Origin of the sequence: Brevundimonas sp. NPDC058933 (assembly GCF_049315965.1) — a bacterium.
In the GTDB taxonomy this organism is placed as follows: domain Bacteria; phylum Pseudomonadota; class Alphaproteobacteria; order Caulobacterales; family Caulobacteraceae; genus Brevundimonas.
In genome coordinates, this window is record NZ_JBMOSL010000016.1 from 1 (window position 1) to 43,095 (window position 43,095).

General features: G+C 69.3%; 50 protein-coding genes. 42 read left to right on the forward strand and 8 right to left on the reverse strand.

What is annotated here, in order from left to right; translation table 11 throughout:
- Positions 1–70: 70 nt before the first annotated feature.
- Both ACOZBP_RS16420 and ACOZBP_RS16425 read left to right on the forward strand, forming a co-directional pair.
- The gene (locus ACOZBP_RS16420; protein ID WP_422677446.1) at positions 71–1,102 is read left to right on the forward strand and encodes a nucleoside hydrolase; all 1,032 of its coding nucleotides are present in this window, start codon (positions 71–73) and stop codon (positions 1,100–1,102) included.
- A complete protein-coding gene (locus ACOZBP_RS16425) occupies positions 1,099–1,944 on the forward strand; it encodes a ribokinase (RefSeq protein ID WP_422677400.1) in 846 nt (281 codons plus the stop codon). Before ACOZBP_RS16420 ends, ACOZBP_RS16425 begins: the two co-directional genes overlap by 4 nt.
- A 165-nt stretch (positions 1,945–2,109) precedes the next feature.
- Here the strand turns inward: ACOZBP_RS16425 and ACOZBP_RS16430 are convergent, their stop codons facing one another.
- Positions 2,110–3,249 carry a zinc-dependent alcohol dehydrogenase family protein gene (locus ACOZBP_RS16430; RefSeq protein WP_422677401.1) on the reverse strand — a complete coding sequence of 380 codons (1,140 nt, stop codon included), beginning with the start codon at positions 3,247–3,249 and terminating at the stop codon, positions 2,110–2,112.
- A 62-nt stretch (positions 3,250–3,311) separates the two neighbouring features.
- Between ACOZBP_RS16430 and ACOZBP_RS16435 the strand changes: the two genes are divergently transcribed.
- The gene (locus ACOZBP_RS16435; protein ID WP_422677402.1) at positions 3,312–3,749 is read left to right on the forward strand and encodes an acyl-CoA thioesterase; all 438 of its coding nucleotides are present in this window, start codon (positions 3,312–3,314) and stop codon (positions 3,747–3,749) included.
- On the opposite strand, the gene ACOZBP_RS16440 is transcribed toward ACOZBP_RS16435, so the two are convergent.
- Entirely contained in the window at positions 3,746–3,952 is a 207-nt protein-coding gene (locus tag ACOZBP_RS16440) for a hypothetical protein (RefSeq protein WP_422677403.1), read from the reverse strand. The genes ACOZBP_RS16435 and ACOZBP_RS16440 overlap by 4 nt on opposite strands.
- Positions 3,953–4,078: 126 nt before the next feature.
- Here ACOZBP_RS16440 and ACOZBP_RS16445 point away from each other — a divergent pair, with 126 nt between their 5' ends.
- From ACOZBP_RS16445 to ACOZBP_RS16560, 24 genes are all read left to right on the forward strand, one after another.
- Positions 4,079–4,852, forward strand: coding sequence for a YebC/PmpR family DNA-binding transcriptional regulator (locus ACOZBP_RS16445; RefSeq protein WP_422677404.1), 774 nt, complete (start codon positions 4,079–4,081; stop codon positions 4,850–4,852).
- Between the two features lie 83 nt (positions 4,853–4,935).
- Complete coding sequence (locus ACOZBP_RS16450) at positions 4,936–5,454, forward strand: hemerythrin domain-containing protein (protein ID WP_422677405.1); 519 nt, start codon at positions 4,936–4,938, stop codon at positions 5,452–5,454.
- Between the two features lie 58 nt (positions 5,455–5,512).
- Positions 5,513–6,070: an energy transducer TonB gene (locus tag ACOZBP_RS16455; protein ID WP_422677406.1), complete on the forward strand. Its 558-nt coding sequence runs from the start codon at positions 5,513–5,515 to the stop codon at positions 6,068–6,070.
- Between the two features lie 37 nt (positions 6,071–6,107).
- Positions 6,108–6,806: an MgtC/SapB family protein gene (locus ACOZBP_RS16460; protein ID WP_422677407.1), complete on the forward strand. Its 699-nt coding sequence runs from the start codon at positions 6,108–6,110 to the stop codon at positions 6,804–6,806.
- A 62-nt stretch (positions 6,807–6,868) separates the two neighbouring features.
- Positions 6,869–7,585, forward strand: coding sequence for an MgtC/SapB family protein (locus ACOZBP_RS16465; protein WP_422677408.1), 717 nt, complete (start codon positions 6,869–6,871; stop codon positions 7,583–7,585).
- A 178-nt stretch (positions 7,586–7,763) separates the two neighbouring features.
- On the forward strand, positions 7,764–8,600 hold the full coding sequence (locus ACOZBP_RS16470) for an outer membrane protein (RefSeq protein ID WP_422677409.1): 837 nt from the start codon (positions 7,764–7,766) through the stop codon (positions 8,598–8,600).
- A 115-nt stretch (positions 8,601–8,715) separates the two neighbouring features.
- Positions 8,716–9,234 (forward strand): crossover junction endodeoxyribonuclease RuvC, encoded by a 519-nt coding sequence (ruvC, locus tag ACOZBP_RS16475; protein ID WP_422677410.1) that lies wholly within the window; start codon positions 8,716–8,718, stop codon positions 9,232–9,234.
- A 148-nt stretch (positions 9,235–9,382) separates the two neighbouring features.
- Entirely contained in the window at positions 9,383–10,006 is a 624-nt protein-coding gene (ruvA, locus tag ACOZBP_RS16480) for a Holliday junction branch migration protein RuvA (protein ID WP_422677411.1), read from the forward strand.
- 51 nt (positions 10,007–10,057) lie between these two features.
- Positions 10,058–10,180: a hypothetical protein gene (locus ACOZBP_RS16485; RefSeq protein WP_422677412.1), complete on the forward strand. Its 123-nt coding sequence runs from the start codon at positions 10,058–10,060 to the stop codon at positions 10,178–10,180.
- 25 nt (positions 10,181–10,205) lie between these two features.
- Complete coding sequence (gene ruvB, locus ACOZBP_RS16490; RefSeq protein ID WP_422677413.1) at positions 10,206–11,237, forward strand: Holliday junction branch migration DNA helicase RuvB; 1,032 nt, start codon at positions 10,206–10,208, stop codon at positions 11,235–11,237.
- Between the two features lie 229 nt (positions 11,238–11,466).
- Entirely contained in the window at positions 11,467–11,868 is a 402-nt protein-coding gene (locus ACOZBP_RS16495) for a hypothetical protein (RefSeq protein WP_422677414.1), read from the forward strand.
- Between the two features lie 2 nt (positions 11,869–11,870).
- Positions 11,871–12,317 carry a tol-pal system-associated acyl-CoA thioesterase gene (gene ybgC, locus ACOZBP_RS16500; protein WP_422677415.1) on the forward strand — a complete coding sequence of 149 codons (447 nt, stop codon included), beginning with the start codon at positions 11,871–11,873 and terminating at the stop codon, positions 12,315–12,317.
- A gap of 316 nt (positions 12,318–12,633) precedes the next feature.
- Entirely contained in the window at positions 12,634–13,386 is a 753-nt protein-coding gene (gene tolQ, locus ACOZBP_RS16505; protein ID WP_422677416.1) for a protein TolQ, read from the forward strand.
- 3 nt (positions 13,387–13,389) lie between these two features.
- Entirely contained in the window at positions 13,390–13,854 is a 465-nt protein-coding gene (locus tag ACOZBP_RS16510) for an ExbD/TolR family protein (protein WP_422677417.1), read from the forward strand.
- A gap of 5 nt (positions 13,855–13,859) precedes the next feature.
- Positions 13,860–14,723, forward strand: coding sequence for a hypothetical protein (locus ACOZBP_RS16515; RefSeq protein ID WP_422677418.1), 864 nt, complete (start codon positions 13,860–13,862; stop codon positions 14,721–14,723).
- Positions 14,724–15,016: 293 nt separating this feature from the next.
- Positions 15,017–16,411, forward strand: coding sequence for a Tol-Pal system beta propeller repeat protein TolB (gene tolB, locus ACOZBP_RS16520; protein WP_422677419.1), 1,395 nt, complete (start codon positions 15,017–15,019; stop codon positions 16,409–16,411).
- 152 nt (positions 16,412–16,563) lie between these two features.
- A complete protein-coding gene (gene pal, locus ACOZBP_RS16525; protein ID WP_422677420.1) occupies positions 16,564–17,118 on the forward strand; it encodes a peptidoglycan-associated lipoprotein Pal in 555 nt (184 codons plus the stop codon).
- 110 nt (positions 17,119–17,228) lie between these two features.
- Entirely contained in the window at positions 17,229–18,410 is a 1,182-nt protein-coding gene (locus ACOZBP_RS16530; RefSeq protein WP_422677421.1) for a DUF3667 domain-containing protein, read from the forward strand.
- 56 nt (positions 18,411–18,466) lie between these two features.
- Positions 18,467–19,315, forward strand: coding sequence for a tol-pal system protein (locus ACOZBP_RS16535; RefSeq protein WP_422677422.1), 849 nt, complete (start codon positions 18,467–18,469; stop codon positions 19,313–19,315).
- A gap of 113 nt (positions 19,316–19,428) precedes the next feature.
- On the forward strand, positions 19,429–20,715 hold the full coding sequence (locus ACOZBP_RS16540; RefSeq protein ID WP_422677423.1) for an ATP-binding protein: 1,287 nt from the start codon (positions 19,429–19,431) through the stop codon (positions 20,713–20,715).
- 54 nt (positions 20,716–20,769) lie between these two features.
- Positions 20,770–22,737 (forward strand): ATP-dependent zinc metalloprotease FtsH, encoded by a 1,968-nt coding sequence (gene ftsH, locus ACOZBP_RS16545; protein WP_422677424.1) that lies wholly within the window; start codon positions 20,770–20,772, stop codon positions 22,735–22,737.
- A gap of 228 nt (positions 22,738–22,965) precedes the next feature.
- Positions 22,966–24,180 (forward strand): acyltransferase family protein, encoded by a 1,215-nt coding sequence (locus ACOZBP_RS16550; protein WP_422677425.1) that lies wholly within the window; start codon positions 22,966–22,968, stop codon positions 24,178–24,180.
- A 64-nt stretch (positions 24,181–24,244) separates the two neighbouring features.
- The gene (locus ACOZBP_RS16555) at positions 24,245–24,883 is read left to right on the forward strand and encodes a hypothetical protein (RefSeq protein WP_422677426.1); all 639 of its coding nucleotides are present in this window, start codon (positions 24,245–24,247) and stop codon (positions 24,881–24,883) included.
- A 4-nt stretch (positions 24,884–24,887) separates the two neighbouring features.
- Positions 24,888–25,190 (forward strand): transcriptional regulator, encoded by a 303-nt coding sequence (locus ACOZBP_RS16560; protein ID WP_333610823.1) that lies wholly within the window; start codon positions 24,888–24,890, stop codon positions 25,188–25,190.
- A 167-nt stretch (positions 25,191–25,357) separates the two neighbouring features.
- Here the strand turns inward: ACOZBP_RS16560 and ACOZBP_RS16565 are convergent, their stop codons facing one another.
- Together ACOZBP_RS16565 and ACOZBP_RS16570 are read right to left on the reverse strand one after the other, a co-directional pair.
- Positions 25,358–25,789, reverse strand: a complete 432-nt coding sequence (locus tag ACOZBP_RS16565) for a GreA/GreB family elongation factor (protein ID WP_422677427.1) — start codon at positions 25,787–25,789, stop codon at positions 25,358–25,360.
- 35 nt (positions 25,790–25,824) lie between these two features.
- Positions 25,825–25,995, reverse strand: a complete 171-nt coding sequence (locus ACOZBP_RS16570) for a hypothetical protein (RefSeq protein ID WP_422677428.1) — start codon at positions 25,993–25,995, stop codon at positions 25,825–25,827.
- Between the two features lie 244 nt (positions 25,996–26,239).
- On the opposite strand from ACOZBP_RS16570, the gene folP reads away from it, so the two are divergent.
- Positions 26,240–27,079 carry a dihydropteroate synthase gene (folP, locus tag ACOZBP_RS16575; protein WP_422677429.1) on the forward strand — a complete coding sequence of 280 codons (840 nt, stop codon included), beginning with the start codon at positions 26,240–26,242 and terminating at the stop codon, positions 27,077–27,079.
- A gap of 4 nt (positions 27,080–27,083) precedes the next feature.
- Here the strand turns inward: folP and ACOZBP_RS16580 are convergent, their stop codons facing one another.
- Positions 27,084–27,635, reverse strand: coding sequence for an SRPBCC family protein (locus ACOZBP_RS16580; RefSeq protein WP_422677430.1), 552 nt, complete (start codon positions 27,633–27,635; stop codon positions 27,084–27,086).
- Positions 27,632–27,943, reverse strand: a complete 312-nt coding sequence (locus ACOZBP_RS16585) for an ArsR/SmtB family transcription factor (protein ID WP_422677431.1) — start codon at positions 27,941–27,943, stop codon at positions 27,632–27,634. The genes ACOZBP_RS16580 and ACOZBP_RS16585 overlap by 4 nt, the downstream gene beginning before the upstream one ends.
- Before the next feature lie 81 nt (positions 27,944–28,024).
- On the opposite strand from ACOZBP_RS16585, the gene ACOZBP_RS16590 reads away from it, so the two are divergent.
- The 3 genes from ACOZBP_RS16590 to ACOZBP_RS16600 are packed head-to-tail and all read left to right on the forward strand — an operon-like array spanning position 28,025 to position 29,778.
- Complete coding sequence (locus ACOZBP_RS16590; protein ID WP_422677432.1) at positions 28,025–28,369, forward strand: DMT family transporter; 345 nt, start codon at positions 28,025–28,027, stop codon at positions 28,367–28,369.
- Positions 28,366–29,184, forward strand: a complete 819-nt coding sequence (gene thiD / locus ACOZBP_RS16595) for a bifunctional hydroxymethylpyrimidine kinase/phosphomethylpyrimidine kinase (protein WP_422677433.1) — start codon at positions 28,366–28,368, stop codon at positions 29,182–29,184. Before ACOZBP_RS16590 ends, thiD begins: the two co-directional genes overlap by 4 nt.
- A 21-nt stretch (positions 29,185–29,205) precedes the next feature.
- Positions 29,206–29,778 carry a nucleotidyltransferase family protein gene (locus tag ACOZBP_RS16600; RefSeq protein ID WP_422677434.1) on the forward strand — a complete coding sequence of 191 codons (573 nt, stop codon included), beginning with the start codon at positions 29,206–29,208 and terminating at the stop codon, positions 29,776–29,778.
- A gap of 195 nt (positions 29,779–29,973) precedes the next feature.
- On the opposite strand, the gene ACOZBP_RS16605 is transcribed toward ACOZBP_RS16600, so the two are convergent.
- Positions 29,974–30,348 (reverse strand): hypothetical protein, encoded by a 375-nt coding sequence (locus tag ACOZBP_RS16605; protein ID WP_422677435.1) that lies wholly within the window; start codon positions 30,346–30,348, stop codon positions 29,974–29,976.
- A 266-nt stretch (positions 30,349–30,614) separates the two neighbouring features.
- Here ACOZBP_RS16605 and ACOZBP_RS16610 point away from each other — a divergent pair, with 266 nt between their 5' ends.
- The 4 genes from ACOZBP_RS16610 to ACOZBP_RS16625 all read left to right on the forward strand — a co-directional run bounded on the left by ACOZBP_RS16610 (position 30,615) and on the right by ACOZBP_RS16625 (position 33,360).
- Complete coding sequence (locus ACOZBP_RS16610; protein WP_422677436.1) at positions 30,615–30,962, forward strand: hypothetical protein; 348 nt, start codon at positions 30,615–30,617, stop codon at positions 30,960–30,962.
- A 3-nt stretch (positions 30,963–30,965) separates the two neighbouring features.
- Complete coding sequence (locus ACOZBP_RS16615) at positions 30,966–31,646, forward strand: response regulator transcription factor (RefSeq protein ID WP_114818691.1); 681 nt, start codon at positions 30,966–30,968, stop codon at positions 31,644–31,646.
- A 7-nt stretch (positions 31,647–31,653) separates the two neighbouring features.
- Positions 31,654–33,102, forward strand: coding sequence for an ATP-binding protein (locus ACOZBP_RS16620; RefSeq protein WP_422677437.1), 1,449 nt, complete (start codon positions 31,654–31,656; stop codon positions 33,100–33,102).
- An 84-nt stretch (positions 33,103–33,186) separates the two neighbouring features.
- Entirely contained in the window at positions 33,187–33,360 is a 174-nt protein-coding gene (locus ACOZBP_RS16625; protein WP_422677438.1) for a hypothetical protein, read from the forward strand.
- Between the two features lie 153 nt (positions 33,361–33,513).
- Here ACOZBP_RS16625 and ACOZBP_RS16630 read toward each other — a convergent pair whose 3' ends face one another.
- Positions 33,514–35,064 (reverse strand): arylsulfatase, encoded by a 1,551-nt coding sequence (locus ACOZBP_RS16630; RefSeq protein WP_422677439.1) that lies wholly within the window; start codon positions 35,062–35,064, stop codon positions 33,514–33,516.
- A 211-nt stretch (positions 35,065–35,275) separates the two neighbouring features.
- Here ACOZBP_RS16630 and ACOZBP_RS16635 point away from each other — a divergent pair, with 211 nt between their 5' ends.
- The 7 genes from ACOZBP_RS16635 to ACOZBP_RS16665 all read left to right on the forward strand — a co-directional run bounded on the left by ACOZBP_RS16635 (position 35,276) and on the right by ACOZBP_RS16665 (position 42,988).
- Positions 35,276–36,640, forward strand: coding sequence for a hypothetical protein (locus ACOZBP_RS16635; RefSeq protein WP_422677440.1), 1,365 nt, complete (start codon positions 35,276–35,278; stop codon positions 36,638–36,640).
- 18 nt (positions 36,641–36,658) lie between these two features.
- A complete protein-coding gene (gene ccmI / locus ACOZBP_RS16640; RefSeq protein ID WP_422677441.1) occupies positions 36,659–37,474 on the forward strand; it encodes a c-type cytochrome biogenesis protein CcmI in 816 nt (271 codons plus the stop codon).
- A gap of 33 nt (positions 37,475–37,507) precedes the next feature.
- Complete coding sequence (gene ccmE, locus ACOZBP_RS16645) at positions 37,508–37,999, forward strand: cytochrome c maturation protein CcmE (protein WP_422677442.1); 492 nt, start codon at positions 37,508–37,510, stop codon at positions 37,997–37,999.
- Positions 37,996–39,981: a heme lyase CcmF/NrfE family subunit gene (locus tag ACOZBP_RS16650; protein WP_422677443.1), complete on the forward strand. Its 1,986-nt coding sequence runs from the start codon at positions 37,996–37,998 to the stop codon at positions 39,979–39,981. The genes ccmE and ACOZBP_RS16650 overlap by 4 nt, the downstream gene beginning before the upstream one ends.
- On the forward strand, positions 39,978–40,454 hold the full coding sequence (locus ACOZBP_RS16655) for a cytochrome c-type biogenesis protein (protein ID WP_422677444.1): 477 nt from the start codon (positions 39,978–39,980) through the stop codon (positions 40,452–40,454). Before ACOZBP_RS16650 ends, ACOZBP_RS16655 begins: the two co-directional genes overlap by 4 nt.
- 233 nt (positions 40,455–40,687) lie before the next feature.
- The gene (locus ACOZBP_RS16660; protein ID WP_422677445.1) at positions 40,688–42,250 is read left to right on the forward strand and encodes a Do family serine endopeptidase; all 1,563 of its coding nucleotides are present in this window, start codon (positions 40,688–40,690) and stop codon (positions 42,248–42,250) included.
- Between the two features lie 66 nt (positions 42,251–42,316).
- The gene (locus ACOZBP_RS16665) at positions 42,317–42,988 is read left to right on the forward strand and encodes a response regulator transcription factor (RefSeq protein WP_114818597.1); all 672 of its coding nucleotides are present in this window, start codon (positions 42,317–42,319) and stop codon (positions 42,986–42,988) included.
- Positions 42,989–43,095 lie beyond the last annotated feature (107 nt).

A 43,095-nucleotide genomic window follows, 5' to 3' on the forward strand; every position in this document is an offset into this window, starting at 1 on the left:
GCTTGAGGCCCAGCGCGTGGATATTGTGCTTCTTTCGGCGGCCGATCTCGCCCCCTCCACCATGCTGCGCATGGTCCCCCTCCCCCGCTTCGCAGGGGAGGATCGGTGTGCGACGGTTGCCTCGCGCCGTTCCACGCGGCACACCGGGACCGTGAAACAGTCTCTCATCATTGATTGCGACCCCGGCGTGGACGACGCCACGGGGTTGCTGACCGCCTTCGCCTGTCCCGCGTTCGACCTGCTGGCCGTGACCACGGTCGGGGGCAATGTCAGCGCCGAGAAGACGGCGAGGAACGCGCGCATCCTGCGCCAGATCGCCGGGCGCGATGACGTGCCGGTCCTTGTCGGGGCCGAGCGGCCCTTGAAGCGCGAACCGGCGGGGGCGGGCGAGTTCCACGGGGCCGAGGGGCTGGGGGATCTGGCGCCGTTCGAGCCGGTCTCGCCCGTGGCCGAGGGGACGGCGGCGGAAGCCATCGTGCGGCTGGTGATGGCGCGGCCTGCCGGGTCCGTCGCCCTGGCCGTCATGGGGCCGATGACCAATCTGGCGCTGGCGATGCGGGCCGAACCCGGGCTGGCGGGGCATCTGGGGCCGGTGGTGGTCATGGGCGGGGCGCGCAGCGAAGGCGGCAATATCACCGCCAGCGCCGAGTTCAACATCTGGGCCGACCCGGACGCAGCGGCGGAGGTGTTTGGCTCGGGCTGCCGGATGATCGTCATGGGGCTGGACGTCACGCATCAGGTGCGGGCGACCGAAGACCGCATCAAGGCCATCGAGGCGGTGGACACGGCCTCGGCGCGGGCGGCGGCGGCCATGCTGCGGTTTTCGCAAAGGATCGAGCGGGTGATCGTCGGCTGGGACGCGGGGCCGCTGCATGATCCCTGCACCGTGGCCTGGCTGCTGAAGCCGGAGCTGTTCGAGCTGACGCCGTGCCGGGTCGAGGTGGAGACTGAGAGCGAGCTGACGCGCGGGCATACGGCGGTGGAGTTCCGCGTGGATGCGACGACGGCGAACCATTTCTGGGCGACCAAGGCGGACGCCGAGGGGGTCTTCGCCGTGATTACGGAAAGACTGGGCCATACCAGTGAAGGAATGGGCGCATGAGGATCACGGTCGTCGGGTCGATCAATCTGGACATGGTGGCGTCTGCGCCCAGCCTGCCCGCGCCGGGGGAGACGGTGACGGGGGCGACCCTGGCCCGTCACGCGGGCGGCAAGGGCGCCAATCAGGCCCTGGCGGCGCGGCGTCTGGGGGCTGAGGTCCGTCTGATCGGCCGGGTCGGCGAGGACGAGATGTCGGGGGCGGCGGTGGCCCTGATGCTGGCGCACGGCGTCGACCTGTCAGGCGTCGAGACCGACATCGCGGCGCCGACCGGGGTGGCCCTGATCGCGGTGGATCCGATGGGCGAGAACCAGATCGTGGTCGCCGCCGGGGCCAATCATTTCGTCACGCCCGAACAGCTGCCGTCGCGGATTGAGACGCCGCTGATCGCCCAGCTGGAGCTGCCGATCGAGACGGTCGAGGCGGCGGTGGGGCGGGCGACGGACTTCGTCTGCGTCAACCTGGCGCCGGCGGCCCCGGTGTCGGAGGCCCTGCTGCGGCGGGCCGACCTGATCGTGGTCAACGAGACCGAGGCCGCCTTCTATGGCGAGGCCCTCCACGTCGGCGGCGGGCTGGTGGCGGTGACCAAGGGCGCGCGGGGAGCGGCCATGTACCGGCGCGGGGTGGAGATGGCCTGGGCCGTGCCGCCGCGGGTCGAGGCCGTGGACGCGACCGGGGCGGGCGACGCCTTTGTCGGGGCCATCGTCGTGGCCCTGCTGGACGGAATGACGCCGGATGCGGCCCTGCACTTCGCTTGCGCCGCGGGGGCGCTGGCCGCGACCCGCCCGGGGGCGCAGCCGTCGCTGGGGACGCGCGACGAGGTCGAGGGGTTGCTGGCGGGGTGAGGCGAGGTTTCTCCCTCCCCTTCATGGGGAGGGTGGCTGAGGCCTTCAGGCCGAAGACGGGTGGGGGCGCCTTGCAGGTCAAGCGCCGAGGATCATCAGCCTCGCCCTCCCCACCCGGTCGCTACGCGACCACCCTCCCCATGAAGGGGAGGGAGAAAGCGTGCGCTAGAACTGGATCACCTGCCGCACCGCCTGCCCGTCAGCCAGGGCGTCGAAGGCGGCGTTGATGTCGTCGAGCGCCAGCACGCCGCTGAGCAGGCGGTCGACCGGCAGGCGGCCCTGGCGGAACAGGGCGACGTAGCGGGGGATGTCGCGGGTGGGGACGCAGGTTCCGATGTAGGAGCCTTTGAGCGTGCGCTCTTCACCGACAAGCGACACGACGTTGACGGCCAGCGCGGCCTCGGGCGGCGGCAGGCCGGCGGTGACGGTGGTTCCGCCGCGTCGGGTCATGCGCCAGGCGCTGTCGAGGGCGCGGACCGAGCCGGCCATTTCGAAGACGAAGTCGGCGCCGCCGTTGGTCAGGGCGCGGACCTGATCCACGGCGTCGGCAGCGGCGGCGTTGACGGTCTGGACCACGCCTTCTGAGGCTAGAGAGCGGGCCAGGGCCAGCTTGTCCTCCGACAGATCGACGGCCACGACGGGCGAGGCGCCCGAGGCCAGGGCGCCGAGGACGCTGGCCAGGCCGACGCCGCCCAGGCCGACCACCACGGCCGACTGGCCGGCGCGCAGGCCCGCCGTGTTCACCACGGCTCCGACGCCGGTCAGGACGGCGCAACCGAACAGGGCGGCGTGCTCGAACGACAGGTCGGCGTCGATCCTGACCAGCGAGCGGCGCGAGACGACGGCGTGCTCGGCGAAGGCGGAGCAGCCGAGGTGGTGGTTCAGAATCTCTTCGCCGGCGTGCAGGGCGCGGCGGCCGGTCAGCAGCTCGCCCTTGCCGTTGGCGGCGGCCCCCGGTTCGCACAGGGCGGGGCGGCCCTCGGCGCAGGGGCTGCAATGGCCGCAGGAGGGCATGAAGACCATGACGACATGGTCGCCCACGGCGAGGTCGGCGACGCCGGGGCCGAGGGCCTCGACCACGCCGGCCGCTTCATGCCCCAGGGCCATGGGCAGGGGGCGGGGGCGGTCGCCGTTGATGACGCTGAGGTCCGAGTGGCACAGGCCCGCCGCCTTGATGGCGACCCGGACCTCGCCGGGACCGGGGTCGTCGAGGGTGATCGTCTCGATGCTGAGCGGGCGGCTATCGGCGTAGGGGCGCTTGGCGCCCCTGTGGCGCAGGACGGCGGCGCGGGTGGTGGTCGGCATGGTCAGGGCTCCCATCTGCTGGCAGGCTAGGCGCATGACGTAGCGGAGGCCAAGGGGCGACGATGACGGAGCGGAGCAGGGGAAGGCGCGGCGACTACGCGCGGTTCGTGCGGCTGACGACGCGGTGGGCCGACAACGACGCCTATGGCCACGTCAACAACGTCGCCTATTACGCCTTCATCGACACGGCGGTGAACCAGATGCTGATCGAAGCGGGTCTGCTGGACGTGACCGGGTCCGAGGTCATCGGGGTGGCGGCCGAATCAGGCTGTCGCTTTCACGCCTCGGCGGCCTATCCCGACGTGATCCACGCCGGGGTGCGGGTCGGGCGGCTGGGGGCGTCCAGCATCCGCTACGAGGTCGGCCTGTTCCGCAACGACGAGGAGGAGGCGACGGCCGAGGGCTTCTTCGTCCACGTCATGGTGGCGCGGGCGACGATGCGGCCGGTGGCGGTTCCCGGGCCGCTGCGTCTATTTCTGGAGGGGCTGGGCCGGTCCTAGCGCTCGTCGTACTGGCGCAGCAGGAACAAGGCTCCGACAGCGGTCAGGGCGCCCAGGGCGAAGGCGGCGACGATGGAGCCGGTGGCGGCGACGGTGGACACCGTGACCGGGCGCTTGGCGTACCATTCGACGATTTCGCCGGCGTGGGCGTGGTCGAGGCCTTCATCATAGGCGTCGTCCAGATACGTGTCGTCGGCGGCCATCTGCGTCTCCCGATATTAGGTCTGCGCTAAATCCCCGGCGCAGTCGGGCGGTTCCCTGTCGTGACAGAGGATCGCACATCCAGTAAAGGCCTCGCCTCACGTTTCAGAAATCTGGCAGCGAGATTCATGGCCGGCCACTCGAAATTCAAGAACATCATGCACCGCAAGGGGCGCGCCGACGCGGTGCGCTCCAAGCTGTTCTCCAAGCTGTCGCGCGACATCACGGTGGCGGCCAAGTCGGGGATGCCCGATCCGGCGCTGAACCCGCGCCTGCGTCTGGCGGTCAACAACGCCAAGGCCGAGAGCCTGCCCAAGGACGTCATCCAGCGCGCCATCAACAAGGCCGCCGGCGGCGACGCCGATACGATGGAGGAAATCCGCTATGAGGGCCGCGGCCCCGGCGGCGTGGGCATCATCGTCGAAGCCCTGACCGACAACCGCAACCGTGCGGCCTCGAACATCGGCGCGGCCTTCAAGAAGAACGGCGGCGCGCTGAGCGAGATGAACTCGGTCGCCTTCATGTGGGATAAGGTCGGCAAGATCACCTACAAGGCCGAGGCGGGCAGCGAGGACGCCGTCATGGAGGCCGCCATCGAGGCCGGCGCCCAGGACGTCGAGAGCGATCTGGTCAAGCCCGACATCTACGAGGACGCGCCGGGCCACGTCATCTGGACCGCCTTTGAAGACCTGAACGACGTGGCCGAGGCCATGTCCAAGGTGCTGGGCGACCCGAAATCGACCGCCATCGTGTGGAAGCCGCAGTCGGAAGTGCCGGTGACGGGCGAGGCCGTGGGCACCCTGTTCAAGCTGCTGGACGCCCTGGACGCCGAGGATGACGTGTCGTCGGTCTATTCCAACGAAGACATTTCCGACGAAGACGCGGCCAAGTTCGCGGGCTGATCCCGGCTGCGAGTCGTTAGCGCGGAACCCGGCGAGGCGGGGGCGGATTAGTCCGTCTCAAAATCCTCGCCGGAGCCTGCCTGATGGACATCACCCAGCTGATCCTCGACGACCACGCCGAACAACGGCGGCTGTTCTCGATCATCGAACAGATCGAACCCGAGGAGGTCGAGGCGCTGGAGGCGGTCTGGGGACGGCTGTCGGCCTTTCTGGACGCGCACGCCGAGGCCGAGGAACAGCACTTCTATCCGCAGTTGCTGAAGCTGGGCGAGGGCGCCAACGACGCCGAGGACGGCACGGTCGAGGGCGAGACCGAAGACGCCATCGAGGATCACAACAAGCTGCGCGACGCGGTCAAGGCTGTGGCCCGGCACAAGGTCGGAACCCCGGCCTGGTTCGAGGCCGTGGGCGAGGCCAATGTGGTCAACTCCAAGCACATGGGCGAGGAGGAGCGGCAGGGTCTGACCGATTTCCGACTGAACGCCGACCTGAAGACCCGGCACGAACTGGGGGTTCGCTTCGCCGCCTTCACCGCGCGCCACATCACGGGGGTCAAGCCGGTGAACAAGGACCCCGAAGCCTATATCGAAAAGCACAGCTGAGTTTTCACGTCTTCGCGCGTCTTGCTAGGCTGGCCGGACTTGGGGGCCGGGGGCGCGAATGACTGAAGAGCAAGATCCGCGACTGGAGCTGCCGGGGGCGACCACGCCGCCGGTCGAGGGCCGACGCTGGCTGTGGGTCAAGTCGGCGGTGTGGGGCGCGGCCCTGCTGCTGATGATCGCCGCCGCCTGGGCGGGGGCCTGGGTCCTGACTTCCGTACGAGTGCGGATCGACCTGCCGCCTCCGCGGGAGGCGTCGCGGTCTGAGACCCTGCCGAGCGAGGCCCCTTCGCCTGGGGCGAGCGCCGCGTCTGCACCCGCGATGAGAGAGGGGGGACGGACGGTCGTCAATCCCGTCTGGCTGCAGCCGCCCCGGCCCGAATTCCCAACGGCGGCGCAGCGGGCGGGCGCAGAGAGCGGCATGGCGAGGCTGGAGTGCCAGACGCGCGCAGACGGCCGGGTGCGCGCCTGCCGGATCGTGGAAGAGGCGCCGACGGGCGTCGGCTTCGGCGAGGCGGCGATGAGGGCGACGATGAAGGCGCGGGTGCAGCCGCCGCTGGTGGACGGCGCGCCGACGGAAGGCCAGGTGGTTTTCACCACGCGATATCGTCTGGACTAGGAGGGAACGGGGCGGCCCGGCGGACCGTTGCCGTGGGATGAACCTGTCCGAGATTGAAAGCTTCGCCCTGCCCATCCTGGGCGCCGTCGTCGCCGGGGGGCTGATCGGGTTCGAGCGTGAGTGGCGCGGCCGGGCGGCGGGGTTTCGCACCCATATTCTGGTCAGTCTGGCCTCGGCCCTGCTCATGCTGGCGGCCATGGGGCAGGCGGACTGGGCCTTCCGCGCCCTGCCGGACGAGAACATCGTCACCGACCCGACGCGGATGGCGCACGGGGTGTTGACCGGCATCGGCTTCCTGTGCGCAGGCGTGATTTTCCGCACCGGATTTTCCATCCACGGGCTGACGACGGCGGCCAGTCTGTGGATCACCTCGGCGCTCGGCCTGCTGTTCGGGGCGGGGCTGTTCACGCTGGGCGTCGTGGGCACGGTGACGACAGGGTTGATCCTGGTGGGGCTGAGGCTGGTCAGCGTGCGTCTGCCGACACAGGTGCTGACCGACGTCGAGGTGCGCTGGCGCCGCGAGGGCCCGTCGCCCGAGGCCGAGGTCGAGGCGGCGTTGCAGGCGATTGATCCGGCCCCCCGCCATGACCGGTTCGAACTGATCGAGGGCGGGGCGGTGGTGCGCCGAAGCTGGCGGATCAAGGCGGGCAGCGAAGTCGAGCTGAAGGGGCTGGCGTCGACGCTGTGCGCCCTGCCGGGTGTGACGGACTACGTCCTGGACCCGCGCGACGACTGAGGCTTGCCGCCAGATGCGGCGCGGTCCACGGTGAGCGGTCCAGCGCAGCTTGAGGGGCGGACATGATCATGGGCGTGGCGGCGAACTGGGCATTGAACGGGGCCTTGATCGGGCCGGTCGCGGCGGCGATGACGGCGGGCGGCCTGATCGGGATCGAGCGGACCTATCACGGGCATCCGGCGGGATTCCGCACCCACATCCTGGTCTGCATGACATCCTGCGTCCTGATGCTGGCGGCCATGCATCAGTCGACCTGGGCCTTTGTCGCCCTGCCGGATCAGAGGCTGGTGATCGATCCGACAAGGATGACGCACGGCATTCTGACGGGCATTGGATTCCTGTGTGCGGGCGTGATCTTCCGTGAAGGCTTTTCGGTGCATGGGCTGACAACGGCCGCCTCGTTGTGGACCACCTCGGCGGTCGGGGTGATGTTCGGCATCGGTCTGTGGGATCTGGCCCTGATCGCCGGGGGCGCGACCCTGGTGGTGCTGGCCATCCTGAGATTTCTCGACGCCCGCCTGCCGCATGTGGGCGTGGTGGATGTGACGCTGCGCTGGGCGCGGGACGCGGCGCCGGGCGAGACCACCCTGCGCGGGCTGCTGTCTGACAGCGGGTTGAAGCCGGTGCGCATCGGCCATGTAGTCAGCCATGACGGACTGATCCATGAGCACCACATCAAGGCGCGGGGGCCGATGCCGCTGAGGGTCGACGACCTTTCCCTGCGGCTGGGGCAGCAGGGCGGTCTGGCTGGGTTTTCGGTCATGCCGCGAGACGACTGAAGCGACGGTTCAGCCCCGCGTCAGGGAGCCCGCAACCTGAGGCGTGCGGCGTCCCATACGTTTCAGAACCGCTTCTGGATGTGCGGCATCTGGCCGCCCGCGCAGGACGGAACGCCGGGAAGGCTGACGGCTTTTCGGGACAGGCGGCCTGGCCGCGTCATCCCGAAAAGGTCGCTTCATGATCCGCACAGTCCTGCTTTCCGCCGTCGCCCTGACCGCCCTGGTCGCGACCCCGACCCTGGCCCAATCGGACAGGGAGGCCTGGACCGGTCCCTATGTCGGAATCTTCGGCGGCTATGCCGACGCCAATGACGACGAAGACGAGCGCCTGGGCTTCGATCGCAATCTGGATGGCCGCTATGGCGATACGGTCGTCACGGGAGCGGGGGCGGACGCCTTCAGCCCGGGTTTCTGCGGCGGGGCCGCCAACGGTCCGGCGGCGGCGGGCGGATGCGACAAGGATTCCGGCGGCGCCGAGGCCGGCGTGCGCGTGGGCTACGACTGGCGCTTCGGCAATATCGTCGCCGGGGTGGTGGGCGAATACAGCGTCACCAGCATCGAGGATTCGGTGACCGGCTTCAGCACCACCCCGGCCAACTACACCTTCACCCGCGACCTGGAACAGGTGGCGGCCGCGCGGCTGCGTCTGGGCTACGCCATGGGGCCGACCCTGATCTACGGCACGGGCGGCTACGCCTACGGCAAGTTCGACAACAGGTTCGGCAGCAGCAACGCCGCCAACAGCTTCACCGTTTCATCGGATTCGGACGACGGTAACGGCTGGCAGGCGGGCGGCGGCGTCGAATACGCCCTGGGCGGCGGTCTGACCGTCAACGGGGAGTATATCTACACCTCGCTGGAAGCCGACAGCCCCGTGGTCCGCGTGGGCCAGGGCACGGCCCTGCCGACCAACCCCTTCGTCCTGGCGCCGAACACGACGGGCACGGACATGATCCGCAGCAACGGCCGCTTTGGCGCGCATCAGGTGCGGATCGGCATGAACTACCGCTTCTGACGTCCTCACCAGGGCGGTGGCGCAGGAAGGCCGGTCGCGATGCGGCCGGCCTTTTCCGCGTGGGGGCCGGGCCGGTCATTGTTCGTCAACCCGGTTTGGGGCATGACTGGAACGAATGACGAACGCATCGACTCGAATTCTGGGGCTGGACCCCGGTTTGCGCCGCACCGGCTGGGGCGTGATCGAAAGCGAGGGCAGCCGCCTGCGCTGGATCGCGCACGGGGTGGTGGCGCCGGCCGACAAGGCGCCCTTTCCCGAGCGGCTGCTGCATCTGCTGGAGGAGGTGGGGTCGATCTGCGCCGCCTATGCCTGTGACGAGGCGGCGATCGAGGAGGTCTTCGTCAACATGAACGGCGCCTCGACGCTGAAGCTGGGCCATGCGCGGGCGGCGGTCATGCTGGCCCCGGCAAGAGCGGGCCTGAGCGTGGCGGAATACGCGCCGAGCCTGGTCAAGAAGGCCGTGGTCGGGGCGGGGCAGGCGGACAAGAGCCAGGTGGCCTTCATGATCAAGCGGCTGCTGCCCGCCGCAGGGGACGTGAAGGCGGACGCGGCCGATGCGCTGGCGGTGGCCATCACCCATGCGCACCATCGGCGGAGTTTGAGTTTGACGGCGAGTTTGAGGGGCGCGGCATGATCGGGATGCTTCTTTCCTCCCCATTTCATGGGGAGGTGGCGTGGACGCGCAGCGGCCGTGACGGAGGGGGCGACACGACGTCAGCCCTCTGCGCCGCCCCCTCCACCACTTCGTGGTCCCCCTCCCCACAGGTGGGGAGGAAAGAGCGATGATCGGGCGGTTGCGCGGGGTTCTGGCCGAGGTCGGGGAGGCGGAATGCCTGATCGACTGCGGCGGGGTGGGCTATGTCGCCGCCTGCGGGGCGCGGACCCTGGGGCGTCTGCCGGCGCCGGGAGACGAGACGACGCTGTATATCCATAGCCAGTGGAGCGAGGACGCGGGGCCGCGTCTGTACGGCTTCCTGACCCGCGACGAGCGCCGCGCCTTCACCGTGCTGCTGGCCATTCAGGGCGTGGGGCCGAAGGCGGCGCTGAGCGTGCTGGACGTGCTGCCGCCGGGCGAGCTGGCCAGCGCCGTGGCGCGCGAGGACAAGGCGGCGGTGGGCCGCGCCAATGGCGTGGGGCCCAAGCTGGCCCTGCGCATCGTCACCGAACTGAAGGGCAAGCCGCTGGGCGACGGGCATTTCGCGCCGAACGCGCCGGGCGTCCACGCCGAGGTCGCCGCGGCTCCGCCGCCGCCGAGCGTGACGGGCGAGGCGGTCGCGGCCCTGCTGGGGCTGGGCATAGCCGAGATCAATGCGCGTCGCGCCGTGGATCAGGCACTGATCCGGCTGGGGGATGAGGCGGAGCTGGCGGCGGTGATCCGCGCGGCCCTGCAGGAGCTGGGGCGTTGAGGGGGGATTTCCTCACGCGGGCGGTCTTGAGTCTGGCCGGCGACGCAGCCTATGCCGACGCCCTCTCCCCACATCAGTTCGGATTTGAAAATGAACAAGAAATTGCAGACCGTGATCGTCTTCGTCGTGGGCCTGGTCGTCATGGCGGTCGGCTATGCGGTTCTGAAGATGTAGGCCGAAACGGCGCGGGGGCGATGCGATGACGGATGATCGGCTGGTCGCCCCCGACGCCGCCCGGGGCGAGCAATACGACCGCGCGCTGCGGCCGCAGACCCTGTCCGAGTTCGTCGGGCAGTCGGCGGCCAAGGGCAATCTGAAGGTCTTCATCGACGCGGCGCGCGGCCGGTCCGAGGCGCTGGACCACGTCCTGCTGTTCGGCCCCCCGGGTCTGGGCAAGACGACGCTGGCGCAGATCGTGGCGCGGGAACTGGGCGCGGGCTTTCGGGCGACGTCAGGCCCGATCCTGGCCAAGGCGGGCGATCTGGCGGCGATCCTGACCAATCTGGAGCCTCGCGACGTCCTGTTCATCGACGAGATCCACCGGATGTCGCCGCTGGTCGAGGAGATCCTCTATCCGGCGATGGAGGATCATGTGCTGGACCTGATCATCGGCGAGGGGCCGTCGGCGCGATCGGTGCGCATCGACCTGGCGCCCTTCACCCTGGTCGGGGCGACGACGCGGGCGGGCTTGCTGGCCACGCCGCTGCGGGACCGTTTCGGCATTCCGCTGCGGCTGGAATTCTATACGCCGGAGGAGCTGACGGCGGTGATCCGGGGGGCGGCGCGCAAGATGGGCGCGGCCATCACCGAGGACGGGGCCATGGAGATCGCGCGACGGGCCAGGGGCACGCCGCGCATCGCCGGGCGTCTGCTGCGGCGGGTGCGCGACTTCGCTGACGCGGAGGGCCAGAGCATCGACCGGCTGGCGGCGGCGCGGGCCCTGGCGCGGCTGGAGGTCGACGAGGCCGGGCTGGACAGTCTGGACCGGCGCTTCCTCAAGGCCCTGATCGAGAACTACGGCGGCGGGCCGGTCGGCATGGACACGCTGGCCGCGGCCATCGCCGAGGCGCGCGACGCGGTCGAGGACGTGATCGAACCCTATCTGCTGCAACAGGGCTTCATCATGCGCACGCCGCGCGGGCGGGTGGCCTGTGCGCGGGCCTATGAGCACCTGGGGCTGGAGGCGCCCAAGGTTCAGGCGCCGCCGCCGCCGGATCTGTTCGGGGGGTAGGCGTTCTTCCTTCTCCCTCCCCTTCATGGGGAGGGTGGCTGACGCGAAGCGGGAGACGGGTGGGGGCGCTTGGCAGATCAAGCCTGCGTCCAGTATCGCCTCGCCCTCCCCACCCGGTCGCTGCGCGACCACCCTCCCCATGAAGGGGAGGGAGAAGCGCGCGTCGGTCGCCAGGGGGCTTCACCCGCCCATCAAACCCGGCCATGCTGGCGCTTGAAGGAGACGGGCGATGGCGCGAGGCGGGATCGGGACGGACCAGAAGATCGCCGTGCTGGGCGCGGCTGTGCTGCTGCTCGGGGCGCTGAGCCTGGTGGCGCTGAACCAGGGCGCGCGGTTCGGGCCGAAGCAGGCGACGGCGGCGGAGCGGGCGTTGACGCAGGTGAAGGCCCAGATGGGACCGGACGCCGAGGTGCGCTACCTGGAAGAGGGCAAGCGTCGGGCCGTCTGCGGCTATGCCGGAATCGCAGGCGAGCGCCGCGCGGTGGCCTTTGTCTCGCGGCCCAATCGCATCCTGATGGGCGACGATCCCCTGGGCGCCGAGTTCGCGGATATGAAGGCGGAGTTCTGTCCGGGCTTCAACGCGGCGGCGTCGGCGGCTAAGCCCTCGGCGACGACTTCCGCTCAGGGCTGATCATGACCGACCAACCGACCGCCGGCCGCTTTGACGGGCTGGATCATCTGCTGCCGGTCCGGGTCTACTACGAGGACACCGACTTCACCGGCCTGGTCTATCACGCCAACTATGTCCGCTATTTCGAGCGGGGGCGGTCGGATTTCCTGCGGCTGGCGGGGGTGGGGCACGCCGAACTGCTGGAGCAGCACGAGCCCCTGGCCTTTGTGGTGGCGGACCTGGGGATCAAATACCTCAAGCCGGCGCGGATCGACGACGCCCTGGTGGTGCGCACTCGCTATGAGGCGATCAAGGGGCCGAGGCTGATCATCCGCCAGACGGTGGAGCGCGACGGCGAGGTGTTGTGCCGGGCGGACGTGGTCGCGGTCTGCATCCATCTGGACGGGCGGCCGAGGCGGCCGAGCAGGCGGCTGGTGGAGTTGGTGGGGCCGTGGTTGACGGGGGAATGAAGAGGCGGGGACTTCTCCCTCCCCTTCATGGGGAGGGTGGCTGAGGCGTAGCTGAAGCCGGGTGGGGGCGCTTCGGCAAATCAGGCGCCGCGCGCGTATCGCCGAGCCCTCCCCACCCGGTCGCTTCGCGACCACCCTCCCCATGAAGGGGAGGGAGAGGCGCGGTGCTTTTGGGGCGAAGCCTCGCAATAACGAGGTTGTCAGAGGCGTCCCCCGTGACGCCGGGGCCGACGACCGCTAGACCGCCGCCATGAAACCGCCACGTCCGCCCGCTCGATAAGGGCAGGACGACACCGGACTGACCCAAGGACGCCGCATGACCCCGCCCGCCGACGCTTCGCTGCTGAATCCCATCGAGCTGTTCATGACCGCCGACTGGGTGGTGAAGACGGTCATGATCGGCCTGGCCGCAGCCTCCGTCTGGTCCTGGACCATCATTATCGACAAGGCGGTGCGTTTTTCGCGCATGAACGCCCGCGCCAGCGAATTCGAGAAGCAGGTCGAGAGCGGGCGGTCGCTGGAAGACGTGGCGGCTCAGGCCGGGGCGCAGCCTGCCGATCCCCTGCCGCGCATGCTGGTGCTGACGCTGCAGGACTGGCGCGAGGCGCGGGCGCGCGGGGCCATGACGGACACTCAGGGCAATATGTTGATCGCCCGCATCGATCGCGCGCTGGACTCGGTCATCGCCCGCGAGAGCCAGAAGATCGAGAACGGTCTGGGCGTGCTGTCGGTGGTGGCCACGGCCTCGCCCTTCATCGGCCTGTTCGGCACGGTCTGGGGCATCATGAACGCCTTCGACGCCATCGCGGCGGCGGGCAACACCAATCTGACGACGGTGGCCCCGGCTATCGCCGAGGCCCTTTTCGCCACGGCCATCGGCCTGGCGGCGGCCATCCCGGCCTATATCGCCTTCAACGCCTTCTCGGTGACGGCGGGCAAGTTCACAGGCCGCCTGGAAGCCTTCGCCGACGATCTGCAATCGGCCATCGCCCGCCGTCTGGGGGCACCCTCGGCCCCGCCGCCGCCGCCGGTTCCCTCGGCTGACCTGAACCTGCGCCGGGGCGCCTGATCCATGGCTCTTGGCGGAGGAGGCGGCGGAAGCTCGGGCGGGCGCGGTCGGCGTCGTGCGCGCAAGCGGCCGCTGAGCGAGATCAACGTCACGCCCCTGGTCGACGTCATGCTGGTGCTGCTGATCATCTTCATGATCTCGGCGCCCCTGCTGACCGTCGGCGTGCCGGTGGAACTGCCCAAGACCGAGGCCAGCGCCGTCGAGACGACCGACAAGCCGATCACGGTCTCGATCGACCAGAACGGCGCCATCTTCATCGGCGAGGGCGAGGTCCGCTGGGAGCAGCTGGCGATCCGCGTGGCCGAAGAGGGCGGGGCGGAGGCGCGCGAGAAGCCGGTCTTTATCCGCGCCGACGGCCGCGCGCCCTATCAGGCCGTGGCTCGCGTGATGGCGCGCCTGAGCGCCTCGGGCTTCACCAAGCTGAACCTGATCACCGACACGGCGGCTGACGAGACGGCGGAGGGCTGACGGCTTTGCGTCGACCCAGTCCCGCCATTGTCGGATCGCTCGCGCTGCACGCCGGGGTGGTGGCGCTCGCCCTTGTGTCCTGGTCGTCGAAGGACGAGCCCAAGCCGCTGGTGAACTCGGTGCCGGTGTCGATCGTCTCGGACATCGAGATCGCCGCAGCCCCCCCCGACAATCCGCAGCCCGAGCCCTCGCCCGAGGACGGGGCGACCGCGCCGGTCGAGACGCCGCCCGAGCCGGTTCCGCCGGAGCCGACCCCGCCCGCGCCCGCGCCGCGTCCCACCCCGCCCGCGCCGCGCCCGACGCCCAGGCCGCCGGAGAAGGCGCCTGCGCCGCGGCCGACGCCCACGCCGACGCCCCGCCCGACACCGCCGCGCCCTGCGCCGACGCCGCCTGAAAAGGCGCGCCCGGCCCCGCCGACGCCCGCGCGGCCAACGCCTGCGCCGGCTCGCCCTGCGCCCGCCCGGCCGGCGCCGGGTCTTGATCTGGACGCCCTGGCCGGTCCGCCGCGCGTGACGCCGAACCGGGGTCGCCCGGCCACGGGTCAGCAGGGGTCGGGTCAGGCCAGTCAGGCGACGGGACCGCAGATCACGGCCATCTTCAACCAGGTCTATCCGAACTGGATTCTGCCCTGCGATATTCCTGGTGCGGATGAACTGCGGATCCAGGTCGATCTGACCCTGTCGGCGGACGGGCGCATCACCAAGGGGCCGACCCTGGTTAATCCGCAGTCCAGCGCGGTCTATCGCGCGGCGGCGGACGGGGCCCTGCGGGCGCTTCGCCAGACGGCGCCGTTCGACGTGCCGACGGGCTTCCCCGGAGGCCAGTATCGCCCAACCTTCAACACCGAGCGGGCCTGCGCCAACCGGTAGAGCGCGATGCCTCTCCCGCCCCGTCCCGGGGAGGGCGGTCGCGAAGCGATCGGGTGGGGAGGGCCGGGTGATCCTGGGTGTTGCGCTTGATTTGCCGAAGCGCCCCCACCCGGCTTCGCCTTCGGCTCAGCCACCCTCCCCGGGACGGGCAGGGTGAGGCGTCAACGCGCAGCGTGCCGCTAAAGTCTGAAAGTCGCCCCATTCCGGGGCAAGCTTGTCTTTCACAAGCTGGTTTTTGTCATACGGTCTGGCGATAAGGACCGACGATCCGTCCAACTCCGGGAGCTCTTCTCATGCGTCTGCACCTTCTCCTCGCCTCGGCCGCGGCGGTCGTCATGGCGGCCCCGGCGATGGTCCAGGCCCCTGCCTCGGCCCAGACCCAACCGCCGGCGACAGCGCCGCAGCAGGCGGGTCCGGTCGAGGTCGAGATCGACCAGGGCGTGCTGCGCCCGTTGCAGATCGCCGTGGTGCCCTTCACCGGGCAGAACGGGCCGCAGATCTCCAATGTCATCAGCGGCAACCTGAAACGGTCCGGCTTCTTTGATCCGCTGAACCCGGCCAGCTTCATCGAGACCGGGCTGACGCTCGCCAATGCGCCGAACTTCCCGCAGTGGACCTCGATCGGGGCGCAGGCGGTGCTGTACGGCGGCGTCACGCCGCGCGCCGACGGGCGGGTGGATGTGGGCTTCCGTCTGTATGATCCCTATCGCCAGTGCCAGCTGGTCAGCTATCAGTTCACCGCCACCTCGGAACAGTGGCGCCGGATCGCGCACAAGATTTCCGACGTCATCTATCAGCGCATGACGGGCGAGGCGGGCTTCTTCGATTCGCGCGTCCTGTTCGTGTCGGAGAGCGGCACCCAGCTGAACAAGCTGTCGCGTCTGACCATCGTCGATCAGGACGGCTACAACCCCGTCTTCCTGACCCAGGGCGACGAGATCATCATGTCGCCGCGCTTCTCGGCGTCCAACCCGGACGAGGTCACCTATGTGGCCCTGGGCAAGGATTACAGCCGCATCTATCTCTACAATCTGTCGACCGGGCGCCGGGAAAGCCTGGGCGAGTTCGACGGCCAGGTGCTGGCGCCGCGCTTCTCGAACGACGGGACCAAGATCGCCTTCTCGATCATCCGGGGCGGCAACACCGACGTCTATGTGATGAACCTGCGCACGCGGCAGCTGTCGCGCCTGACCAGCGATCCCGGCATCGACACCTCGCCCTCGTTCAGCCCGGACGGCGGCCAGATCGTCTTCACCTCGGACCGTTCGGGTTCGGCCAGGCTCTACACCATGCGGTCGGACGGGTCTGGCCAGCGGCCGATCAGCCGCGGCGGCGGCAGCTATACGGCCCCGGCCTGGAGCCCGCGCGGCGACATGATCGCCTTCACCAAGCAGTCGGGCGGTCGTTTCCACATCGGCGTGATGAAGGCGGACGGCACGGGCGAGCGTATCCTCTCGTCCAGCTATTTCGAGGAAGGTCCGTCCTGGGCCCCGAACGGTCGCTACATCGCCTTTGCGCGCCAGACGCCGGGCGGCGACACCCGTCTGTGGACCGTCGACCTGTCGGGTCGAGTGGTGGCGCAGGCAGGCTATGACGGGCGAGGGTCGGATCCGGCCTGGTCGGGCCTGCTGGACGCCCCGCCGGCCAGCCTGGGCATCGGCCAGGGCGCGGACTCCTGCCCCGCCTGACCGGGTTACGGCTTCGTGAGATCACGAGCGGAGCCATTCCCATAAACTGTACGTTATCCCGGCTGGCGCGGCGCGACGCCGCAGTCTAGCTGACCCTGATAAAGCCAAGCTTGAGGCCGCCGTCCTCAGACCGAATACAAGGAGACGACCCGATGAATTCTTCGACCCTGATCAAGCTGGCCGCCGTCAGCGCCGCCGTCGCCGCCCTGGCCGCCTGCGCCCCCAAGCCCAAGGTCGAGCCCGCCGTGCCGGTCGAGCCGAGCCAGCCGACCGGTCCGCAATATCCGACCGCCCCGACCGGCCCCGTGACCGGCGGCAATGTCGGCGCCGCCGCGCCGGGGTCGGAGCAGGACTTCGTCGTCAACGTCGGCGACCGCATCTATTTCGACCTCGACTCCTATTCGGTGCGCCCGGAAGCCCAGCCGCGTCTGGACGCCCAGGCCGCCTGGCTGCAACGCTATCCGCAGGTCACGGTGCGCATCGAAGGCAACGCCGACGAACGCGGCACGCGTGAATACAACCTGGCCCTGGGCGCACGCCGCGCCGAAGCCGTGCGCACATATCTGATCCAGCGCGGCGTGCCGGCCGGCCGCATCGACACCATCAGCTTCGGCAAGGAGCGTCCGATCGTCGAGGGTTCGAACGACGCCGCCTGGGCCCAGAACCGCAACGCCCACACCGCCATCGTGTCGGGCGCGCCGCGCTAAGCCGAAACGTAGGGATTGAATGAAGAGAGGCGTCGGCTTTGCAGCCGGCGCCTCTTTTCTTTGCGAGCGAGGGGGATCAAAGTCCGCGCCGAATCCGGGGGGACATTCGAGTGATTGATCTGGAAGCAGCGGGCGGCGCCATGACGGGCGGCGTTATCGCGGGGGCCATCGAGAAACCGACGGGGCAGGCGGGCGAGCATCACACGGTCTGCGCCGACTGCGGGGCCGAGGTCACGGGCAGGTTCTGCTCGAACTGCGGCCAGCCGGCCCATGTCCATCGCACCCTGCTGCATCTGGGCGAAGAACTGCTGCACGGGGTCATGCATTTCGACGGGCGCTTCTGGCGCACCCTGCCGCTGCTGGTCATCAATCCCGGGCGGCTGACGCGAGAGTGGGTGCAGGGCCGGCGGACGCGCTACGTCTCGCCCCTCGCCATGTTCCTGTTCACCCTGTTCGTCATGTTCTTCGCGCTGAGCTTCATGCCTCACCCGGAGGCGGGCAATTCGCCGCTTCAGGCGCAGATCGCCGAACAGCGCGCCGATGTGGTCAAGGCCGAAAGGGCGATGGCCGAGGCTCGCGTCAACGCTGAGAAGGCTGAGGCGGCAGGCAAGGACGCGATCACCAGCGGCGCCGAGCAAGGCATCACCGCGGGCGTTCTGGCGACGGTCGAAGGGGCGGCGATTCAGGAAAAGGCGCGCCTGGCCCGGCTTGAAAAGGAATTGGTCGAGGGGCGCAAGGACGGCCTGACGCCGGGCAGCTGGCAGGCCCAGATGGCCGACATCGCTCAGGACGTGAGCGACGGCGACGAGAGCAACGGGGTCAAGGCCACGGCGGGCTGGTCCAAGGCCAAGGTCAAGAAGCACAGCTTTACCGGGACTGTGGCCAAGAAGCTGAAGAACCCGGATCTGGCGGTCTATAAGTTTCAACAGACGATGTACAAGTTCGCCTTCCTGCTGGTGCCGTTGTCGATCCCGTTTGTGGCCCTGATGTTCCTGTGGAAGCGGGGTTTCACGCTGTACGATCACGGGGTCTTCGTTCTCTATTCCCTGACCTTCATGTCGCTGCTGCTGATGGCGGTGGTGGTCGTGGCGACGACGCTGAAGGGGGCGGGCGGCTACGCCATGGGGGCCGCCAGCCTGATCGCGCCGGCGCATATGTTCGCCCAGTTGAGGGGGGCCTACAGTCTGAGGATATTCTCGGCGCTATGGCGGACCTTCGCCCTGCTGATCTTCTGCAATATCGCCGCGACCCTGTTCATCCTGGCCATCATCTATCTGGGGCTTGGTCATTGACGGGGATGGCGAGCTCGGCCTTGCGGACGCCGCAAATCGGTGGGACGACTTAAGACATGCTGAAGCTGCCTTTCCGACTGACCAAAACCGCCGCGATGACGGCGATCGGCCTGACCCTGATCGGGGGCGCGGTCGTGGCCCAGACCGTGCCGATGGAGGCCGTCCAGTGGGACAAGCGCCGTCTGGACCAGCTGGACCGCAACGTGCGCCGTCTGGAGCGCGCCCTGACCCAGAGGAACGCCGCCGGTCAGCCCGTGCTGGTCGAGCCTGATCCCGAGGTCGTGGCCATGCAGGGCCAGCTGCAGATCATGGAGCGCCGCCTTTCCGATCTGGAGCAGACCTTCCAGCGCGTGAACGCCGACGGCGAGCGTCTGACCTTCCAACTGGACGAGGCGACGCGCGACAACGCCGCCCTCAGCCGTCGCATGCGTGATCTGGAAGGCCGGGTCGAACGCGCCGAGACGGCGGCGCAAGAAGAGGCCGAGCTGAACGGGCCCATCGTGGCCAACTCGCCGACCGGCGACGCGGCCCAGGATCTGACGGCGGCGCTGCGGCTGCTGGGGACCGATGGTCCACGCGGGCAGCGGGCGCTGGAAACCGTCATCGTCACCTGGCCCAATACGCCGCAATCGCGTGAAGCCAACAGCCGTCTGGGCGATCTCTATGTCGCCGCGCGCGACAACGCCGCCGCCGTGCCCGCCTACGCCGCCGCCCTGAACGGCTGGCCGCGCACGCCCTGGGCGCCCGAGACCACGCTGAAGCTGGCCGAGGCCCTGCGCGCCACCGACCGGGCGACCCAGGCCTGCGGCGCCCTGACCGAGTTCACGCGCCGCTACGCCGAGACGGCCACGGCGGCGCAGAAGACCCGCGCCACGCAGCTGCGCACGCGGGCGAACTGCAGCTGACGCCAGAGGGCGCCGAGGGGCTGACCGGCCGGGTCTTCGCCCGGCTGGAGGCGCGGCTGGATGCGAATAGGGCTGAGCCTGTCGCTCTGGCCCTGTCGGGCGGGGGCGATTCCATGGCCCTGCTTCGTCTCGCCGCCGGTTGGGCGAGGGCGAACGGGCGGCGGCTGCTGGCCCTGACCGTCGATCATAATCTCAATCCCATGAGTGCGGACTGGACCCGGTTCGCGGGCGAGGCGGCGCGTGCGGCGGGCGCTGACTGGCGGGGGCTGAGCTGGGACGCGGCTGCGCCCGGCCATGAACGAGAGAGCGGGCTGACCGCGCGGGCGCGGACGGCGCGGCATGGACTGATCGCCCAGGCTGCGCGAGCGGCGGGGGCCCGGGTCGTGCTGCTGGCCCAGACCGCCGATGACGTGGCCGAGGCCGACTGGATGCGGGCGCGGGGCTCGACCCTGGGGCGGGTGCGGGAATGGTCGCCGTCGCCGGTCTGGCCGCAGGGCCGCGACCTGATGCTGTTGCGGCCCCTGCTGGGAGAGCGGCGCGAAGGATTGCGGGACTATCTGCGGGCGCGGGGCGTTGGCTGGGTCGAGGACCCGGCCAATGGGGATGAGCGGTTCGGGAGGAGCCGGGCGCGGGCGGCGTTGGCGGACTATCAAGCCCTCCCCCTCGAGGGGGGAGGGTTGGGTGGGGGTGTGGTCGCCGGGCTTTCCGATCAGGCGGCGGAGACGCGGAGGGCGTCGCCTCCAGCGCCAAACCAGGAGCCGCAGCGCGTACACCCCCATCCCCGACCCTTCCCCCCTCGAGGGGGAAGGGAGCTCAGTCTGGTCTGGGCGGGCATCCTTGAGGTTTCGCGCGACGCATCCGCCTCGGCCCTGGCCGCGGCTCTGGTGTGCGCAGGCGGCGGGGCGACGCCGCCGCGCGGGGAGCGACTGGCGGCGTTGAGGGCGCGGCTGGCGGGGGGCGAGGATTTCGTCGCGGGACTGGCGGGGGCGCGGGTCGAGGCGGCGGGGGCGTCTGTGCTTCTGATGCGCGAACCGGGGGAGATGCGGCGGCGACCGCCGCAGGCGGTGCGGCTGGCGCCGGGCGTGGCGGCGGTCTGGGACGGGCGGTTCGAGATCACGGCGACCGAGCCCGGCTGGCGGGTCGAGGCGGCGGCGGGGCGGCTGGCGCGGCTGTCGGAGGCGGAACGCCGGGTCCTGGCGGGCTTGCCGCCGGCGGCGCGGTCGGGCTTGCCCGTGCTGATGCGGGACGATGGGCGCGGCCCGACTCTGGCATGGCGAGAGGCGAGGGTGCGGTCCCTGGGCGCGCCGCGTCTGGGGCTGGCGCTGGGCGAAACGACGCAGGAGAGCGACCTCTTTCATCCCATGCATGGCGAAACGCCGCCGACTGACCTATTTTCCTAGAAAGACTGCTGATCGACGGAGCCCGAGGGCGTTCGCCGAGAAACCGAGGATCGAATGAATCTGCGTAACTTCGCCATCTGGGGCGTGATCCTGCTGGGTCTGGTCGCGGTCTACGCCGCCATCGGGCCGAATGCAGGCGGGGCCATGCCGGGCGCCAAGGCTGCGGCGGCGGGCCGTCCTGACCCCATCACCTATTCGCAGCTGATCACGGCCATCAACGGTCAGGAGATCAAGACGGCGACGGTGCGCGGCGACACGGTGACGGGCGTCTACAAGAACGACAGCAAGTTCACGACGGTCACGCCCCTGCCCAATATCGACCTGGTCGACAAGATGCAGGCGGCGGGCGCCGCCGTCGACGTCAAGAGCACGCGCCAGCCCTGGTGGTCGGGCCTGCTGGGTCTGCTGCTGCCTGTGGCGCTGATCATCGCCTTCTGGTTCTTCATCATGAACCGGATGCAGGGCGGGGCGAAGGGCGCCATGGGCTTCGGCAAGTCCAAGGCCAAGCTGCTGACCGAGCACAAGGGCCGCAAGACCTTCGAGGACGTCGCCGGCGTGGACGAGGCCAAGGAAGAGCTGCAGGAGGTCGTCGACTTCCTGAAGGACCCGGGCAAGTTCCAGCGTCTGGGCGGCAAGATCCCCAAGGGCGCCCTGCTGGTGGGCCCTCCGGGTACGGGTAAAACCCTGCTGGCGCGGGCAGTCGCGGGCGAGGCGGGCGTGCCCTTCTTCTCGATCTCGGGTTCGGACTTTGTGGAAATGTTCGTCGGCGTCGGCGCCAGCCGCGTGCGCGACATGTTCGAGCAGGCGAAAAAGAATGCACCCTGCATCATCTTCATCGATGAGATCGACGCCGTGGGTCGTCACCGGGGCGCGGGTCTGGGCGGCGGCAACGACGAGCGCGAGCAGACACTGAACCAGCTGCTGGTCGAGATGGACGGGTTCGAGTCCAACGAAGGCATCATCCTGATCGCCGCGACCAACCGTCCCGACGTGCTGGACCCGGCCCTGCTGCGTCCCGGCCGTTTCGACCGTCAGGTCGTGGTGCCGAACCCCGATGTCTCGGGCCGCGAGCGTATCCTGCGCGTGCACATGAAGGACGTGCCCCTGGCCGCCGACGTCAACGTCAAGACGATCGCGCGCGGCACGCCCGGCTTCTCGGGCGCGGACCTGGCCAACCTGGTCAATGAAGCCGCCCTGATGGCCGCCCGCAAGGACCGGCGCATGGTGACGCACCGCGACTTCGAGGACGCCAAGGACAAGGTCATGATGGGCGCCGAGCGCAAGTCCATGGCCATGAACGAGGAAGAGAAGCGCCTGACCGCCTATCACGAGGGCGGCCACGCCATCGTCGCCATCAACGTCAAGATGGCCGATCCCGTCCACAAGGCGACCATCGTCCCGCGCGGACAGGCCCTGGGCATGGTGATGCAGCTGCCGGAAGGCGACCGCTATTCCATGAAGTATCAGCAGATGGTCGACCGCATCGCCATCATGGCTGGGGGCCGCGTGGCCGAGGAGATCATCTTCGGCAAGGAGAACATCACCTCGGGCGCCAGCTCCGACATCCAGCAGGCGACCAAGCTGGCGCGGCGCATGGTGACGCAGTGGGGCTTCTCGGACGTGCTGGGCACGGTGGCTTACGGCGAGAACGAGCAGGAGGTCTTCCTGGGCCACTCGGTCGCGCGCAGCCAGAACATCTCTGAGGAAACCGCGCGTCTGATCGACAGCGAGGTCAAGAAGCTGGTCACGTCTGGATGGGACGAGGCGCGTCAGATCCTGACCGACAAGGCGGAGGATCTGGAGAAGCTGGCCCAGGCCCTGCTGGAATACGAGACCCTGTCGGGCCACGAGATCAACGACCTGCTGGAGCGCGGCATCCTGCCGAACCGGGACGAGAGCAACTCGCCGACCGTCGGCCCGTCGGTCTCGGTGCCGGTGACGCCGGTGTCGGACGGCACGGACATCGAGACGCCGAAGGCCGAGCCGGTCGCCGCGCCGACGACCAGCGTGCCGACCGCCTGATCCTTCCGGGATCGGCTGAAAATGAAGGAGGGGCGGGCCGCAGGGCTCGCCCCTTTTTCGTGCGCGCTCCGCCGAGGGGCTGCGGCGCTCGCTCGGCTATTGAGCGCGCTTGAGGCCAAAGCCCTGGGTCCCGCCTCCGCGGGGATGAGCGGAGAAATAGTTTGATAGACTTGTTTGTAATTTAGACTAGTCTGTGAGATATGGCGTTATCCGAAACAGGAGGGCGCCATGACGGCATCCGCATTCGATCAAACCGAACGCCTGCACGGCCTCGACGGCTTGCGGGGCGCGGCCCTGCTGCTAGGGGTGGTGCTGCATGGGACCCTGTCCTTCTTTCCGAGCCAGATATGGATCGTGGGGGACGACCAGACCTCGGTCTGGGCCAGCGGCCTCTTCTTCGTCATCCATCTGTTCCGCATGGCGAGCTTCTTCCTGATCGCCGGGCTGTTCGGCCACATGATGCTGAAGCGGCGGGGGGCGCTGGGTTTCATCAAGAACCGGCTGATCCGCATCGCCGGGCCGTTGGCGGCATTCTGGGGACCGATGATGGGCGGGATCGTGGCGGTGCTGGTGTGGAACGCCTCCCTGCACGGCATGACGGCGGCCGACGCGCCGCCGCCGCCGACCTATGACTGGACCAATATCCCCCTGACCCATCTGTGGTTCCTGTGGGTGCTGCTGTGGTTTTATGCGGCCCTCGTGATCGGCCAAGCCGTCCTCAGCCGGTTGGACCGGGCGGGTGGTCTGGGGCGCGGGCTGGACCGAATGGCGGGCGGGCTGATCGGGCCTTGGGGGCCCTTGTTGCTGGGCGCGCCCCTGGCCCTGGCCCTGTGGCTGGAGCCGACCTGGATCGCCTTCTTCGGCATTCCGACGCCGGATGCGGGGCTGGTGCCCGAAACCTCGGCCCTGGTGGGCTTTGGTCTGGCCTTTGGAATGGGCGTCCTGCTGGAGCGCCGTCGCGACCTGCTGGCGAAGATCGCAGGCTGGACGCCGGTCTATCTGGGGCTGACCCTGGGATCCGGGACGACGGCGCTGATGCTGTCGGGCGGGCCGACGCCGGTGCTGACGCCGATGACCGATCCGGCGGCCAAGGCCCTGGCGGCGGCGGCGTTCGGGGTGGCCACCTACGCCTCGATGTTCGCCGTCGTCGGGCTGGCCTTGAGGTTCTGGTCGGGGCACAGCGCGCTGCGGCGCTATCTGGCCGACGCCTCCTACTGGATCTACATCGTCCATCTGCCGCTGGTGATGGCGGCGCAGGTGGTGGTGCAGGACTGGGCCATGGTCTGGCCGATCAAGCTGGCCCTCGTCGTGGTCGGCGTCTTGGCTGTTTCCCTAGCCAGCTATGAGCTGATGGTGCGCCACGGCTTCATGGGGCGCTGGCTGAACGGGCGGCGCGTGCCGTGGCGCACGGTGCGGCCCGCAGCAACGGTCGCCGCCGAATAGCTTGCCAACCTAGGCGGCTGCGTCCATCCGAAGGGGGCAGCCGCGTCGCGCCAGGAATCACCCGATGACCGACAAGTCCCGCACGCCCGAAGCCGACCTCGCCTTCATGCGCTCCATCGTGGAGGGGAGCGGGCGACCGCCGATGACCCTGGCCATCTGCTATCTGGCGGGGGGGCTGCTTTATGGTCTCCAGTGCCTGTTCCACGTCGGGCAGGTGATCGGGCTGATCCGCTGGCCCGATCTGGCCAATCTGATCTTTGTCGTCGGGATCACCACGGCCTTTCTGGCGGTCCTGACCTGGGCCATTCTGAGGGACCGCAGGGCCGGGCCGTCGAACCGGGGGCCGCTGGCGACGCGGGTGACGAACGCCGCCTTCAGCGCCACCGGCATGGCCAATGCGGCCGTGGTCATCGTCTTCGCTGTGGGGGCGTTCCGGGACCAGGATTTCGCCGTCTGGCTCTATTACGCGGCCATCGTCTTCGCCCTGCAGGCGGCCGCCTGGTACGCGGCCTGGGTGCTGAAGAAGAAGGGCTGGATGCTGGCGGTGTCGCTGGGCGGATGGGTCACGGCGGTGGCCCTGGGCGTGCTGGTGCGTCAGCCGGTGGCCTATCTGGGAGTGTGCACCCTGGCCCTGTTCCTGCTGTTCGCCCTGCCGGGCTGGGTGATGTTCCGAGACGCCCGCGCCGGCGGGAAGGCCGCCTGACGCCATGGGTCTGGCGGACGACTTTGGACGGATCGACGAGGTCATCCACGGCCGCATGCGGCTGGGGATCATGGTCTATCTGGCCGATGTCGAGGCGGCGGACTTCACCGAGCTGAAGACGGTGCTGGAGGCGACCCAGGGCAATCTGTCGGTCCACCTGAAGAAGCTGGAGGAGGCGGGCTATGTCGCCATCAGCAAGAGCTTCGTGAACAACAAGCCCCTGACCCGCATCGCCATCACGCCGGAGGGGCGGACGGCGTTCGCCGCCTATCTGGAGGCCCTGGGCGGGTTGATCGGGCGGAAGTGAAGGCGGCCTTCCTCCCCATTTGATGGAGAGGTGAAACGGCAGCGAAGCCGACGAGATGGAAGGGCGTCTCACATCTGGCGTTTGCGCCGCCCCCTCCACCGCTACGCGGTCCCCCTCCCCACGAAGTGGGGAGGAAAGATCGGCGCCTAGCGCCAGCGCAGGGTCTTTCAGTGGGTGACGGCCTCGATCGGGTCGGCGTCTTCCACCAGGACGGGGGTAAGCTTGCGCACGGCGCCGGTCGGGTCGGGCCAGTTGATCGACTGGCCTTCGCTCAGGCCGATCAGGCCCGCGCCGACGTGCGACAGGATCGAGACGCGACCGGCGTCGATGTCGGCTTCGTGCGGCAGGACCAGCTGGACGCGACGGACCTCGGGGTGGCGTTCATCGGCGTAGTGCAGCCAGCGGTTCAGGCCGACGGCGCCCTTGGGCAGGTCGATGGCCTTGCAGACCTGGGCGCGGTCCAGCTCCTGTTGCAGCAGGCCGGCGGGGCCGGTTCCCGGCAGGTCCCCGACCAGGCGATCCAGGGCGTCGAAATCCTCCTGGCTGAGGATGATGGCGGGCAGGGCCGGAGGGCGGCCACGGGTCTTGGCGGTGGTCATGTCGGTTCTCGATGTGAAGAATGGGAAGAAGGGGGTCAGGCGGCCGAGGGGCCGTCGTCGTCGCTCTCGTCGCCTGTGTCGTCACAGGGGGGCGCGGGCTCGGGCGAGGGCGTGGGCGGCGGCGTCGCGCGGCGCCTGAAGGGGATGATGTCGGCGCCGCGCGCAGGGGCAGCGACGTCCTGGGGATCGTCTTGACGATGGGTCATGACATGCGTGTTCGCGGGCGCCGATGGGGCGAACGCGATCCTGATTGGTGAAGACTAGGGAAAAAGCGAAGCAACGCGCCCCGTAGCGGACGACAGCAAGCTGGCCGCTACGGGTTAGATGCCTTCGACGCGGCGACCCGCGTGGGTGAGGCGTCGAGCCTGGCTGACGAAACGTTCCATAGTGGGTAGAGGCTGGGCCTCAGCGCGCGGAAAGTCAAACCGGCGCCCCGGGAGTTCTTGTCGCATGAGCCTTCAATCCCTTGTGAAGCCGCCTCTGGTCCCCCCTCTCGTCATGGGCGTCGTCAACGTGACGCCCGACAGTTTCTCCGACGGCGGCCAGTTGGAGACTCAGGAGGCGGCGCTGGCTCATGCCCTGGGGCTGATCGCGCAGGGCGCGGACGTTCTGGACATCGGCGGCGAGAGCACGCGGCCGGGATCGGATCCGGTCAGCGAGGACGAGGAGATCGCCCGCACCCTGCCGCTGATCGCGGCGCTGCGGGCGCGCTGGGACGGGATGATCAGCATCGACACCATGAAGCCGGGGGTGGCGCGGGCCGCGGCCGCCGCCGGGGCGACGATGTGGAACGACGTGACGGCGCTGATGCACGATCCCGACAGTCTGGCGACCGCCGCCGAGCTGGGGTGCGCCGTGGTGTTGATGCACATGAAGGGGGCGCCCAAGACCATGCAGGACGACCCGCGCTATGACGACGTGGTCGCCGAGGTGGTGGCCCATCTGGTGGCGCGGGCCGAGGCGGCGATGCGGGCGGGGGTGGCGCGCGACAAGATCTGGCTGGACCCCGGCATCGGCTTCGCCAAGACGACGGCGCACAACCTGAGCCTGACGGCGCGGCTGGAGGCCCTGGTCGATCTGGGCTTTCCGGTGCTCTACGCCGCCAGCCGCAAGCGCATGATTCAGGGCGTGGACGAAACCGCAGTCTCGGCGACCGACCGGCTGGGCGGCTCGCTGGCCCTGGCGCTGGAGGGGGCGCGGCGCGGCGCGCGGATGGTCCGCGTCCACGACGTGCGCGAGACCGTGCAGGCGCTGAAGCTGCAGGCGGCGGTGGCGAACGCCGCCCGCTGACGGATCAGGCCTGGGATTGGCTGAGTTCGACCGTCGCCGCATAGGCGTCGCGCAGGGCGGTCCAGCGCGGCCAGTTCCACGAATGGGGAGTGCGGCGCGCGGCGTCGTCGAGGCCTTCCATGTGGTGATGCCAGCCGGCCAGGGTGTTGGCGACGTTGGATTCCCAGTCGCGCGACATGCGGTGGATCAGGGTCAGGCAGGTGCCGTCGCCGTCGGGCGACAGCCGCCACGAGACGACCGAGTCCGCGCCGCCGAAGGTGTGCTCGAAGCGGGTGAAGGGCTGGAAGACCAGGACCTCGTTGGCCTGCCGGCGGACCTCGGGGGTGTCTGGGAATTTCTCGGTGGCGGGCTGGCGGAAATTCAGGTCCATGCGGCCGCCGGGCGTGGGGTCGATCACGGCCTCGGCCAGCCAGCAGGCGAGGCCCTGCGGCGTCGTCAGGGCGGCCCAGACGCGTTCGGGCGAATGACGCAGGCGGCGCTCGAAGCGGATTTCGTAGCCGCCGTCGATCTCGGTCGCGCGGCCCTGGTCTTCGGTCATGATCAGAGTGTCGGTCATTGCGGAAACTCCTTGTCGAGATGGTGTTCAAGCGCGTCGAGGCGGTCGACCCAGAAGCGGCGATAGGGCTGCAACCAGGCGTCCAGCTCGGCCAGGGGGGCGGGGTTGAGGCGATAGAGGCGCCGCTGGGCGTCCTTGCGCACCGTGACCAGGCCCGCCTCGCGCAGCACCGACAGGTGTTTGGATACGGTCGGCTGGCTGATGGGCAGGGCGTCGACGAAGTCCCCGGCGGGGCGTTCGCCGTCGGCCAGCATGGCGACGATGGCCATGCGGTGCGGTTCGGACAGGGCTTGCAGCGCGAGGTTCATGAATATCGTCTATCGGCTATATAGCTATCTGTCAATGTAAAGGCCGTTGCCTCTGCGGACGCCTTCGGTCATGCAGCCGTCATGTCCGGGCTTCTGTCTCTCAATCCGTGGTTGGTGCTCGTGGTGGCGGGCCTGTTCGAGGTCATGTGGGCCTCGGGCATCAAGTATGTGGGGGTGCAGCGGCCGCTGATCTCGCTGGGCGTGGTCGTAGCTCTGATCGCCAGCATGGTCGGGCTGTGGATCGCGACGCAGAAGCTGCCGGTGGGCACGGCCTATGCGGTGTGGACCGGCATCGGCGCCGTGGGCGCGGCGGCGGTCGGGATCGTGGTCTATGGCGAACCGGCGACGGCGGTGCGGGCGGTCTGCATCCTGCTGATCGTTTCGGGCATCGTCGGACTGAAGCTGTTTTCGGGAGCGGCGGCATGAGCGACGCTAAGGGCAGAGTCTTGATTCTGGCGGGCTCCGACTCCGGCGGCGGGGCTGGAATCCAGGCCGACATCAAGGCGGTGACCATGCTGGGCGGGTTCGCCGCCACGGCGATCACGGCTGTCACCATCCAGAACACCCTGGGGGTTCACGGGGTCTATCCCCTGCCGATCGACGTGATCGAGGCTCAGGCCAAGGCCGTGCTGGACGACATCGGCGCCGACGCCCTGAAGACCGGGATGCTGGGCTCGGTCGAGGTGGTCGAGGCGGTGGCGGGGCTGATCGACTATGCCGGGAACGTGCCGACGGTGGTCGATCCGGTGATGATCGCCAAGGGCGGCTCGCCCCTGCTGGAGGATCGCGCGGTCGAGGCGGTGCGGCGGCTGATGGTGCCGCGCGCGGCCCTGCTGACGCCCAATGCGCCGGAGGCCGAGGCCCTGACCGGGATCGCGGTCGCCGATCTGGACGGCCAGCGTCGGGCGGGCGAGGCCTTGCTGGAGATGGGCGCGATGGCGGTGCTGATGAAGGGCGGTCATGTGCCGGGCGAGACGGTGATCGACCTGCTGCTGACCACTGACGGCGAGACGGTGCTGGAGAGCGAGCGGGTGGATACGCGCCATACGCACGGGACGGGCTGTACCCTGGCGAGCGCCTGCGCCGCCGGGATCGCCAGGGGCCTGCCGCTGCAGGTCGCGGTGGCCGAGGCCTGGGCCTATGTCGCCGAGGCGATCCGCCGGGCGCCGGGTCTGGGCCAGGGGCATGGGCCGCTGGATCACGGCTGGCCGCTGCGGGGAGAAGGGCTTGGCGGGCTTTAGGAATCGCCTTCAGACGGCGCCATGACCCTTGAGAGCCGACTGATCGACATTGTTCGCGCCGACGCCGGCCTGATGCATGTGCTGAGCGTGATGCGGGACCTGGACCTGCCGGACTGGCGGCTGTTTTCGGGGGCGGTCTATCAGGCGGTGTGGAACGCCCAGACGGGGCGGGCGACCGGCTATGGAATCAAGGACTACGACATCGGGTATTTCGATCCCGACACCTCGTGGGACGCCGAGGATGCGGTGATCAAGCGGGTGGCCGCGGCCTTTGACGCGCCGGTGCGCGAGCAGGTCGAGGTGAGGAACCAGGCGCGGGTTCACATCTGGTTCGAAGGAAAATTTGGCGAACCCTATGAGGCGCTGAGCTGTACGGACGAGGCCCCGGCGCGGTTCGTGGCGCCGGCCTTCGCCGTGGGCGTGCGGCTGGAGAAGGACGACAGGATCAGCGTGGTCGCGCCGTTCGGGCTGGAGGACGTGTTCGACCTGACCATCCGCCCCAATCCCGAGCGGGGGCTGGCCAAGGGCTGGGACAGGGTCATCGCCAATGCCCGCGGGCGCTGGCCGGAGGTCAGGGTGGTGAAGCCGGGCTGATCTCGGTCGTCATCCCGGCCGAAGCGTAGCGGAGAGCCGGGACGACCCAAGACGCTGCGCTTCCTGCGGTCCCGGATAGCCCTGCGGGCTTCCGGGATGACGGTTGAGGGTATGAAAAGGGCGCGACCCTTGCGGATCGCGCCCCTCGGCCGGGCCTCTGACAGGGAGGGATGAGGCCCGGGTCCGGGTCAGCCGTTAGTAGCGACGGCCGTTGTGGTCGTTGCGCTCATAGCGGACCTTGGACGACAGGCTGTCGTAGCGACGGTCCAGGTCCTGGCGCTCCCAGCGGGTCAGGCCGCCGCGCATGTAGCTGCGCTCCAGACGGACCAGGCTGTTCAGCTCGTTCTTGAGACGCGAGGCTTCGCGGCTGCTCAGCTGGCGGCTGCGGACGCCCTGGTCGATGCGGCGGTCCAGGTTTTGCTTGCGCTGGGAGATGGCGTTCCAGCCGTTGTAGTTCTGTTCGTAGGACGGGCCGCGCGAAGGGCCGTGGCGGTCATACGACTGGGCGGCGGCGGGCAGGGCGGCCGAGGCGACAGCGACGGCCAGGGCGGGGATCAGCAGCTTTTTCATGGTCTTGCTCCTTTGGATCGTCGCAACCGGATCGGCTGCGTTGATCCCAAAAGACCACCTCGCGGCTGAGCCGTGTCTGAACAGCGCGTTTCAGGTAGCGTTCATCGGCATGAGAAATCGGTCATGTTGCGACGGGCGGATACGGCCGGTGCGGCGAACATGCGACGGCGACGGAGAATCCGCGCGCGGACGTTCCTTGTCCGGGTGAACGGCGATAGACTGCGCGTTCAGCCCCCGTTCAGAGGCTGCTGTCTAGAAGACATCCCATGATGCGTATTCGAGCCCTCCTGCTGGCCGGCCTGATCGCCCTCGTCCCCCTGACGGACGCGGCGGCCCAGTCGCGTGGCCGCGACCGGGATCGTGACGACGATCGTCGCGAACAGCCCCGGAACTATCCGGGCCAGGGGCTGCGCGATGCGCCCCGCTCGGCGCAACGGTCGTCGCCTCGCGCCGATCCCGGCGATATCGCTCGCCGGGTCCAGTCGGGGCGTCCCGGCCGGATGCTGGGCGTGCAGGAGCGCGGCGGCGACTATGTGGTGCGCTGGGAGTATCCGGGCGGACGCGTGTCGGACATACAGGTTGACGGCCAGTCCGGCCGGGTTCGCGGAGACTGATGAATGCGGGTGTTGCTTGTCGAGGACGACGTCGATCTGTCGCGCCAGCTGAAGACCGCCCTCGGCGACGCCGGATACGCCGTCGATCATGCCCCCGACGGCGAGGAGGCCTGGTTCCTGGGCGACACCGAACCCTATGACGTGGTGGTTCTGGACCTGGGCCTGCCCAAGATCGACGGGGTTTCGGTGCTGGAGCGCTGGCGCCGCGAGGGCAAGACCACGCCGGTGCTGATCCTGACGGCGCGCGGCGCCTGGTCGGACAAGGTGGCGGGCTTCGACGCCGGGGCCGACGACTATCTGACCAAGCCCTTCCACACCGAGGAACTGCTGGCCCGCCTGCGCGCCCTGCTGCGCCGTTCGGCCGGCCATGCGGCGGCGACCCTGACATGCGGGGGCCTGAGGCTGGACCCGCGCGCGGCGCGGGCGACGGTCAACGGCGAGCCGCTGCGCCTGACCTCGCTGGAATACCGCCTGTTGCACTACATGATGATGCATCAGGGCCGGGTCATCAGCCGCACGGAACTGGTCGAGCATCTGTACGATCAGGATTTCGACCGCGACTCCAACACCATCGAGGTGTTTGTCGGACGGTTGAGGAAGAAGATCGGCTCGGATCGGATCGAGACGGTGCGCGGCCTGGGCTATCGCCTGTCGCCGCTGGCCGGCGAGAGCGACGCGGCCTGATCGCGGGATGACCGACGCCGAGGCGGCTGAAGCGCCCGCCAAGCTGCACAAGAACGAATGGGGCCGCTGGTTCGGGCGGCCGGGCAAGTCGCTGACGCGTCGTCTGATCTGGCTGGCTTCGGCCTGGATTCTGGTCGCCCTGCTGGTGACCGGGGTGGTGCTGACCTCGGTGTTTCAGGAATCTGCGCTGCGACGGCTCGGCAACATGCTGGGCGACACCATCGACGAGGCGGTGGTCGCCGCCACCATCACCCCGGAGGGCGAGGTCTTCGTCGGTGAGATCCAGGACGCGCGCACCCAGCGTCTGCTGTCCGGCAAGTACTGGATGGTGGCCGAGCCGGGCCCTGACGGGCGGTTGCAGGTTGTCGCGCGTTCGGCGTCATTGGGGCGGGCCGATCTGGAGTACGCCGCCGATCTGGATGATCGGCTGCACGCCGCCTTCGGCCAGACCATCAGCTACAACGCCGACGACGGCCCCAAGGGCGAACCTCTGCGCATCGCCGCCAGCATGAAACAGCTGCCGGGGCGCACCGCGCCGGTGGTTTTCTTCGCCGGGGTGGATCGCTCGGACATCGACGCCGACACGCGCCAGTTCGCCACCGTGACCTGGGTGGCCATGCTGCTGCTGGGGGCCGGTCTGGTCTCGGCGGTCTTCATTCAGGTGCGGGTGGGCCTGCGCCCCCTGTTCGACCTGCGCGATGAGATTTCAGATGTACGCAAGGGCCGTTCGCACCGCATCGAACGCAGCTATCCGCTGGAGATCCAGCCCCTGGCCCAACAGGTCAACCGGCTGCTGACCCACAATCAGGAGACGGTGGAGCGCCAGCGCACCCACGTCGGCAACCTGGCCCACGCGCTGAAGACGCCGCTGGCGGTCATGCTGGCCGAGGCGGGGACGAGCGAGGGCGTCCTGCCCGACATGGTGCGCAAGCAGACCCGGGTGATGCAGGATCAGGTCGACCACCACCTGCGCCGCGCCCGCGCGGCCGCCCGCGCCGCGCACGGCCTGGGCGAGACGACGCCCATTGGCGAGGTGCTGGACGAGCTGGCGGTCATGCTGGAACGGGTGTTCGAGACCAAGGGGGTGGAGATCGACTGGCGCGCGCCGGACGAACTGGCCTTCCTGGGCGAGCGTCAGGACTTGCAGGAAATCTTCGGCAACCTGATCGAGAACGCGGCCAAATGGTGCAAACGCCGGGTGCGGATATCGGCCGGCGTCTCCTTGCCCGGTCAGATGATCGTGGTGGTTGAGGACGATGGCCCGGGCCTGCCTGTCGACCAGCGTGACGCCGCCCTGAAACGCGGCGCCCGCATGGACGAGGATACGCCGGGCACCGGCCTGGGCCTGTCCATCGTCGACGACCTGACCCGCGCCTACGGCGGTCGTGTCACCCTGGCCGACAGCGACATGGGCGGGCTGAAGGTGCTGCTGGAGCTGCCGGCGGCGGAGGGCTGAGCGGCGGCGCCCGCGAACTATGGCCGCATCTCCGAAGTCGCGCTCCGGGCGTTCTTCTCGAACAGCCATGCAGGGAGCCGAAAAATGATCGACTACAATGATACGGTCTATGTCGAGTGGGACAAGGCGCTGGAGGGCCTGCGCGCCGCCCATGAGAACTACCGCAGGAAGCTTGATGACCCCGAAAAGGCGCAGGCCCGCGAGGTCCTGGCTCGCGCACAGGCCGCCTATGAGGCAGCGCTCGACAAGATCCGCTGATCGCCGCCTCTGGCCCATTCGCGGAAATCGGTTGCCGGAGGAGAGTGGAGGGCCGACGTGTCAGTCGGAAAATGCAAAACCCGCTACGGAACGACGGTTGACGTCGTCCCGTAGCGGGCTTGCCAGACGGGTTGTCGGTTGGGGAGCCGCCCGTCAGGCGCCGCGTGGATCCGCGAGGGCGGCCATGGCCTTCTCGAGCGCGACATGCATCGAGAGGGTGTCGGCGGCCTGCCTCGGCGGATACTTCTTCAGGCTTTCCAGGTGCTCGGCGATGAAGGGCGCGCCGGCGTTGGGCGCCCAGAGCTTGGAGGCGAAGAACTTGCGCCCGATATAGCCCCACTCTTCGCTTTCGGGGTCCATCTTCTCCATCGGATCCATACGCAGGTGGAAGAGGTAGGGGATGCTGGGATAGGACTTCTCGGTGAACCAGCTGCCGTTCTTCTTGACGCCGATGTGCATCTTCCAGTTGTTCACCCGAACCGCCATCAGATCGGTCTCGTCATAGTAGTAGTGGGCCGTGCGCGCCGATTTCTCGGACTTGCCGCTCCACATGTCGATCTGGTTGAAGCCGTCCAGATGGCAGGTGTATTTGACGCCGTTCATGGTGTGGCCGTCGAGGAGCTTTTCCTTGACGCCGGTGGCGCCGCCAGCCTCGGCCAGGGTCAGATACAGGTCTTCGTGGTTCTGGATGCCGTTGGCCGATGAGCCGGCGGGGATGGTGCCGGGCCACTTGATCAGGCAGGGCACGCGGACGCCGCCTTCCCAGGTCGTGCCCTTCTCGCCGCGGAACGGGGCGTAGCCGCCATCGGGCCACAGCATCAGTTCGTTGCCGTTGTCGGTCGAGTAGATGACGATGGTGTCATCCTCGACGCCCAGCTCTTTCAGCTTGTCCAGCAGCATGCCGACGTGTTCGTCATGCTCGAGCATCTTGGCGCGGACCACGTCTTCCTCGGCCCGGCCCTCATCCACCGCCTGTTGCAGGTACTTCTTCTGCGGGTGGGAGAAGATGTGGATGGCGGTGGTGTTGAACCAGCAGAACCAGGGCTTGTCGTCCTTGCCCACGCGATCCATCCAGTCGAGGGTCTTATCGACGACCTCCTTGTCGAAGGTCTCCATCCGCTTGCGGGTCAGAAGACCGGTGTTTTCCACCTTCTGCTTGCCGCGCTTGCCGAAGATGCCGTCGTCGGTTTCGTCGAACTCGTCCGTCGCCCAGGCGTGCAGGACGCCGCGCGGGCCGAATTTCTTCTGATACTCAGGGTTCTTCTGACCGGGATAGTCCAGCTCTTCGGGCTCTTCCTCGGCGTTCAGGTGATAGAGGTTGCCGAACCATTCGTCGAAGCCGTGCGAGGTGGGCAGGAACTCGTTGCGGTCGCCCAGATGGTTCTTGCCGAACTGTGCGGTGGCGTAGCCCTGATCCTTGAGCACCTCGGCCAGGGTCGGGTCTTCCTTCTGGATGCCCCGGGTCGAGCCCGGGATGCCGATGGTGGTCATCCCCGTCCGCACCGGCATCTGGCCGGTGATGAAGGCGGCGCGCCCGGCGGTGCAGCTGGGCTGACCATAGTGGTCCGTGAACAGGCAGCCGTCGCGCGCGATGCTGTCGATGTTCGGCGTCTTGCCCATCATGCCGTGGGTGTATGCGCCGACATTCCAGTATCCGATGTCGTCGCCCCAGATGACGAGGATGTTGGGTTTACCATTCGGCATAGGTCAGCTCCTGCTTGGGGGTGTGACCAAAATCTAGACCCGTCGGGCTTCCTGATCCTCGGGTGAAACCCTTGGGTTCGGCGTTTAGGAACCCGCAGACGGGGCGTTAAGATTCACCGATGGGCCGCATGGCTTTGCAAAAGCCCCTGTTAACCCGGAGGGCGCACCCTTGGCGCCGTGGTCGGGACTCGGTTCGGCCGAAGGAGTGTTCATGGCGGACCTGTCGGTCGCGCAAAGGGCCGCCCTGGCCCAGCTGATCGCCGCTTGCCCGGATCGCCTCCTGTCGCCGCTGGAAGAGCTGGCGACCGCGATGACGGGGGATCGCGCGTGGGCGCTGCGCGACATGGTGGAGGCCGAGGGGCTGGACCGGCGGCGGCGCGACGCCGCCTTTGCGCCGCTGACGCCCCTGTTCCGGCCGCGTGAAGACGGGCTGGAGGGCTTGAGCTTTCCGGCCTCCGCGCCCGGTCGGCTGTGGCGGCTGGCGACGCGCAATGAGCCCGAGCTGCTGCCGCAGCTGGATCGCGACGACGAGCTGTCGCGCATGGTGGCCGACCGCCTGTGCCTGAGCGCGGCCTCGGCGGTGCGGGACCGGGGCGAAGGTCTGTGGCCCGGCGCCAGCGCGGAACAGGCGGCGGAACTGGCGGCCTGCTTCGATCTGGCGGGACTGGCGCGGCGCAGTCTGACCTATCTGGAGGCATGGCTGGGACGGCCGGGGCCGGAGGCGACGGCGGAGTTGAAGCTGGCCTTGCGCCAGGCGGCCTCGATTGCGCCGGACGGGGCGGCGCGGCTGATGGAGATCTATTTCGCCCATCTGACAGACGCCCGGACGATGTTGCGGCTGGTGGCTCTGGCCACGCCTGCCGCCGGGCGCGAGACGGTGGTGAGCGAGAGCGAGCTGGCGGTCTTCGTCGACCGGGTGGTGACGGCGCTGGCGCATCGGGCGGCGGAGGCGGCGACGTTCGATCCGACGGCGCCGGGAGCGGACGCGGCTCTGCTGAAGACCGACCTGGACTGGTGCGCGGAAACCCTGTCCGAGATCGACATGACCCTGCCGTTGCGGGCCGACAGCGCCTGGGGCAAGGCGGTGCGGCAGGCGCGGCTGAAGATCGCCCTGCGACTGTCCGAACTGTTCAGCGCGGCGGAGAAGGCGGCGGGCAAGGTGTTGCCGGTCGAGCGCACGGCCATGGCCGGACGAATGACCCGCCCGGCGCCGAAGCTGGACGAGGCGGTGGACGCCGCGGCGGCCGACAGGGCCAGGGCTCTGGCGGCGGTGATCGGACTCGTGCGCGGACCGGCCACGGTCTTCGGCTGCGAGGCCGAGCGGCGCCAGACGGCGGAGGGCCTGACCGGGCGTCTGGCCGCCTGGGCCGACGAGGCGATCGAGCGGCTGAACGACGGCGCGGCGCCCGACGAAGCCGTTGCGCGCAAGCGGATCGCCCTGACCGCCGAACTGCTGGGCCTTATCGGGGCCAAGGATGCAGCGCGGACGGTGCGGCGGCGTCTGGGGGTGGCGGGGACGGCGCCGACGGTTTTGACGCCCGGTGCGACTTCGCGAGCCTCGCGTCAGGTCGCCTGATCCGCTAGAGCGGCGGACATGACGATCTTCTGGATCATGACGGGACTGGCCACGGCCCTGGCCGGGCTGCTGGTGCTGGCCGGCGCGCGACGCGGGGCGGACGCGGAAGGCCTGGTCGACCGTGAGGCTGGCGCGCGCGAGATGGCCGAACTGGATCGGCTGAAGACACGCGGTCTGCTGGACGAGGCGGGCTGGGCCGCCGCCCGGGCCGAGGCGGGGCGGCGGCTGCTGGCCGCGCGCCGCGATGCGCCGGCGCCGGCGGCGGGATCAAAGGACCGGGTCTGGGTTCTGGGCGGGATCGGGCTGACGGCGGCGGTTTCGCTGGCCCTCTATCTGGGTCTGGCCGCGCCGGGCATGGCGGATCAGGCCTATGAGACGCGCGTGCGGGACTGGGCGGCCTCGCCCGAGACGCTGGAGCCGGCCCAGGCGGCGGCCGTGATCGGCCGCATCGTCAAGGATCGGCCCGACGACCATCAGGCCCTGACCATGTTGGGCGCGGCCCGGTTCGAGGCGGGCGATCCCATCGGCGCGGCCTCGGCCTTCCGCCGGGCGCTGGCGATCAAGCCCGACGACGCCCAGAGCTGGGCGCGGCTGGGCGAAAGCCTGGTGCGGGCCAACGAGGGGGCGGTCGGCGGCGACGCCGAGGCGGCCTTCGTCGAGGCCTTGAAGCATGACCCGGATCAGCTCGGCGCGCGGTTCTTCCTGGGCGAGGCGGCGCTGAAACGCGGCGACAAGGCCGGGGCGGCGGCGGCCTGGGGGCCGCTGATCGCGGCGCTGGAGCCGAACGATCCGCGCCGGGCGGAACTGCAACAACGACTGGGCGGGGCCGGATGAGCCTGCGCCGCAACCCTTCTGTGATGTCCTGACATGAGCTGGCTTCCCAAATCGCCCAAGGCGCGGCGGCGTCTGTGGATCGTGGCGGCGGCGGCGCCGGTGCTGGCCCTGGCGGTCGGTCTGTCGCTGTGGGCCATGAAGGACAATGTCACCTACTTCTTCTCGCCGTCCGAAGTGACCGAGGCGGCCGCGCCGGCGGGCCGGGTCATCCGACTGGGCGGGCTGGTCGAGGCCGGCAGCGTGGTCAAGGGCGCGGACGGGACGGTGGTCTTCGTCGTCACCGACAATGTGGGGACCTCGACCGTCAGCTATCACGGCGACCTGCCCGACCTGTTCCGCGAAGGGCAGGGGATCGTGGCCCAGGGCGCCTTCCGCCCCGACCGCGTGTTTGAAGCCAGCCAGGTGCTGGCCAAGCACGACGAGACCTATATGCCGCGCGAAGTCGCCGACCGGCTGAAGGAAAAGGGCGAGTGGCGGCCTGAGACGGGCGAAGCCCCGCCGAGCCAAGCGAGCCGCAGCCTGTGATCGTCGAACTGGGGGCGTTCGCGCTGATCCTGGCCCTGGTGTTGGCCGGGCTGACCACGGCCCTGGCGACGGCGGGGCGGCTGAGGCTGAGCCCTGTGCTGGCGGGGGCCGGGGGCGGGGCGCTGATCGCCTCGGCGGCGGCGACGGCGTTGGCGTTTGCGGCCCTGATCTACGCCTTTGCGGTGTCGGACTTCTCGGTGTCGAACGTGGCCCTGAACAGCCACACCGACAAGCCCATGCTCTACAAGGTGGCCGCCGCCTGGGGCAGCCATGAAGGCTCGCTGGTGCTGTGGTGCCTGGTCATGACCGGCTTCGGCGGGGCGCTGGCCCTGGCGCGCGGTCTACCGTTCGGGCTGAAGACCTCGAGCGTCGCGGTGCAGGGCGCGCTGTCGACCATGTTCCTGGCCTTCGCCGTCTTTACCTCGAACCCCTTTGCCCGTCTGGACCCGGCCCCGGTGCAGGGGGCGTCGCTGAACCCCCTGTTGCAGGACCCGGCGCTCGCCTTCCACCCGCCGCTGCTCTACGCCGGCTATGTCGGGTTTTCGGTCTGTTTCTCTCTGGCGGTCGCCGCCCTGATCGAGAAGCGGGTCGATCCGGCCTGGGGCCGCTGGGTGCGGCCGTGGGCGCTGGCGTCCTGGGCCTTTCTGACGGTCGGCATCCTGCTGGGCTCCTTCTGGGCCTATTACGAACTGGGCTGGGGCGGCTGGTGGTTCTGGGACCCGGTGGAGAACGCCAGCTTCATGCCTTGGCTGGCGGGGGCGGCTCTGCTGCACTCGGCCATCGTAACGGAACGGCGCGGGGCGCTGGCGGGGTGGACGGTGTTTCTGGCCATCCTGGCCTTCACCTTCTCCATGCTGGGGGCGTTTCTGGTGCGCTCGGGCGTGCTGACCAGCGTCCACGCCTTCGCCGTTGATCCCGAGCGGGGCATGATGCTGCTGGCCATCCTGGGCGTGGCGGCGGGGGCGGCCTTCATCCTGTTCGCCTTCCGGGCGCCGGCGATCCGGTCAGGCGCGGCATTTGCGCCGATCAGCCGTGAAGGCGCGCTGGTGCTGAACAATCTGTTCCTGACCGCGGCGGCGGCGACGGTGCTGCTGGGGACCCTGTACCCGTTGATCCTTGAGGGGATTTCTGGGGCGACCATTTCGGTGGGGCCGCCCTATTTCGCCGCGACCTTCACGCCGCTGATGCTGGTCGCCTGTCTGATCCTGCCCGCCGGGCCTCTGCTGGCGTGGAAGCGCGGCGACCTGAAGGGGGCCTTGCAGCGGCTGTGGCTGGCGGCGGGTCTGGCGGTCGTGGCGGCCTTCGCGGCCTTCCTGCTGTTCGAGCCGAAGAAGGCGCTGGCGGCGGCGGGGCTGGGCGTGGGGGCCTGGCTGATCCTGGGGGCGCTGGCCGAAGTGGCGACGCGGACCAAGGCCTTCCGGGCGCCGCTGGTCGAGACCCTGCGTCGGGCCCGGGGTCTGCCGCTGGGCGCCTGGGGCATGACCCTGGCCCACGCGGGTCTGGGGGTCTTCATCCTGGGGGCGGTGGTCGAGACCAGCTTCAAGGCCGAGGCGGCGGCGGCTGTGCCCCTGGGCGGCGTGGTGTCGTCGGGGCCGTGGCGGGTGCGGCTGGACGCGGTCGAGGTGATCGAGGGGCCGAACTATCTGGCCGAGCAGGGGCGGCTGACGGTGTTTCCGGTCGAGGGTGATGCGGTTGAACGCGTCGTCACCGCCGAGCGGCGGTTCTTCCCGGCGGGCGGGCAGACGACGACCGAGGTGGGCCTCGACTTCCGCGGGCTGGATGACGTCTATGTGGTCATGGGCGAGCGGGCGCGCGCGGACGACGGCCAGCAGGCCTGGACGGTGCGGGTCTATTACAATCCGTGGGCGCGGCTGATCTTCCTCGGCCCGGCGATCATGGCCCTGGGCGGGGTGCTGTCCCTGATGGATCGGCGGCTGCGGGTCGGGGCGGGTTCGCGTCGCAAGACGGAGGTCAAGGGGTGAGGCGGCTGGCGGCGTTGGCGGGGGCTCTGAGCCTCTTGGCGGGCGCGGCGATGGCGGAGCCGCCCCCGGCGCCGGATCGTCCCTTGCCCGATGCGGCGCAGGAGGCGCGGGCGCGGGCCCTGTTCACCGACATCCGCTGCGTCGTCTGCCAGCACGAATCCATCGCCGACAGCCCGGCCGGCATCGCCGCCGACATGCGCCGCCTGGTGCGCGAGGAGATCGCGGCGGGCAAGAGCGATCAGGCGGTGCGTCAGGACCTGGTGCGGCGCTATGGCGACTATGTCCTGTTCCAGCCGCCGGTGCGGGCCGGGACCTGGCTGCTGTGGTTCGGGCCGTTCGCCCTGGTGCTGGGCGCGGGCGCGGTGTTCGTGTGGCGGGCGCGGCGGCGGCGGGTCGAGGTGCAGCCTCTGACAGCGGAAGAAGAGCGGGCGCTGGCGGCGCTGACGGCCGCGACGGACGACGCCGAGCGCTAGGTCGGTCTCGTCTCATCTTCCGTTCATCCCGGCGTCCGCCGGGATGAACGGGGAGGGGGGCGGTTCTCTAAAATGACAGGCTTCGCCGCGATCCTGACGCACCTGCGCCTCACGGCGAACGCGGATCAGGAACAACCATCGCGAGGGCGTGCATTGGCTTTGGCCATAACGCCCTATATCCATGGGCGAACGGAGCTTTTGGAGCTCCGCCTTTCAGGACTGCAAGGACGACGATGCTGAAGCGCAAGGAGTTCATTCTGGGGGCCGCGGTCGGCCTGACCTTCGCCGCCGCCGCGACGGCGGGCGGGGTCATCAGCTGGCCCGGCGCACACGCCGCGCCGGCCGCCGCACAGGCGGGACGGCTGGTCCCCTCGGCCGGGGCTGCGGGCCTGGCCTTTGCGCCGCCGCAAGGCGCGCCGCTCAGCTTCGCCGACATCTTCCAGCAGGTCGCGCCCGCCGTGGTGCAGATCGACGTCAAGACGCGGGTGCAGCGCCCGACCGCGATCCAGATCCCCGGCTTCGGCGCCGTGCCCATTCCCGGCGCGCCGCGCGGCGGCGGCTCGGGCGAAGAGGGCGAGGACGACAACTCGACCACGGCCCAAGGCGCCGGCTCGGGCTTCTTCATTTCTGCTGACGGTTTCATCGTCACCAACAACCACGTCGTGGCGGACGCGATCGAGATCAACGTCAGGCTCAGCGACGGGCGTGAGCTGAAAGCGCGCCTGATCGGCCGTGATCCCTTGACCGATCTGGCGGTGATCAAGGTCGAGGGCTCGACCTTCCCCTTCGTCTCGTTCGAGGACAAGGCCGAGCCGCGCGTCGGCGACTGGGTCATCGCCGTGGGCAACCCCTTTGGCCTGGGCGGCACCGCCACGGCGGGCATTGTTTCGGCCAAGGCCCGCGATATCGGCGGCAATGAGAACCCCTACACCGACTTCATCCAGATCGACGCCGCCATCAACCGGGGCAACTCGGGCGGCCCTACGTTTGACATCTATGGCCGGGTGATCGGCGTGAACACGGCCATCTTCTCGCCCACCGGCGGCTCGGTCGGCATCGGCTTCGCCATTCCGGCCGGAATCGCCAAGGAGACGACCGACCGTCTGATGCGCGGCGAGAAGATCGAGCGCGGCTATCTGGGCGTGACGATCGGCAACCTGACCAACGAGTACCGCGAAAGCCTGGGGCTGCCAGAGGGCACCAAGGGCGCCTACATCACCGACGTGACGCCCGGTGCGCCGGGCGCTCAGGGCGGCTTGCAGGCCGGTGACGTCGTCGTGAGCCTGAATGGCAGCCCGATCGAGGGCAGCAATGAACTGACGCGGGCGGTCGGTTCGGTGGAGCCCGGCGAAACCCTGAGGCTGGAACTGCTGCGCGAGGGGCGACGCCAGACGATCACCCTGCGCGCGGGCACTCGCCCCGCCAACCTCGGCGCTGCGGAAGCAGAAGCCGGCGACCCGGGGACGCCGGAGGCGCCCGGCGTCGTCGCTGGCGAAAAGGTCGAGGGGCTGACCGTCGCGCCGATCACCCCTGCCCTGCGTAGCCGCTACGAGCTGGCGGAAACCGTGCGTGGCGTGGTGGTGACGGCCGTGGAGACCCGCTCCGAGGCCGGGCGTCTGCGCTTCCAGCCGGGCATGGTGATTGTTCAGGCCAATGGCCGCAACGTGACGACCGCCAAGGAACTGCGCGACGCCGTCGAGGTCGCACGGACGGCGCGCCGCCCCGGCGTCCTGCTGCTGGTGCGGACACCCGCAGGCAATGCGCCGATCGTCCTGCCCTTCGCCAAGCCTGAATAAGGCGTAACTGACGGGATCGGCGGCGATGCGCTAACATCGCCGCCGAATCTGTTTCTGGAGGGGCCTATGCGTATTCTGGTGGTTGAGGACGACGCTGAGGCGGCGACCGCGATGGTGCGAGGCCTGTCCGAGGCCGGGCACGAGGTGACGCACGCCGTGGACGGCGCCTTCGGCCTGCTGGAATCGCAAAAGGGCGGCTACGACGTCTATGTCGTGGACCGCATGATGCCGCGGCTGGACGGCGTCGGCATGGTCGAGACGGTGCGCAAGGGCGGCGATCAGACGCCGGTCCTGTTCCTGTCGGCGCTGGGCGAGGTCGAGGACCGGGTGACGGGGCTGAAGGCCGGGGCCGACGACTACCTTGTGAAGCCCTACGCCTTCGCCGAGCTGATCGCGCGGGTAGAGGCGTTGGCGCGCCGTCGCGAGACGGGCGGGGTGCAGACCGTGCTCAAGGTCGGCGACCTGGAGATGAACCTGATCGCCCGCACCGTGCATCGCGGCGCGACCGAGATCGACCTGCAGCCGCGCGAGTTCCAGCTGCTGGAGTTCCTGATGCGCCACGCCGGCCAGTCGGTGACGCGCACCATGCTGCTGGAGAAGGTGTGGGAATACCACTTCGACCCACAGACCAACGTCATCGACGTCCACATCAGCCGCCTGCGCTCCAAGATCGACAAGGGTTTCGACCGGGCCATGCTGCAGACCGTGCGCGGCGCGGGGTATCGGCTGGAGGCGTAGGGCAGACTTTCTCCCTCCCTTTCATGGGGAGGGTGGTTTGATCCTCCCCCGTTTACGGGGGAGGGGGACCGCGCGAAGCGGGGTGGAGGGGGTGACCACAGACGCCC

Bases quoted from the DNA above. Each gene is read 5' to 3' on its own strand.
- pal (WP_422677420.1), top strand. From the start codon at position 16,564: ATGAATTCTTCGACCCTGATCAAGCTGGCCGCCGTCAGCGCCGCCGTC.
- ACOZBP_RS16445 (WP_422677404.1), top strand. From the start codon at position 4,079: ATGGCCGGCCACTCGAAATTCAAGAACATCATGCACCGCAAGGGGCGC.
- ACOZBP_RS16585 (WP_422677431.1), bottom strand. From the start codon at position 27,943: ATGAACCTCGCGCTGCAAGCCCTGTCCGAACCGCACCGCATGGCCATC.
- thiD (WP_422677433.1), top strand. From the start codon at position 28,366: ATGAGCGACGCTAAGGGCAGAGTCTTGATTCTGGCGGGCTCCGACTCC.
- ACOZBP_RS16485 (WP_422677412.1), top strand. From the start codon at position 10,058: ATGCCGACGCCCTCTCCCCACATCAGTTCGGATTTGAAAATGAACAAG.
- ACOZBP_RS16440 (WP_422677403.1), bottom strand. From the start codon at position 3,952: ATGGCCGCCGACGACACGTATCTGGACGACGCCTATGATGAAGGCCTC.
- tolQ (WP_422677416.1), top strand. From the start codon at position 12,634: ATGACCCCGCCCGCCGACGCTTCGCTGCTGAATCCCATCGAGCTGTTC.
- ACOZBP_RS16425 (WP_422677400.1), top strand. From the start codon at position 1,099: ATGAGGATCACGGTCGTCGGGTCGATCAATCTGGACATGGTGGCGTCT.
- ccmE (WP_422677442.1), top strand. From the start codon at position 37,508: ATGAGCTGGCTTCCCAAATCGCCCAAGGCGCGGCGGCGTCTGTGGATC.
- ACOZBP_RS16455 (WP_422677406.1), top strand. From the start codon at position 5,513: ATGACTGAAGAGCAAGATCCGCGACTGGAGCTGCCGGGGGCGACCACG.
- ACOZBP_RS16495 (WP_422677414.1), top strand. From the start codon at position 11,467: ATGGCGCGAGGCGGGATCGGGACGGACCAGAAGATCGCCGTGCTGGGC.
- ACOZBP_RS16535 (WP_422677422.1), top strand. From the start codon at position 18,467: ATGCTGAAGCTGCCTTTCCGACTGACCAAAACCGCCGCGATGACGGCG.
- ACOZBP_RS16615 (WP_114818691.1), top strand. From the start codon at position 30,966: ATGCGGGTGTTGCTTGTCGAGGACGACGTCGATCTGTCGCGCCAGCTG.
- ACOZBP_RS16580 (WP_422677430.1), bottom strand. From the start codon at position 27,635: ATGACCGACACTCTGATCATGACCGAAGACCAGGGCCGCGCGACCGAG.
- ACOZBP_RS16600 (WP_422677434.1), top strand. From the start codon at position 29,206: ATGACCCTTGAGAGCCGACTGATCGACATTGTTCGCGCCGACGCCGGC.
- ACOZBP_RS16610 (WP_422677436.1), top strand. From the start codon at position 30,615: ATGATGCGTATTCGAGCCCTCCTGCTGGCCGGCCTGATCGCCCTCGTC.
- ACOZBP_RS16605 (WP_422677435.1), bottom strand. From the start codon at position 30,348: ATGAAAAAGCTGCTGATCCCCGCCCTGGCCGTCGCTGTCGCCTCGGCC.
- ACOZBP_RS16470 (WP_422677409.1), top strand. From the start codon at position 7,764: ATGATCCGCACAGTCCTGCTTTCCGCCGTCGCCCTGACCGCCCTGGTC.
- ACOZBP_RS16560 (WP_333610823.1), top strand. From the start codon at position 24,888: ATGGGTCTGGCGGACGACTTTGGACGGATCGACGAGGTCATCCACGGC.
- ACOZBP_RS16630 (WP_422677439.1), bottom strand. From the start codon at position 35,064: ATGCCGAATGGTAAACCCAACATCCTCGTCATCTGGGGCGACGACATC.
- ACOZBP_RS16620 (WP_422677437.1), top strand. From the start codon at position 31,654: ATGACCGACGCCGAGGCGGCTGAAGCGCCCGCCAAGCTGCACAAGAAC.
- ybgC (WP_422677415.1), top strand. From the start codon at position 11,871: ATGACCGACCAACCGACCGCCGGCCGCTTTGACGGGCTGGATCATCTG.
- ACOZBP_RS16420 (WP_422677446.1), top strand. From the start codon at position 71: ATGGTCCCCCTCCCCCGCTTCGCAGGGGAGGATCGGTGTGCGACGGTT.
- ACOZBP_RS16590 (WP_422677432.1), top strand. From the start codon at position 28,025: ATGTCCGGGCTTCTGTCTCTCAATCCGTGGTTGGTGCTCGTGGTGGCG.
- ACOZBP_RS16550 (WP_422677425.1), top strand. From the start codon at position 22,966: ATGACGGCATCCGCATTCGATCAAACCGAACGCCTGCACGGCCTCGAC.
- ruvC (WP_422677410.1), top strand. From the start codon at position 8,716: ATGACGAACGCATCGACTCGAATTCTGGGGCTGGACCCCGGTTTGCGC.
- ACOZBP_RS16555 (WP_422677426.1), top strand. From the start codon at position 24,245: ATGACCGACAAGTCCCGCACGCCCGAAGCCGACCTCGCCTTCATGCGC.
- ACOZBP_RS16540 (WP_422677423.1), top strand. From the start codon at position 19,429: ATGGCCCTGCTTCGTCTCGCCGCCGGTTGGGCGAGGGCGAACGGGCGG.
- ftsH (WP_422677424.1), top strand. From the start codon at position 20,770: ATGAATCTGCGTAACTTCGCCATCTGGGGCGTGATCCTGCTGGGTCTG.
- ruvB (WP_422677413.1), top strand. From the start codon at position 10,206: ATGACGGATGATCGGCTGGTCGCCCCCGACGCCGCCCGGGGCGAGCAA.
- ACOZBP_RS16665 (WP_114818597.1), top strand. From the start codon at position 42,317: ATGCGTATTCTGGTGGTTGAGGACGACGCTGAGGCGGCGACCGCGATG.
- ACOZBP_RS16635 (WP_422677440.1), top strand. From the start codon at position 35,276: ATGGCGGACCTGTCGGTCGCGCAAAGGGCCGCCCTGGCCCAGCTGATC.
- ACOZBP_RS16565 (WP_422677427.1), bottom strand. From the start codon at position 25,789: ATGACCACCGCCAAGACCCGTGGCCGCCCTCCGGCCCTGCCCGCCATC.
- ccmI (WP_422677441.1), top strand. From the start codon at position 36,659: ATGACGATCTTCTGGATCATGACGGGACTGGCCACGGCCCTGGCCGGG.
- ACOZBP_RS16570 (WP_422677428.1), bottom strand. From the start codon at position 25,995: ATGACCCATCGTCAAGACGATCCCCAGGACGTCGCTGCCCCTGCGCGC.
- ACOZBP_RS16625 (WP_422677438.1), top strand. From the start codon at position 33,187: ATGATCGACTACAATGATACGGTCTATGTCGAGTGGGACAAGGCGCTG.
- ACOZBP_RS16450 (WP_422677405.1), top strand. From the start codon at position 4,936: ATGGACATCACCCAGCTGATCCTCGACGACCACGCCGAACAACGGCGG.
- ACOZBP_RS16465 (WP_422677408.1), top strand. From the start codon at position 6,869: ATGATCATGGGCGTGGCGGCGAACTGGGCATTGAACGGGGCCTTGATC.
- ruvA (WP_422677411.1), top strand. From the start codon at position 9,383: ATGATCGGGCGGTTGCGCGGGGTTCTGGCCGAGGTCGGGGAGGCGGAA.
- ACOZBP_RS16460 (WP_422677407.1), top strand. From the start codon at position 6,108: ATGAACCTGTCCGAGATTGAAAGCTTCGCCCTGCCCATCCTGGGCGCC.
- folP (WP_422677429.1), top strand. From the start codon at position 26,240: ATGAGCCTTCAATCCCTTGTGAAGCCGCCTCTGGTCCCCCCTCTCGTC.
- tolB (WP_422677419.1), top strand. From the start codon at position 15,017: ATGCGTCTGCACCTTCTCCTCGCCTCGGCCGCGGCGGTCGTCATGGCG.
- ACOZBP_RS16430 (WP_422677401.1), bottom strand. From the start codon at position 3,249: ATGCCGACCACCACCCGCGCCGCCGTCCTGCGCCACAGGGGCGCCAAG.
- ACOZBP_RS16435 (WP_422677402.1), top strand. From the start codon at position 3,312: ATGACGGAGCGGAGCAGGGGAAGGCGCGGCGACTACGCGCGGTTCGTG.
- ACOZBP_RS16510 (WP_422677417.1), top strand. From the start codon at position 13,390: ATGGCTCTTGGCGGAGGAGGCGGCGGAAGCTCGGGCGGGCGCGGTCGG.
- ACOZBP_RS16660 (WP_422677445.1), top strand. From the start codon at position 40,688: ATGCTGAAGCGCAAGGAGTTCATTCTGGGGGCCGCGGTCGGCCTGACC.